We start from the raw sequence: 56,507 nt of genomic DNA on the forward strand, positions 1-56,507 counted from the left end.
AGTCCCATGTCGAGATGGACGCCGCCTGGGCGCTCTACGAGGCCTACATCAAACTGCTGACCGGTGAGATCGACACCGCGCTGGTCTACGGTTTCGGCAAGTCATCGGCAGGCACGCTGCGCCGGGTGCTGGCCATGCAGACCGACCCGTACACCGTCGCGCCGCTGTGGCCCGATTCGGTGTCGATCGCGGGCTTACAGGCCCGCCTCGGCCTCGACTCGGGTAAGTGGACCCAGGAGCAGATGGCGCAGGTGGCGCTCGAGGTCTTCGCCAACTCCGAGCGCGTCGACTCCGAACAGCCGGCCACCACCGTCGACGAGCTGCTGTCCCGGCCGTTCTACGCCGACCCGCTGCGCCGCCACGACATCGCCCCGATCACCGACGGCGCCTCGGCCATCGTGCTCGCGGTGGGTGACCGGGCCCGTGAACTTCGCGAAAGGCCAGCCTGGATCACCGGTTTCGAGCACCGCATCGAGACCCCGGTGCTGGGTGCACGCGACCTCACCACGTCGCCGTCGACGGCCGTCTCGGCCAAGGTGGCGACCAACGGCGATGCCGGCTCCATCGAGGTGGCCGAGATCTACGCGCCGTTCACCCATCAGCAGCTGATCCTCACCGAGGCGATCGGCCTGAAGCCGTCGACCACAGTGAACCCGTCCGGCGGCGCTCTGGCGGCCAACCCGATGTTCTCGGCCGGTCTGGAGCGCATCGGCTTCGCCGCGCAGCACATCTTCGACGGTTCCGCCCAGCGGGTGCTGGCGCATGCAACGAGTGGACCTGCGCTGCAACAGAACATCGTGGCCGTGCTCGAGGGGAAGGATGCCTGATGGCCGGCAAGAATCTCGCCGCGGTGCTGGGAACCGGGCAGACGAAGTACGTCGCCAAGCGCAAGGACGTATCGATGAACGGCCTGGTGCGGGAGGCCATCGACAAAGCGCTGGCCGACTCCGGCTCGACGTTCGACGACATCGACGCCGTCGTTGTCGGCAAGGCGCCGGACCTGTTCGAGGGCGTGATGATGCCCGAGCTGTTCATGGCCGACGCCATGGGCGCCACCGGCAAGCCGTTGATCCGGGTGCACACCGCCGGATCGGTGGGCGGGTCGACTGCCATCGTGGCCGCCAGTCTGGTCCAGTCCGGAAAGTACCGCCGGGTGCTGGCCGTCGCCTGGGAGAAGCAGTCCGAATCCAATGCCATGTGGGCACTGTCGATCTCGGTTCCGTTCACCAAGCCGGTCGGCGCCGGCGCCGGCGGCTACTTCGCCCCGCACGTGCGGGCCTACATCAACCGCTCCGGCGCACCCAAGCACATCGGTGCGATCGTGGCCGTCAAGGACCGGCTCAACGGCGCCAAGAACCCGCTGGCCCACCTGCACCAGCCCGACATCACCGTCGAGAAGGTGATGGAGTCGCCGATGCTGTGGGACCCGATCCGCTACGACGAGACCTGCCCGTCGTCGGACGGCGCCTGCGCGATCGTCATCGGTGACGAACAGACGGCGGATCGCCGCGTCGCCGAAGGCAATACGGTCGCCTGGGTGCATGCCACCGCGCTGCGCACCGAGCCGCTGGCCTACAGCGGACGAGACCAGGTCAGCCCGCAGGCCGGCCGCGACGCGGCCGCCGCGCTGTGGAAGGCCGCGGGAATCACCAGCCCGATCGACGAGATCGATGTCGCCGAGATTTACGTGCCGTTCTCCTGGTTCGAGCCGATGTGGTTGGAAAATCTGGGATTTGCCGCCGAGGGTGAGGGCTGGAAGCTCACCGAGGCCGGCGAGACCGCGATCGGCGGCAAGCTGCCGGTCAACGCCTCCGGCGGTGTGTTGTCGTCGAACCCGATCGGTGCCTCGGGCATGATCCGGTTCGCCGAGGCCGCCATCCAGGTGATGGGCAAGGCCGGCGATCATCAGGTTCAGGGCGCCCGCAAGGCGCTGGGTCACGCCTACGGCGGCGGTTCGCAGTACTACTCGATGTGGGTGGTGGGTGCCGACAAGCCGGCCGCCAAGTGACGAGGATGCAGTACACGGTCAGCATCGCGTTCAGCCCGCTTGACCAGTTGATCGAAATTGCCAAGGCGGCAGAGGAACTCGGCTTCGACAACATCGCGTTGCCGGACTCGATCTTTTACTTCGAGACGCAGTCCGTCGACTATCCCTACACCGCCGACGGCAAGCGGATGTTCGACGAGAACTCGCCCTGGGTCGATCCGTTGATCCTCGCTGGCGCCTTGGGTGCGGTGACGGAAGAGCTCCGGTTCTACACCAACGTGATGAAGCTCGGCTCGCGAAACCCGCTGCTGCTTGCTCGCCAGGTGGGTTCGGTGGCGAACCTGACCAACAACCGGTTCGGCTTCGGAGTCGGGATCGGCTGGGCGCCGGAGGAATTCGAGTGGTGCGGGGTGCCCTTCGCGAAGCGGGGCAAGCGCGTCGACGAGATGATAGACGTCATAAAGCTTGTGCTCGCCGGCGGCATGGTCGAGTTTCACGGCGAGTTCTACGATTTTGACCGGCTCCAGATGAGTCCGGCGCCGTCAGAGCCGGTGCCGTTCTACGTCGGCGGCCACACCGATGTCGCGCTCAACCGCGCCGTCCGGGTCGGTAGCGGCTGGACCAGCGCGATGATGACCTGCGACCAGTTGGCCGAAACGATCGCCGAACTCAAGAAGAAGCTGGCCCAGGCCGGCCGGGGCGACGATCCCTTCGAGTACCAGGCAGTCTGCATCGACAAGTTCGGCGTCGACGGCCACCGCGACCTGGTGGCCGCGGGTGTCACCGACTACATCGGCATCCCTTGGGTGTTCGAAGGCCTTGGCTTCGACGCCCCGCTGGACAAGAAGCTGGACGCGATGAAGAGATTCGCCGACACCTACATCCATTCCGGTTGGCAGGACTGACGGTGGGAACGAGCGAGGACCGGAGCGAGCGAGGTAACAAGGTGATGAGCACCCCGGCGCACGAGGCGGGCCGGCACTCGCGCGAGGCGGCGATGGCCCACGACAAAGCGGCCTGGCTGGCGGTGTTCGCTGACGACGCGATCGTCGAAGACCCCATCGGCCCTTCGCATTTCGATCCCGAGGGCAAGGGCCACCGCGGCAAGGAGGCAATCGCGCAGTTCTACGACATGGCGATCGCGCCGAGCGCGTTGACGTTCAACTTCGAGAAGACGTATCAGTGCGGCAACGAGGAAGCCAATGTTGGCCACATCGTGATCGAGGCCAGCGGCTACCGGGTGGTCGCCGAGGGCGTGTTCACCTACCGGGTCGATGATCAGGGCAAAATTGTTGCGCTGCGGGCCTACTGGGAGCTCGACAAGGCCACCGCCAGCGCACGGCCGATCTGACTCATTCGGCCAGCCCGCGCCACACCGTCTCGGTGAGGCGGGCGGCCGCAGCGTCGTCGAGGGGTGGCATGCCCAGGGTGAGCCGGTAGTACGGCGGGGACACCAGGGCGTCGACGGCTACCTCGATGTCGGTGTGCTCGGGCAGTTCACCGGCCGCCACGGCCTGGCGCAGGATGACCGCGACCGCCTCCCGGCGCGGAGCGATCCACTGGTCGATCACCGCACGGGTGATCGCCGGATCGGCGGCCGCCGCGGCGATGACGTTGCGTAACAACGGCCCGGTCCGGGGTTCGGCAAGAATGCGGTTCAGCTCGCTGACGTGGTGCCGCAGTGCGGCCGGGGAACTGCTGCCCGGTGGCCGCACGATCGAGTCGTGGACCGACTCCAGCAGCCCCTCCAAGACGATCGCGGCGCTCGACGGCCACCACTTGTAGATGGTGGTGCGGCTGACGCCTGCGCGCTTGGCGATCGCGTCCACGGTGGCCGCGCCGGGTCCGCCGTCGAGGGCCAGGTCGACCCCGGCCCGCACCACCGCGGCACGAACCTGGGGGCTGCGCGGCCTGCCGCGCCGCGCTGTCCCCTCATCGCCGTCCACCCGCCGATCATAGGGATGCGGGCGGCACCTCAACGGCCGGTTGGCCGGCACGGTGTCCGACGATCACCACCGCAAGACACAGCACTGCGGCGATCGCCCCCAGGCCGAACATCGCCGGGTAGGTGAGGACCGCAGGAAGGGCCTGCGATCCCAGGGCCAGCACGACGGGAACACCGAACCCGAGGTAGCTGATGGCGTAGAAGACCGCCGTCAGCCCGGCCAGGTCGTCGGGCCCGGCGATGCGTTGCACCTGCTGGAGTCCGGCCACCAGTGCCATGCCGTACCCGCAGCCCAGCAGGGCCGCGGCCGGTAGCGCCGTCCACACGCTTAGCCGCGTTGCGGCCAGCGCCGCCAGACACATCCCGGCCACCACGAAGGTCAGCGCGACAACGACGGCACGCACGCCACCGCCGGCGTCGATCCGGCGGCCGAGGGATTGGGCACCGAATCCGCAGCCGAGGGTCACCACACACAGCAGCGCCGAGAAAGCCACCGGTGCGCGGCTCACGTGATCGGTCATCAGCGCGGGCAGCACCGCGTAGGCGGATGCGGCGGCGCCGAACACCCACGGCGCCAGCGGGGCGACCACGAACAGGAACCGCCGGTGTCCGGCCGAGGGGATGGCGAGGTCGGCCCGCAGTGGCCGGCTGTCGGCCGGGGCGTTGCGGGTCTCTGGCGCGCGGACCAGGGCGGCGGCGGCCACCAGCGACAGCACGATGTTGACCAGATAGGGCAGGACACCGGGCCACGGGGCCCACTGTGCGAGCACGCCGGCCACGCCGGCGCCGGCACCGAAACCGGCGGTCAGACTCATCGCCGCGCGGCGCACCCCGCTGCGATCGTCACCCCGGGGCGCCGACGAAAGTTCCTTGATCCAGCTGCCGCCGACCGCCATCGCCAGGCCCAGTGCGACACCGCTGAGCACCCGGCCGGTGATCAACAGCGGAACCGAGGTGGTTCCCAGGGCCAGTACCAGCGAGCCGGCGGCGGCCAGCGGTGGGGCGGGCAGCATCAGCGGGCGGCGGCCGAGGCGGTCGGACAGCGGCCCGCCGATCAGGAGTGCGGGCACGATGCCGAGCACGTAGGCGAAGAGCAACATGTCGACGGTGATCGCGGACAGGCCTGCGGATTGCCGGTACATGACCAGCAACGGGGTGAATTCGTTACCGCCCCAGGCGATGGCGAAGGTCGCCGCCGCGGCCCGCCGCCACGCGAACGGCGCGACGGCCTCGTCCCGGACCGGCGACCGCAGCGGTGCCGCGTCGATGGTCACCGGAGCAGCCGACAAGAATTAATAGTGGACACTCTGTCCACTATATACCCGGGGCGCCGGTGTCAGGCAAGGCCGGTGCGCCCGGTTTGTTAGCGCTAACATTCATGGGTGGCATGTCACCCGCGGGCCGCCCTCGGCGAGCAACACGAGTTGGCCCGGCTGACGCCCGGCCGATGCGTGCGTGCCGTCATAACCGCAGTCGCCGCGGCAATCCGGCACCTGTCCGTCGACGGAGTAGACCTGACCGTCTCCTACGGCGACGACGCCCCGGCCCCCTTCTTCTGCGGTGCGGTCCTGGTGCCGTGGCCCAACCGGATCCGTGACGGGCGATGGTTGCATGACGGGCGCACACTGCAACTCGACATCACCGAGCCCCGCCGCGGTAACGCACTACACGGCCTGCTCTGCCATACCGCCTACGAGCTCGTCGAACGCGGACCCGATTGGGTCTGCCTGCGCGCACCGCTGATTCCGCAGCCCGGTTACCCCTTCCGGCTCGACACCCTGGTGCGATACGCGTTGACAGCCAACGGCATTGCGGTTACCCACACCATCCACAACATCGGCCCGGCGAGCGCGCCGGTAGCGGTAGGCGCCCATCCATTCCTGGCGATCGGCGGCGTGGACACCGACACGCTGACACTGACCATCTCGGCCGATCGTCATATCGACGTCGACGAGCGACTCAATCCGGTCGGCGTCACTGACGTGCACGGCACCCGGTGGGACCTGCGCACCGGCCGCAGCGTGGCAGCCCTCGACCTCGATGACGCCTGGACCGGTCTGCACACCGCCGGGGGCGGCAGCACCCATTGGCTCAGCGCACCAGACGGGCGGGCGGTATCGCTATGGGCCGACGAGCAATTCGACTACCTGCAGGTCTTCATCACCCGGAAGTTCCCGCGGGGAGCCGGCATGGTCACCGCCGTCGCGGTCGAACCGATGACGGCGCCGGCCGACGCCTTCAACAGCGGCGCGGGGCTGAGATGGCTTTCGCCCGGCGACAGCTGGTCGATGTCATGGGCGATCGGCTACCACGACAACACCCACCGGATCACGGCTCGATGACGACCTTGAGACCCGTCCGCGCAGCGGCGACCGCGAACGCATCGGCGGCCTGCTCGAGCCCGTAGCGGTGCGTCACCAACGACGCGACGTCGACCATGGCCCGCTCAACGACCCGGATCGCCCGAGGATAGGCCTCATTCATCCGCCGGACCAGGCTCAGCGTCAAGCCCTTGCGGCGGGCCAACGACGCCTGGAACGACGTGCAGTCCCGGTCGGGAATACCACCGAGCACGACCCGGGCGCCCGGTCGCGCCGCGCGCAGCGAGATCTCCACGGCCGCATCGGTTCCCGCGAGTTCGAAGACGACATCGGCGCCGATGCCACCGACAGCCCCGGCCAGCACCGACTGCCGGCATGCCTGCTCGGCGTCGATGGTGACGTCCGCCCCGGCGCGCAGCGCCGCCTCGCGTCGATGCGCAAGTGGTTCGACGACCACGATCCGGGTCGCACCGGACCACCTGGCCGCCTGCACCAGCAGCAGCCCGATCGGGCCCGCACCCACGACGACGATGGTGAATCCGGTTCGCACGCGGCCCAGATCGAGAGCGTGCAGCGCGACACCGAGCGGTTCGAGCATGGCCCCGTCGGCGGGGCTGAACCCGTCGGGCAGCGGGTGGAGCGCCCACGACGGCCAGGTGAGGTACTGCCGCAGCGCGCCGTCCCGGTCACCGTGGCCGGCGAAGACGACGTCGGGACACAGATTGCGCCAACCGCGCCGGCAGGTCTCGCACCGCAGGCACGGCAGTGCCGGATCTACCGCCACCGACACGCCATCACGCGGACCGCCCTCGATCACCCCGGCGAATTCATGACCCGGCACCAGCGGTCGCGTCAGGCGGGCGTCGCCGATGGCGGCTTCGTCGTACCAGTGCAAATCGGACCCGCACACCCCGACGGCGGTGACCCGCACCAACTCCTCGCCCGGGCCCGGGACCGGGACAGCCTCGGTTTCCGCCCGGATGTCCCGGGCGCCGTGCAGCCGAGCGACCGTCATCAGAGCCGCGGTTCGCATCATAATGTTAACGCTAACATCACCGTCAATCCCCCGCGATATGTCATGGTGAGCGCTCACATCCGCACTACGATGCCAAGCGGGTGCCCTGCAGAAGGAGGTCCGTCGTTGGCGGAGCGAGTCGACGGCCGGCCGGTCAACATGTTCGACGTCGCCAAGGCGGCCGGGGTCTCCCACCAGACCGTCTCGCGGGTGCTCAACGGTTCGCCCTCGGTCAAGGAATCCACCCGTGCGCGGGTCAACGCCGCGATCGACGAATTGGGCTACCACCGCAATCTCGCAGCGCGCGCGCTGGCGACTCGCCGGTCAAAAACGTTGGGCGTCATCTGCTTCGACAGCACGCTGTACGGCCCGGCGAGCATGCTCTACGCCATCGAGCATGCAGCCCGCGGCGCCGGCTACTTCGTCAGCGTGGCCAGCGAGCCGACCATCGACAGCACCACGTTGCCCAGGGCGCTGAAGCGACTGGGTGAGCAGTCGGTCGAAGGTGTTGTGGTGATAGCGCCGCTGTCCGAAACCCGCCAGGCGCTGGCCCACCTGCACCGAGATCTGCCCGTCGTGGCCGTCGACGGCACCGGCGGGCTGGGGCTGCCGGTGGTCAGTGTCGACCAACTCGACGGGGCACGCCAGGTAACCCGGCACCTGCTCGACCAAGGCGCCTCGACGGTCTGGCATGTGACCGGCGCCGAAGGGTGGACCGAGACCGAAGCCCGCCAGGCGGGCTGGCGGGCCGAGCTGACCGCCGCCAAGCGTGCCATTCCCGAACCGCTGCATGGGAACTGGTCGCCGGCGTCGGGATATCAGGCCGGTATCGCCCTGACCCGGCGCAACGATGTCGAGGCGGTGTTCGTCGCCAATGACCAAATGGCGCTGGGGCTGTTACGCGCCTTCACCGAAGCCGGCCGCGCCGTCCCCGACGACGTCCTGGTGGCCGGTTTCGACGACGTCCCGGAAGCGGAGTTCTACTGCCCGCCGCTGACGACGGTGCGCCAGGACTTCGCCCAGGTCGGCCGGCGAAGCATCGAAATGCTGATTGCGCGGATCGAGGCCGGCGACGGCGGTCCGGCCGACGACCAGCCCATCCTGGTGCCCGCGCAACTGGTCGTCCGGCAGAGCAGCCGACGCTAGGCTAGCGCCCGCCCTTGCGCCGGTTGTAGACGTCGAAGCCGACCGCGGCCAGCAGCACCAGGCCCTTGATCACCTGCTGGATGTCGCTGCCGATACCCAGGATCGACATGCCGTTGTTCAGCACGCCCAGCACTAGTCCACCGACGATCGCCCCGAATACCGTGCCCACACCGCCGCTTGACGATGCCCCACCGATGAACGCCGCCGCGATCGCTTCAAGCTCGAAGTTGATGCCAGCCTGCGGCGTCGCCGAGTTCAACCGCGCCGCGAACAGCAGACCCGCTACGGCGGCAAGCATTCCCATGTTGACGAAGACCAGCAGCGTGACCCGTTGGTTGCGGATTCCCGACAGCCGCGCTGCCGCGGAGTTTCCTCCGACCGCGTACACCTGACGACCGAGAACGGTGTTGCGCATAACGAAGGCATAGACCACGGTCAGCACCACCAGGATGATCCCGACGATCGGGACGCCGCGGTAGCTGGCGAGCAACAGCGTGAAGGCGGCCAGTGCGACGACGATCGCCGCACATTTGGCCACGAAAAGCACTGTGCTCGAGACCCGCTGGCCGTAGCGCAGCTGAGAGCGCCTGCGCCGGATCTGAACCACCACGGCCGTGACCGCGATGACGGCGCCGAGGATCACGGTGGGCCAGTGGTAGACCGCGTTGGTGCCGATCTCGGGCAGGAAGCCACTGCTGACCTGCTCGAGTCCGCGGGGCATCGGGGCGATCGACTGCCCCTCGAGCAGGTACTGGGTGGCGCCCCGGAACACGAGCATCCCGCCGAGGGTGACGATGAACGAGGGGATCCCCACGTAGGCGATCCAGAAGCCCTGCCACGCGCCGATGAGTGCGCCGATGGCCACGCACGCCGCGACACCCACCAACCACGGCACGTCGTGGCGCACCATGACCACCCCGCCGATCGCCCCGATGAAGCCGGCGATCGACCCGACCGACAGATCGATGTGACCGCAGATGATCACGATGACCATGCCGATTGCTAGAACCAGGATGTAGCCGTTCTGCTGAATGATGTTGGTGACGTTCAGCGGTTTGAGCAGGATGCCGTCGGTCCAGATCTGGAAGAGCACGACGATGGCGGCCAGCGCCACGACCATGCCGGATTGCCGGATGTGCGACATCAGGAACGACGACAGCCGGGCGCGCAGGCCCTGCGGCGGCGCACCATTCGGCGGTGGCTGATCGTCGGCCCGCTGGGCGGTCTGCTCCACGGTGCTGGTCACCTAGGCACGTCCTTTCATCATGTAGCGCATGAGGTTCTCCTGCGTGGCGTCGGCCCGGGCGACCTCACCGGTGAGCCGGCCCTGGCTGAGTGCGTAGATGCGATCGCACAGGCCCAGCAGCTCGGGCAGTTCCGAAGAGATGACCAGCACAGCCTTACCCCGTGCGGCGAGTTCGTTGATGATCGTGTAGATCTCGTATTTCGCGCCCACATCGATGCCGCGGGTCGGCTCGTCGAGAATGAGGACGTCGGGGTCGGTGAACAACCACTTGCTCAGCACGACCTTCTGCTGGTTGCCGCCCGAGAGCTTGCCCGTGACCGCCGACACCGAGGACGCCTTGATCCGCATCGAGGACCGGAAGCGCTCGCCGACGGTGCCCTCCTCGTGGCGGTCGACCACTCCCCGCTTACTGATCTTCCGCAATGAGGGAAGGCTGATGCTCTCGGCGATGCTGTCCATCAGGTTCAGGCCGAGGTGCTTGCGATCCTCGGTGGCGTAGGCGATTCCGTTGCGGATGGCGTCCGACACGGTCCGGGTGCTGATCTCGCGCTCACCCTTGAACACCCGCCCGCTCACGTACTTTCCGTACGTCCGGCCGAACACGCTCATCGCAAGTTCGGTTCGTCCGGCACCCATCAGCCCCGCGATACCGACGATCTCACCCGCCCGCACCTGGAGCGACACGTCGTCGACCACCGTGCGGTGCTGGTCGATCGGGTGCCGTACGGTCCAGTTGGCCACCGCGAACGCCACCTCACCGATCTCGTGTTCCCCCCGGGGCGGGAACCGATGGGTGAGGTCGCGTCCGACCATGCCCCGCACGATGCGGTCTTCGGTGAGATCGGCGTCGACCGGCATCGTTTCGACCGCGCGGCCGTCCCGCAGGATGGTGACGGTGTCGGCGACCTTCATCACCTCGTTGAGCTTGTGCGAGATGATGATCGAGGTGATGCCGTGATCGCGCAGACCCACGATGAGGTCGAGCAGGTGCCGGCTGTCGGAATCGTTGAGCGCGGCGGTCGGCTCGTCCAGGATCAACAGCCGGACCTTCTTCGACAGCGCCTTGGCGATCTCGACGAGCTGTTGCTTACCCACCCCGATATCAGCGACGCGGGTTTGCGGGCTCTCCCGCAGGCCGACCTGGTCCAGCAAGGCCTGCGCTTCAACCAGGGTGCGTTCCCAGCCCACCACACCGAACCGGCTGAGTTCGTTACCGAGGAAGACGTTCTCGGCGATGGACAGGTAGGGCACCAAGGCCAGTTCCTGGTGGATGATCGCGATGCCGGCCCGTTCACTGGAGCGGATGTCCTTGAATTCGCAGACCTGTCCGTCGATGAGGATGTCACCGGCGTAGTCGCCGTGCGGGTAAACTCCGCTGAGCACCTTCATCAATGTGGACTTGCCCGCCCCGTTCTCCCCACAGATGGCATGGATGGCACCGGCTTTCACCGTCAGGTCCACCTCGGACAGCGCTGTGACGCCGGGGAACTGCTTGGTGATCCCCCGCATCTGGAGCAGCGCCGCTGTCACTGCACCTGCGCTTGGGTGTAGTAGCCCGAATCAACCAGCGTCACTTGGTAGTTGGACTTGTCCACGCTGACCGGCTGGAGCAGGTAGGACGGCACCACTTTGACACCGTTGTTGTACGTCGTGGTGTCGTTGACTTCGGGTTTCCCGCCGGTGAGCACGGCGTCTGCCTCCTGGACCGCGGCCTTGGCCAGTTCCCGGGTGTCCTTGAATACGGTCTGGGTCTGCTCGCCGGCGACGATCGACTTCACCGATGCCAGTTCGGCGTCTTGTCCGGTCACGATGGGCAGCGGCTTGGCTGCGTTCCCGTAGCCGGCACTCTTGAGCGCCGAGATCACTCCCCGGGAGATGCCATCGTAGGGCGAGAGCACCGCGTCCACCCGGGCGGTGGTGTAGGCCTGGCTGAGCAGGTTGTCCATTCTCGACTGCGCCAATCCGCCGTCCCAGCGCAAGGTGGCGATCTGATCGAAGGAGGTCTGCCCGCTGCGGACCACCAGCTTGCCGCTGTCGATGTAGGGCTTCAGCACGCTCATCGCGCCATCAAAGAAGTAGGTGGCGTTGTTGTCGTCGGGGGAGCCGGCGAACAGCTCAAGGTTGTAGGGCCCCTTACCCTGGTCCAGCCCGAGTTTGTCGACGATGTAATCGCCTTGCAGCACGCCGACTTTGAAGTTGTCAAAGGTTGCGTAGTAGTCGACGTTGGGGGTGCCCTTGATCAGCCGGTCGTAGCTGATCACCGGAATCTTGGCATCGGCCGCGTGCTGCAGCGTCGTGGTCAGCGACGAGCCGTCGATCGGCGCGATGACGAGCAGCTTGACACCCTTGGTGATCATGTTCTCGATCTGCGAGACCTGATTCTGCACGACGTCGTCGCCGTACTGCAGATCGGTCGCATAGCCCAGGGACTGGAACTGGTCGACCATGTTCTTGCCATCGGCGACCCAGCGCTCGGAGGACTTGGTGGGCATCGCGATGCCGACGGTGCCCTTGTCGCCGTTGCCCCCTGCGCCCCCTGCGGAGGTGTCGGTTGTGCGCCCGCAGCCCGAGAGCACCAGTGCGGTCAGCATCGCCAACAGCGCGGCGAGCCCGATCATTTTTCTCACGACATCCTCCTGGGTGGGCGCGCGGCGCGGTGGGCGCAGCCGAGTCTAAATGTGAGCGCTAACATGCTGTCGCCAGTATGTGAGCCAACTCACTGGCTTGTCAACATCCCATCTTCAGACAGCAGCTCTAGCTGCACATTTGGCGACAACGAGCCGTTGGCCAGTCGTTTTCGGTCGCGCGAAAGCGCCCGCCTCCCGCAGCGTTGACACCCCATTGTGTTAGCGCTAACATTCGCCGGTGTAACGCCGGTCACACTCACGGCGCCGTACCCGATCCCTGCCTGCCCCTCCGGGGTGATATCGGCAACCAACAGATGAGGAGTCACGGTGAACAGATCCCTTGCAGCCGCCGTGGGTGCGCTGATCGCAACGACGATGGTGGGCTGCGGCAGCGGCCCGACGCCGGGCGGGCCGACACCGGGCGGGCCGGCCAACGGCCAGATCACCATGGGTTTCGCTCAGGTCGGAGCCGAAAGCGGCTGGCGCACCGCGAATACGAAGAACATCCAGGAGTCCGCCGCGCAGGCGGGCGTCAACCTCAAATTCGCCGACGCCAACGGAAAGCAGGAGAACCAGATCTCGGCGATCCGGTCGTTCATCCAGCAGCACGTCGGCATCATCGCCTTCAGTCCGGTGGTGCGCACGGGTTGGGACGCGGTGCTGCTGGAGGCCAAGAACGCGGGTATTCCGGTGATCCTCACCGACCGCGCCGTCGACACCCAGGAGACCGACGTCTACAAGACGTTTGTCGGCGCTGACTTCGTCGAAGAAGGCCGCCGCGCCGGGGATTGGGTGGTGCAGCAAAACGCCGCCGCGCCAGGTCCGGTCAACATCGTCGAACTGGAGGGCACCACCGGCGCCGACCCCGCCATCGATCGCAGCAAAGGGTTCGCCGAGGCCATCGCGGCCAATCCGAATCTGAAGGTGGTCGCCTCGCAGACAGGCGATTTCACCCGATCCGGTGGCAAGCAGGTGATGGAGGCCTTCCTCAAGGCCAACCCGAAGATCGACGTGGTCTTCGCCCAGAACGACGATATGGGCCTGGGGGCGGCCGAGGCGATCCAAGCGGCCGGTCTGAAGCCGGGTCAGGACATCAAGATCGTGGCGGTCGACGCCACCCACGACGGGATGCAGGCGCTGGCCGACGGGAAGTTCAACTTCCTTGTCGAGTGCAATCCCCTGCTCGGACCCCAACTGATGGACCTGGCCAAGCAGGTCGTCGCCGGCGAGCCGGTGCCCCCACGAGTAGTCGTCCCCGACAAGACATTCGATCAGCAACAGGCGATCGCCGCGCTGCCGGATCGCCAGTACTGAGGGCGAATCACCCATGACACCGGCCTCGACCACAGAGCCGCCCGTGGTCCAGATGCGTGACATCAGCATCGGGTTCCCCGGGGTCAAGGCGCTCGACCGCGTCACGCTTGCGCTGCTGCCCGGCGAAGTGCATGCCCTCATGGGTGAGAACGGCGCGGGGAAATCCACGCTGATCAAGGCCCTCACCGGCGTGTACGACATCGACGCGGGCACCATCACGGTAGCCGGTGAGCCACGCCGGTTCACCGGCCCGCGCCAGGCGCAGGACGCCGGGATCAGCACGGTGTACCAGGAAGTCAACCTGTGCACCAATCTCACTGTCGCCGAGAACATCCTGCTGGGCCGCGAACCTCGCCGATTCGGCCGGATCGATTCCCGCGCGATGCACCGCCGCGCCCGCGAGCTGCTGTCGAACCTCGAGCTCGACATCGATCCGCGGTCTGTTCTCGGCTCCCACCCGATCGCCGTTCAACAGCTCGTCGCCATCGCCCGCGCCACCTCGGTGTCGGCACGGGTGCTGATCCTCGACGAACCGACGTCCAGCCTGGACGCCGGCGAAGTCGAGGAACTGTTCCGGGTGATACGCCGGTTGCGGGACGGCGGCACGGCGATTCTGTTCGTCTCGCACTTCCTCGACCAGGTCTACGCGATCTCCGACCGGATGACGGTGCTGCGCAACGGCCGCCTGGTCGGTGAATACCGCACCGCCGACCTCGACCGCCACCAATTGGTCACCGCGATGCTGGGCCGCGAGCTCGACCTGCTCGAAGAGATCGCCGATACCACCCCGGGCGCACACCGGCAGTCCGGCTCGGCCCCGATCGCGAGCACCGTCGAGCTGGGCCGCCCGCCCCGGATCCACCCCCTCACCCTCGACATCTTCGGCGGTGAGGTGGTCGGCCTGGCGGGCCTGCTCGGCTCGGGCCGAACGGAGTTCGCGCGCTTGTTGTTCGGTGCGGACAAGCCGACCGGCGGTCAGATCAAGGTCGAGGGAACGCCGACCCGGCTGCGCTCGCCGCGCGCGGCGATCGCCCACGGGTTCGCCTTCACCTCGGAGAACCGCAAGGGCGAGGGCATCGTCGGCGACCTCAGCGTCCGCGACAACCTGGTTTTGGCGTTGCAGGCTCGACGGGGCTTCGCCCGGCCGCTGTCGGCGAAAGCCAAGACCGCGCTCGTGCAACGCTACATCGACGCACTCGATATCCGGCCCCGCGACCCGGATGCGCTCATCAGGAACCTCAGCGGCGGCAACCAGCAGAAGGTGCTGCTGGCGCGGTGGCTGATCACCGTGCCGCGCCTACTCATCCTCGACGAACCGACCCGTGGCATCGACGTCGGCGCCAAGGCCCAGATCCAGAAGCTGGTCGCCGACCTGGCCGCCGACGGTATGGGGGTGCTCTTCATCTCCGCCGAACTCGACGAGGTCGCCCGGATCAGCGACCGGGTCACGGTGCTGCGCGACGGTCACGGCGTCGCCACTGTCGACGGCGGCTGTTCGGTTTCCGAGCTCACCCGCCTCATCGCCGCCGGGAGCGGGCAATGACCCGCCGGCTTACCGCGTCACCGCTGCTGTGGCCCGCGCTCGCCCTGGCCGCCCTGATCGTCCTCAATGTCGTTCTGACACCGGCCTTCCTGACCATCCGGGTCCAGGACGGTCACCTCTACGGCAGCCTCATCGACATCCTGCGCAACGGGGCGCCGACAATGCTCGTCGCGCTGGGCATGACCCTGGTCATCGCCTCGCGCGGCATCGACCTGTCGGTCGGTGCGGTGGTGGCGATCGCGGGTGCGCTGGCCTGTGCCCATATCGCGACGGCACCCGACGCGGGCAGATTTTCCGCCGTGGGCGCAGCGACGCTGATCGCCCTCGGCGCCGCTGTCCTGCTTGGCCTGTGGAACGCAATGCTGGTGTCCACCCTCGGAATCCAGCCGATCATCGCCACCCTGGTGTTGATGACGGCGGGCCGCGGCATCGCCCTGCTCATCACCAAGGGGCAGATCGTCACGGTCAGCAGTGAACCGTTCACGGTCATCGGCGCCGGCTACGCCCTCGGCCTGCCCGTGGCGATCCTGGTCAGCCTGGCGGTGTTTGTTGTGGTCGCGGTGTTCACCCGGCGCAGCGCGCTGGGCATGCTGCTCGAATCGATCGGCATCAACCCGGAAGCGAGCCGGCTGGCGGGGGTCCGCTATCGCACGATCGTCTTCGCCGTCTACGTGTTCAGCGCGCTGTGCGCCGGGGTCGCCGGGCTGATGATCGCGTCCAACATCTCCGCGGCCGACGCCAACAACGCCGGGCTGTGGATCGAGATGGACGCCATCCTCGCGGTCGTGATCGGGGGCACCTCGCTGCTCGGCGGGCGGTTCAGCCTGACCGGAACTGTTCTGGGCGCCTTGATCATCCAGACGCTGACGACCACGGTGTACACCGCGGGCATCACCCCGGAGGCCACCCTGGTCTTCAAGGCGGTCGTGGTCATCGCGGTCTGCCTGCTGCAGGCGCCGCGGTTCCGGAGCCTGCTGCGGCGACGCCGGCCCGCGCCCGCGGCGCCAGAGCCCGTGCTCACTGATCTCGCCCCGCATTCGGACGCGGTGGCGGCATCATGAGCACGCAGAGCCTGCGACACGGGGCTGCGGTCACCATGCTGGTGGCCGAACGCTTTCGGGGCCGGTACCTGTCCCCCGTCGCCTCCGTGGTCCTATTTGTCGCACTGTTCGGCACGGTGCTCCTGCGCTACGACTTCGCCAGCCCGGCACAGGTGTTCCTGAACCTGCTCGTCGACAACGCCCACCTGATCGTCCTGGCTGTCGGCATGACGTTCGTGATCCTCACCGGCGGAATCGATCTCAGCGTCGGATCGGTCGTCGCACTGTCGACGGTGATCCTGGCCACGGTGCTGCAGTCCGGCTGGCCTGCGCCGGTCGCGATCGTCACGGTGCTGCTCGTCGGTCCGCTGCTCGGCTTGCTGATGGGCTGCATCATCGAGTTCTTCGAGGTTCAGCCGTTCATCGTGACGCTGGCGGGAATGTTCTTGGCCCGCGGCCTGTGCTACCTGGTCAGCGTCGATACCGTGGCGATCAAGGATCCGCTGCTGCGCACGCTGGGCCTGAAGTACCTCTACCTCTACGACGCCACGTTCATCCGTTGGACGGTGGTGATCGCGCTGTCCGTCGTCCTGGTCGCGATCTATGTGCTGCACGAAACCCGCTTCGGGCGAACCGTATACGCCGTCGGTGGCAACCGGCAATCGGCACAGCTGATGGGGCTGCCCGCCACGCGGACCCAGGTCCTCGTCTACGTGATCAGCGGCTTCTGCGCCGCACTCGCCGGGCTGCTGCTCGGGGTTCAGAAGCTGTCCGGATACAGCCTCAACGGGGTCGGTCTGGAGCTCGACGCGATCGCCGCTGCGGTGATCGGCGGTGTGTTGCTTTCCGGCGGTGTGGGTTTCGTCCTGGGGTCACTCATCGGAGTGCTCGTCCTGGGTGCCATCCAGGTCCTGGTGACCACCGAAAATCTCGACTCGTACTGGACCCGAATCATGACCGGCCTGCTGCTGCTGGTCTTCGTGCTGGTCCAGCGGGTGTTGGTCAGGAGACCCCGATGACGGCAGAACCCACTCCGCGCCGACCGGTCATGGCCGACGTCGCCCGGCTCGCCGGCGTCTCGCACCAGACGGTGTCGCGGGTGATCAACAACTCCACCAGCATCCGGCCCAGCACCCGCCAGCGGGTGGAGCGCGCGATCGCCGATCTGGGCTACCACCCCAACACCGCCGCCCGCGCACTGGTGACCCGGCGCTCGCGGATCATCGGGATCATCGGCAGCAACACCGCGCTCTACGGGCCGGCCAGCATCCAGTTCTCCATCCAGGACGCGGCCCGCAGCGCGGGCTACTTCACCAGCCTCGTCACCGTGGCCGCCGTGACCCACGAGGAACTGCGCGGCGCCCTGGACTATCTGAGCCGCCAGTCGGTCGAGGCGATCGTCATGATCGTCACCCAGCAGGAGGCACTGGCCGTGGTGCGCTCCGAGGCCACCGCCATCCCACTGATCGTCGTCGAAGGCGAACTGTCAGGGCGCGGGTTGAGTGTGGGCGTCGATCAGATCGCGGGCGCACGCCTGGCGACCCAGCACCTCATCGACCTGGGCCACCGCGAGATCGTCCACATCAGTGGTCCGCTGAGCTGGACCGAGGCCCGGGCCCGCCGGGCCGGCTACATCGAGGCCATGCGCGCCGCCGGCCTGGCGGTACGGGCCGACCTCGAAGGCGATTGGACGCCGGCCCGCGGACACCAGATCGGCCGAGAGCTGGCCGCACACAAAGACTTCTCGGCCCTCTTCGTGGCCAACGACCAGATGGCGATCGGCGTCCTGCGCGCGTTCGACCAGGCCGGTATCGCCGTCCCGGACGACGTGAGCCTCATCGGCTTCGACGACATCCCCGAGGCCGGCTACCTCAATCCGGCACTGAGCACCGTCCGACAGGACTTCCACGCGGTCGGGCAGCGCGCGATCGAACTGCTGACGGCCGTGCTGGGAGGGATCACCCCAGCCGCGCCCCTGCTCGCCCCCGAACTCGTCGTTCGAGACAGCACCCGACCGCATTCCGCGGACACAGTGAGGAACCGATGAATCGCCACAAGTACACAGTCGGAGTAGATTTCGGCACGCTCTCGGGACGGGCCCTGGTCGTGCGGGTGGATGACGGACAGGAGCTTGCCAGCGCCGTACACCACTACGAGCACGCGGTACTGACCCGCTCGCTGCCCGTCGGCACGGCGCAGCTGCCACCCGAGTGGGCGCTGCAGGTCCCCGAGGACTACCGACAGGTGCTGAAAAAGGCTGTCCCCGAAGCGATCAGCCGGGCCGGTGTCGACCCCCGTGATGTGATCGGCATCGGCACCGACTTCACCTCCTGCACGATGGTCCCGGTCCGCGCCGATGGCACACCGCTGTGCGAGATCGACCCGTTCCAGGACCGGCCGCACGCGTACGCCAAGCTGTGGCGGCACCACTCCCCTCAGCAGCAGGCCGACCGGATCAACGCGGTCGCCGCCGCGCGCAACGAAGCATGGCTGAGCCGCTACGGCGGGCAGATCTCCAGTGAGTGGGAGTTCGCCAAGGCACTGCAGATCCTGGAGGAGGACCCGCAGGTCTATGCGGCCATGGACCGTTGGGTCGAGGCCGCCGATTGGATCACCTGGCAGCTCTGCGGCACCTACTGGCGCAATGCCTGCAGCGCCGGGTACAAGGGCATCCTGCAGGACGGGCACTATCCCACCCGCGAGTTCCTGGCCGCAGTGCATCCCGACTTCGCCGACTTCGTCGTCACCAAGCTCGAGCATCCGATCGCCGCGCTCGGCCAGGTCGCCGGGGGTTTGACGGCAGAGGCTGCGCACTGGACCGGCCTGCCTGCGGGGTTGCCGGTTGCCGTCGGCAATGTCGACGCGCACGTCACCGCCGCCGCCGCCAACTCGCTGGAACCCGGCCAGTTGCTGGCCATCATGGGGACGTCCACCTGCCATGTCATGAATTCCGATGTGCTGCGCGAAGTTCCGGGCATGTGCGGGGTCGTCGACGGCGGCATCGTCGACGGGCGGTGGGGGTACGAGGCCGGCCAGTCCGGGGTCGGCGACATCTTCTCCTGGTTCATCGACAACTGCGTCCCCCCGGCCGTGCACGAACAGGCCAGGGCCCGCAATCTGTCGGTCCACGAGCTGCTCACCGAGTGGGCCTCGGCCCAAGCCGTCGGCCAGCACGGCCTGGTCGCCCTGGACTGGCACAGCGGCAATCGGTCGGTGCTCGTCGACCATCAGCTCTCCGGCGTGATCGTCGGCCAGACACTGTCCACCACAGCTGCCGACATGTACCGAGCCCTGCTGGAGGCCACCGCCTACGGGACGCGGATGATCGTCGACACCTTCGTCAGCAGCGGTGTGCCGGTGACCGAACTCGTCGTCGGCGGCGGGCTGGTCAAGAACCGATTGCTGATGCAGATCTACGCCGACGTCGTGGGATTGCCGTTGTCCATGGTCAATTCGACGCAGGGGCCCGCGCTGGGAGCGGCCATCCACGCCGCCGCAGCAGCGGGCGCCTACCAGGATGTGCCCGCCGCGGCCAAGCAGATGGGCGGGCGCACCCGCAACGCCTTCGTCCCGATCGCCGGCAACGTGGAGCGCTACGACCGGCTCTACGCCGAGTACGTCAAGCTGCACGACTGGTTCGGCCGCGGCAACGCGATGATGCGCACCCTTCGCGAGATCTCCACCCCCACCCACCAGGAGGCACTGCGATGACCGTCACCTCTGAGATAACCGCCGTCGTCGGCCGGCTGCGCCGGGAGGTCTGCGGGCTGCACGCGCAACTGACCAAATACCAGCTGGTGATCTGGACCGCGGGCAACGTCTCGGCGCGGGTGCCCGGTCACGACCTGATGGTGATCAAACCGTCCGGTGTGGATTACGACGCACTGACGCCGGCCGACATCGTGGTGTGCGACCTGCACGGAAACCTCGTCGACGGCGACCTGGCCCCGTCATCGGACACCGCGGCGCACGCCTACGTCTACCGGCACATGCCCGAGGTGGGGGGCGTGGTGCACACCCACTCCACCTATGCCACCGCGTGGGCAGCCAGGGGCGAGCCGATTCCCTGTGTCCTGACGATGATCGCCGACGAGTTCGGTGGCGACATCCCGGTCGGTCCGTTCGCCCTTATCGGGGATGACTCGATCGGGCGAGGCATTGTGGAAGCGTTGCGCGGCAGCCGGTCCCCCGCGGTACTCATGCGCAACCACGGGCCCTTCACGGTCGGCCCCGACGCCCGCTCGGCGGTCAAAGCCGCGGTCATGGTCGAAGACGTGGCGCGCACCGTCCACATCGGCCGACAGCTGGGCGCCCTCGATCGCATCGACAACCGTGACATCACCGCGCTCTTCGAGCGCTACCAGCACGTCTACGGGCAGCCGCCGGCCGCCCGCCGGGAAGGGGAGTAATCATGATCGGTTCGCGAACCGTCGACGGTGAAGTGTGGTTCGTCACCGGCAGCCAATCCATGTATGGGGAGGACACCCTGGCCCAGGTGGCCGACCAGTCACGCGCCATCGCCGACCAACTCGACGGCTGCGCCGAGATACCCGTGCGGGTGGTGTGGGTGCCCACGGTGGTCACCGCCGACAACATCTCCGCGGTGATCCGCCAGGCCAACGACAGCGCTGCGTGCATCGGGATCATCGCCTGGATGCACACCTTCTCCCCGGCCAAGATGTGGATCCGAGGGCTGCGCGGTCTGCAGAAACCGCTGCTGCATCTGCACACCCAGTTCGGCGTCGAATTGCCCTGGGACAGCATCGACATGGACTTCATGAACCTCAATCAGGCCGCCCACGGCGACCGCGAGTTCGGCTATATCCAGTCGCGGCTATCCGTGTCGCGCAAGACCGTCGCCGGGCACGTCAGCGACCCTCGTACCCGGTCACGGATCGGGTCGTGGACCCGTGCGGCGCTGGCCACCGCCGAGCTGGCCACCCTGCGGGTGGCGCGTTTCGGCGACAACATGCGCAACGTCGCGGTCACCGAGGGCGACAAGGTGGAAGCCGAGGCGCACTTCGGTGCGTCGGTCAACAGCTATCCGGTCAACGAGCTCGTCGACGTCGTGCAGCGCGTGCCCGACGCCGCGGTGGACAAATTGGTTCGCGAGTATCAGAGCGCCTACCGGCTGGCCCCCGAGCTCCAGCCGGGCGGAGAGCGCCACACCGCGCTCCGCTACGGCGCCCGGATCGAGGCCGGCCTGCGAAAGTTCTTGGAGAATGGCGGATTCCACGCGTTCACCACCAACTTCGAGGATCTCGGCGGGTTGCGTCAGCTGCCCGGCCTGGCCGTACAGCGATTGATGGCCGACGGGTACGGCTTCGGCGCCGAGGGTGACTGGAAGACGGCGGTGATGCTGCGGGCGGTCAAGGTGATGGCCGAGGGCCTTCCCGGCGGCACCTCGTTCATGGAGGACTACACCTACGACCTGACGACCGGGGCCGAACGCGTCCTGGGCGCCCACATGCTGGAGGTGTGCCCGTCGATCGCCGAGGGCACACCCTCGCTCGAGGTGCATCCGCTGTCCATCGGCGCCAGGGAGGACCCGGTCCGGCTGCGGTTCACCGCCGCGCCCGGCCCCGCGGTGATTCTCGGGATCAGTGACATCGGGTCACGATTCCGATTGGTGGCCAATGAGGTTGACGTCGTCGCGCCGACGGCCCCGCTGCCGAACCTGCCGGTTGCCTGCGCGGTATGGGAGCCCAAGCCGAGCTGGTCGGTCGCCACCGAGGCGTGGCTGACCGCCGGTGCGCCGCACCACACCGTGCTCAGCACGGCCATCGGCACCGAGACGCTGGAGGACTTCGCCGAGATGACTGGAACGGAGCTGCTGGTGATCGACGCCGACACCACCATGCGGGGATTTATTCGGGAGTTGAAGTGGAACGACGTGTACCACCACGCCGCAGCGGGTCTGTGATCGGTCCCGGCTCGCCGTGGCGTCAGCTGGATCGGTTCGACCGCGACCTGCTGGCCTTCGTCCTGAGCTGGGCACCCTACGGTGAGCCACCGGCCAATGACTGCTTCCTGCAGTTCGGGATGAGCGCCGAGCGGGTACGGGAGCGGTGCATGCAGGTGGTCTGTACGGCTCGGGCGGCGGAATACCCCGACCCCGAGCGCGGTCTGCTCGTGCGGGTGTCCCGGTTGCTGCTGGGTGATCCGCGGCGGCCGAAGCGCCGGACGGCTACTCGATCGGATCCAGCCCCGCGGCGTAGCGGCGGGCCAGGTCCTGATAGGCCTTGGGGTTCAGATTCACCCACACCTCCGCGCCCGTCCCGGCGATCGGCCCCTTGACCTTCGCCGGGGAACCGGTGACGAACACCTCGTCGGGGATGTGGGTGCCACCGAGCACCAGGGAGTGCGCGGCGATCATGCTGCGGGCGCCGATCACCGCGCCGTCGAGCACCGTGCAGTGATTGGCGATCAACGCCTCGGCTCCGAGGTGCACGCCGTGGATCGTGCACATATGCGCGATCGTCGCACCGGGGCCGATGTCGACCGGGACACCCGGCGGTGCGTGTAGGACCGACCCGTCCTGCACATTGGCACCCTCCCGGATAACGATCGGGGCAAAGTCGCCGCGCAACACCGCGTTGAACCACACCGATGCGCCGGCCTCCACGGAGACGTCCCCGATCAGCACGGCGGTGGGCGCGACGAAGGCGGTGGGGTCCACCCGCGGGGACCGGCCTTCGAACGAATACAGCGGCATCGTCCAGATATACCGCAATTCAGGTGGACAATCCGCAGGTCGCGCGACTGTCATTGCGCGATGAGACGGAAAAACTGTAACGTGTTCTAGTTAGAGACTAGGAGTGGAGGAGCCAGGTGACTGCCGGCATTCGCGAGATCGACACCGGGACCCTGCCAGACCGGTACGCCCGGGGCTGGCACTGCCTTGGCCCGGTCCAGGATTACCTGGACGGCAAACCGCATCCGATCAACGCGTTCGGCACCAAACTGGTGGTCTTCGCCGATTCCCAGGACCAGCTGCACGTGCTTGACGCGTACTGCCGCCACCTCGGCGGTGACCTGTCCCAGGGCACCGTCAAGGACGACGCGTTGGCCTGCCCGTTCCACGACTGGCGCTGGAGCGGCGACGGGCGCTGCAAGCTGGTCCCCTATGCCAAGCGCACGCCCCGCCTGGCCCGCACCCGGTCCTGGGAGACCGACGTGCGCAGCGGGCTGCTGTTCGTCTGGCACGATCCCGAGGGCAATCCCCCGCCGCCCGAGGTGCGTATTCCGGAGATCCCGGAGTACACCAGCGGTGAGTGGACGCAGTGGAAATGGAACAGCCTGCTGATCGAGGGCTCCAACTGCCGCGAGATCGTCGACAACGTCACCGACATGGCGCACTTCTTCTACATCCATTTCGGCCTGCCGACGTACTTCAAGAATGTCTTCGAAGGCCACATCGCCTCGCAGTACCTGCACAATGTCGGGCGCCCCGACGTGGTGCTGGGCGGCTCGGCCTACACCGAATCGCATCTGGATTCCGAGGCGTCCTACTTCGGGCCGTCGTTCATGATCAACTGGCTGCACAACAACTACGGCGGCTTCAAGGCCGAGTCGATCCTGATCAACTGCCACTACCCGGTCACGCAGGACTCGTTCATGCTGCAGTGGGGTGTGATCGTCGAAAAGCCCAAGGGCATGGACGATGCGATGAGCGAGAAGCTCTCCGACGCCATGGTCGTCGGCGTCAGCAAGGGCTTCCTGCAGGACGTCGAGATCTGGAAGCACAAGACCCGCATCGAAAACCCGCTGCTCGTCGAGGAAGACGGCGCGGTCTACCAGATGCGCCGGTGGTATCAGCAGTTCTATGTCGACGTCGCCGATGTCACGCCCGATATGACCGACCGCTTCGAACTCGAGGTGGACACCAGCCCGGCCAACGAGAAGTGGCAGGTCGAGGTTCAGGAGAACCTCAAGAAGCAGGCCGAAGCCGATACTGAAGGACAGCCGACTCAGGTGTGATTATGACCCCCGAGGATCCACCGCCCGACGTCGAAGATCTGGCGCGGTCCATGTTGGAGTTGCTCGGCGTGCACGAGCACGACGAGCCGCACGGGCACGACGACAGCACGCCGACATCATGGTCGAAGGCACCCGATTTCGCCTCCGACCCGCAGCGCGCCGCCGAGGTCCACGAGGCCACCCGGCGAGATCGCGAACGGTACCTGTCGGCCGGACTCGTCGACGTCGACTGCCGGTACTGCCACATCGCGGTGAAGGTCAAGAAGCTCGGCATCGCACACACCGCGGTGCAGTGGAGCAGCGAGGCACAACAGCGCTGCGCGTACTTCGCCGAGATCCGCGCCGAGGGCGGTTCCAGTGCCCGCACCCGGTCGTGCCCGCGACTGTCCGACAGCATCAAACACGCTGTGGCGGAAGGCTGTCTGGAGGAGTACTCCAGCGCACCGGCCCCCGGCGACGGCTAGCTCGTATCGCCGCCCTGTTGCGCCCATACCAATGCGTAGGCCCCAACAGCGGGCTTTGTTATCGGTGATCGTCCATTCCACTTGGACCGGTCAGCCGCGGTCGTGGAGAGTGACCTGGTAGCCGTCGGGATCGGCGAACGTGAATGTTCGACCGAAGGGACCGTCAATCGGTGCGGAGACGATGAGGTGACCGTCGGCGACGAGAGCATCGTGAATGGCCTGGACATCTGTGGCGTGGAACCAGATCGCGGCGCCGACGCCGGGCTGAGCAACGGATCCGAGATCGGTGCCGGGAACGACGTCGCGGAGCGCGAACGCGATCGGCTTCGTCTCGAAGACCACGGCGTGCGGAGGTCCGGCCTGCGATCGGACGAGGCCGAGGTACTGCTCGTAGAACGCCCGCGAAGCGTCGAGGTCGCGCGCTTGTAGCGAGATGAAGTCGGGGCCGGTGGCGGGCATGAGGATGCTCCTTCTCTTGTCAGTTTACTGACATAGCGCACCCTATGTCAGAATACTGACATGAGTCAAGACGGTGTCGACCTCGAGACGTCACTGGGATACCTACTGAAAGAGGCGTCGAGCGCCCTCCGCGTAGCCATGGAGGAGGTGCTGCGACCCCTCGGGATGAGCGTGACGCACTACTCCTGCCTCGAGCTCCTGGCTCAACGACCGGGCTTGTCGAACTCCGAGCTTGCACGGGGGGCGTTCGTGACGCGGCAATCGATGAACGTGCTGCTCCAGGCCCTGGAACGAGACGGCTACGTGACCAGGCCTACGGAGGCGCCCGTCGGAAAGGTTCTTCCTACGCGGCTCACGCCGCGCGGCCGACGCAGCCTCGAGAAGGCGACCGCGGCGGTCCGATCCGTCGAGCTCAGAATGCTGGCCGGCCTGACCGAGACCGAGCAGTCAAGGGCGTTCCGGATCCTGCAGAGCATGATCCGTTCCCTGCGCGATGACAACGACGGCGCCTAGCTCGACCACACTCTCCTCGACCGGGCTCATAGCCCCTTGAAGCGCTCCTTGACCTGCTCCTCGGTCAGCCCATAGTCGGCCAGCGAGTAGGTATGCTTGGGCGCCCGCGGTCCCTGCTTGCTCTCCTCGTCGGTGCGCAGGATCGCCGCCCGCGCCTCGTCGGTCATCTCGATGCCGAAGTGGGAGTAGATGTTCTCCACGGTGCGGATCGGTTCGCGGATGAGTTCGAAGTAGTCCACGTCGTAGAACTGGGCCGGATTCTGCTTGGCGCGTTCGGTGTTGAACCGCTCCAGTCCGCGCGACCAGGTCTCCAGCGCATCGGCTCCGATGACCTCGCCCGTGAAGGTGTTCGACCAGCCGTCGGTGGTGTGCTGGGACAGCGAGCACATCGAGGCCATGATCGTCTCGGCCGGACGGTGGCACTGCAGGATCAAGGCATCGGGGTAGATGGCGAACACCGCCTCGAGCGCGAACAGGTGACTGGGATTCTTGAGGACCCACCGCTTCTCGGGGTCGTTGAGACCGATTAGCTGCAGGTTCTTGCGATGCCGCGCATAGGATTTGGTCCAGTCCTGGTTGGCCAGCCACCGCGAGTAGGTCGGCACGTGCGCCAGCGTCTCGTAGGACACCGAGTGCAGCGACTGCCGCAGCAGCTGCCAGCACTCCTCTACCTCGTCGGCCGTCATGTAATGCAGACCCGTGTAATCCGGGTTCTCCTCATGGGCCTTGGTGAACTGCGCATCGAGCTGCTGGAAGAACGGGTTGTCCTTCCAGGTCTCCCGCGGCGGCCGGGGCTGTGGGAACTCTGCCAGCCACAGCTCCAATCCCTGGTGACGCGGATCGCCGCACAGCAGCCGGTGCAGTGCGGTCGTTCCGGTGCGCGGCAATCCAGTGACGAAGATCGGCCGTTCGATCGGGACGTCGACGTGCTGCGGATGCTGTTTGAAGGCGGCCTCGGACAGCAGCCTGGCCACCAGCGCATTGCGAACGAAAAACCGGTGCATCTTGGAGCCGAGTTCGGTGAGGTCCGCGTCGCTGCGGAACGATTCGAGCAACACCCCCAACGCTTCTCGGTAGTTGTCGTCGTCCACACCGAAGTCGTCCATGCCGGTGGCTTTGGTGGCCGAGGCGAGCAGGCTCTCGACGCTGAGGAAATCACTCACGGTCTTTTCACCTCGTTCGCTCCGGTCCTCGCTCGTACCTCGCTGCGATCCTCACTCACTCTCACCATCAGAAGTGGTACTCCCCGCAGTTGACGTCCAGCGTCTGACCGGTGATACCACTGGACAGGTCGCTGGCCATGAACAGGATCGCCGAGGCCACCTCGTCCTCGGTGGGCAGCCGCTTGAGATCGCTGTTGACCGCGGCGGCGTTGTAGATCTCCTCGACGGTGGTTCCGTACTTGTTTGCCTGGTGCTCGAAGTAGCCCTGCAGCGTTCCACCCCAGATATAGCCGGGCAGCACAGAATTCACCCGAATCCCCTGCGCGCCGAGCTCGGTGGCAAGCGACTGCGACATCGCCAGCAACGCCGACTTGGCCATCTTGTAGGCACCCTGTTTGGGGTCGGAATGCCGCACCACCATCGAGTTGACATTCACGATCGAGCCCTTGGCCTCGGTCAACGCCGGGGTGAATCCCTGAATGAGCCGCAGCGCGCCGAGCACGGTGAGTTCCAGCGTCTCGCGGATGTGGTCGAACGACGTCTGGCCGAACGGCCTCATCGACGGCACCTTGAACGCGTTGTTGACCAATACGTCGACCTTGCCGTAGGTGTCCAGGGTCTGCTTGACCAGGTTGTCCACCTGCGCATCGTCGGTGATGTCGGTGCCGACCGACAATGCGCGCCGACCCAGGTCGGTGACCTGCTTGGCCACGTCGTCGAGGCGACCGACGGTGCGCGCCGCCAGCACCACGTCGGCGCCGGCCTCTGCACATCGGCGCGCCAGTGTGGTTCCCAACGCCGGACCAACACCGCTGATCACGACGACCTTGTTCTCGAGCAAGCCGGCCATGTTATCCCACCATCCTGTTACCAATAAGCTTCTGGCGCAGCGCGATCCGTGCTCGCCAGTCGACGTCGGAAATCTTGTTGTGCTCGTAGTAGGGCAGCGCGCCGGCCACCGAGTCCATGTCGACGATCTCCATCGTGGGCCCGTCGGCCTCGGTCAGCTCACGGGAAACCCGCTGCCAGCGGAACTGCAGGTAACCCTTGCCGTGCCCGAGCGTCTCGACCCAGTTGGTCACCCCGGGGTTCTGGTCGGCCACCACGATCCGGATCTTGCCGTCCGGATCGGCCTGCGCCTGAGTGCCGTTCAACGAGGTCTGGTGGTTGATGTAGTCCAGCGAGATGTACCACAGACTGCCGAGCTGGAAGCCGAGATAGGGCGCATCGGTGACCGGCAGGGTGATGATGATCGCCTGTTCGGGTGCGAGGTCGTAGTGACCCACCGACGAGTACTGGGTGGCCAGCCCTCCCGGCGTGAGCCGCGGCGCGGTCAGTGTGTTGACCGGCAGATTGTCGTAGAACCACTTCGGGAACTGCAGCCAGGTCTTGACCCGCTGTACCAGCTGCTTACCGGCTGTGGCCCAGCGCTTTTCGATCAGCTCCTTGGTCAGCGGCGGCGGCGCGGTGCCGGCGGTGTCGGTGCGGGCGATCGCGAAGCTGCCGCGTTGCGCGGACCAGTCGTTGTAGACCTCGCGGATGACCAACTGCGCGTTGGTATCCGGGGTGAATCGCCACTCGAAGGTGCCGTCGGCGGCGATGTCGAGCCGGCGATCGTCGAACGCGGTCTCACTGTCGGGGACCACCTTGTCGGTGTACTCACCACCAAGCAGTTGGAAGCTGACGTCGGTGGTGGTCCCCCGCCGGCCGGTGACGACGTACTCGTGGCCGGCCGCCACGCGGGTGCCGAAGTACATGGTGTCGGGGTTGTCCAGACCCATCTTCGTGAAGGGTCCGGTACCCGAGTGCAGGAACGGATGGTCACGGTCATAGTCAAAGGCGACGTGGGTGCACGCCGCGACGCAGCCGGCCAGGTACTGCAGCCCCTCCAGCAGGTCGGCTTCGGTTTCGATGAACGACGCCTCCTTCACCAGCCGTTCGGATTCGGCAATGGCGTCCACCAGTGGTTGGGTGTACATCGACCCACCTCGCGTTTCATTATTGGACCGCATCGGTACGTTCTCGACTGAGACTAGAACCTGTTCTATTCTCAGTCAACCAGCGTTTCGTTCCATATCTGGACCGCAGAGGTAGGATTTTGCAATGGTGGACGGACACACTTCGAGCCGGTCGTCGCCACCCACCCAGCGTGTGTTGACGATCCTGGACTTCCTGGCCAAGCACCCGCACCAGCGTTTTGGCCTCTCGGAGCTGGCCCGCACGCTCGATCTGGCCAAACCCACCTGCCTGGGCATCGTGACGACGCTGACCGATTCCGGATACCTGGTCCGCGACGCCGCCACCAAGACCTACCGGCTCGGGCCCAGCCTGATCACGCTCGGTCACGTCGCGCAGGAGTCGCTGCGGGTCAACCCGGCCGCTCGCACCGAGCTGGCCAAGCTGTCGAACAGTTTCGCCACCACGGCCGCCCTGGCCGCCGTGGTCGACGACCGGATCACCCTGCTGGAACTGGTCGGCCCGCCGGGATCCGACGTCGGGGTGCAGGTCGGGCAGAGCTACCCCTTCGCGCCGCCGGTGGGTCTGATGTTCGTGTTGTGGGACGACGACTCGCTGCGCAGCTGGCTGGGCAAGAACCCGACCATCCCGCTTCGTACCGACACAGAGCGGCTCGAGCGCGTCGTGGCCGAATGCCGGACCTCCGGCTACCTCGTCGAGCGGCTCACCCCGGCCGGGCGGCGGCTCTACGCACTCATGGCCGGCATGTCCAGCAATCTGCCCGACGAGCTGCGGGCCCTGCTGGGTGAACTGATCTCCGACATCGGCGAGCGGGTGTACCTGCCCAGCGAGGTCGACCGGTCGGCCACGCGCCAACGCCATGACGTCAGCGTCATCTCCGCTCCGGTCTACGACCACCACCACCGGCAGGCGATGGTGGTGTCGCTGCAGATCGGCCGGGCGCTGACCGACTCCGAGATCGCCAAGCATGCACGCGGATTGGTGGCCACCGCTGACGCGCTCACCGCACAACTCGGCGGCACCAAACCGCAGTGGTGACCACAGCTCGCCGATGACGACGAGCCCCGGCCGGCTCCCGCGCTCAGCTGGTGGCCGCGAGCACCAGCGGCAGCACGGCAGGCGCCCCGGCCTGCATGACCACCCGGGCGGCCATCGTCAGGGTCCAGCCGGTATCGGTCAGATCATCGATGAGCAACACCGGTCCACCCGCCGCGCCGACGGCCGACGGGTCCGGCGACCACGCACCCTCGAGGGCCGCGACACGGTAAGCCGAGTTCGCCGCGCCGACCGGCCGCCGGCCCGCGGTGTACCGCAACACCCCGAGGTCGGTCAGCCTGCCGAGCCGGGCCAGTTCTCGGGCCAGCGAGGCGATCAGGACCGGATGGGTATCCGAATCCAGCGCCAGCACGGCGGTCGGACGCGTCGCCCAGTCCCAGGCGGCCAGCACCTTGACTGCCGCCTGCACCACATCCGGTGGCACCTCGGCGTCGGGTTCGTCGATCAGCCGTCGCAGCCGCGGACCCCAGCCCAGGTCCGTCAGCCTTCCGATCGCCCGGCCCGGTGCTGGACCGTCGCCGATGCGGCCGCTGAGGTTCAGGCCCAGCTTCGCCAGCCCCGAGGGCCACTGCTTGCGCGGCGTGACCTCCACCCCGGGTCGCATCAGCCGCTCCTGGATGCGCGCCGCCGCGTCGTCGTTGACCGCGGCGCCGAACCGGGCGCCCGCGCAGTTGTCGCATCGTCCGCACCGCTGCCCGTCGACCAGCTCGGGGTCGTCGAGTTGCCTGCGCAGGAACGTCATTCGACACTCGTCGGTGCTCTGATAGTCCAGCATCGCCTGCTGCTCGCGGCGGCGGGCCTCGTCGAGCTGGCGGTAGCGGGCTTCGTCGTAGTGCCATGATTCGCCGGTGGCCAGCCAGCCACCTTTGACCCGCCGCACCGCACCGTCGACGTCAAGCACCTTGAGCACCATCTCCAGCCGGGTACGGCCCAAATCGACCAGCGGTTCCAAGGCCGGCGTCGACTGCGGACGGTCGAGTTCCAGCGCACCAATCACGTTGCGCACCATGGCTTCCGAGGGAAATGCCACCGATGCGAAGTACCGCCAGACGTCCTGGTCTTCACGTCCCGGCAGCAGCACCACCTCGGCGCTGTCCGTCGAGCGGCCCGCACGGCCGACCTGCTGGTAGTACGCGATCGGCGAGGACGGCGCTCCGAGGTGCACGACGAAGCCCAGGTCCGGCTTGTCGAACCCCATCCCCAGCGCCGAGGTGGCGATCAGCGCCTTCACCCGGTTGCCCAGCAGATCGGCCTCGAGTTGTTCGCGCTCAGCGGTTTCCGTCGACCCGGTGTAGGCCGCCACCTGATGGCCGCGCTCGCGCAGCAGTGCCGCCACGTCGTGTGCCTGGGCGACGGTCAGCGTGTAGACGATCCCGGATCCAGGCAGCGAATCCAGGTGCTCGGCCAGCCAGGCCGTGCGCTGTGCACCGCCACCGGCCGCGACCACCGATAGCCGCAGCGACTCACGATCGAGTCCACCGCGCAGCACGAGAGTGTCCCGGCCACCACCCGGCACATTGTCGGCACGGCCGACGCCGAGCTGTGCCGCGACGTCGTTGACGACCCGGTCGTTGGCGGTGGCGGTGGTCGCCAGAACCGGCACGCCCGAACCGAGTTCAGCGATCAATGTTCGGATCCGCCGGTAATCGGGCCGAAAGTCGTGGCCCCAGTCCGAGACGCAGTGCGCCTCGTCGACCACCACCAGCCCGGCGTCGGCGGCCAGCGCCGGCAGCACGGTGTCGCGAAACTCCGGGTTGTTCAGCCGTTCCGGGCTGACGAGCAGGACATCGAGGTCACCGCCGTTGACCCGCTGGTGAATCTCGTCCCATTCGGTGACATTGCCGGAGTTGATGGTGGCCGCCCGCACGCCCGCGCGCTGCGCAGCCGCGACCTGGTTACGCATCAACGCCAGCAGCGGCGAGACGATGACCGTGGCACCGCGCCCCTGCTCACGCAGCAGCTTGGCAGCGATGAAGTACACCGCCGACTTGCCCCATCCGGTGCGCTGCACGACCAATGCCTGCCGGCGCTGGACCACCAGCGCCTCGATGGCGGCCCACTGGTCGTCGCGCAGGACCGCGGCAGGCCCGGCCAGCTGTTCGAGGATGGCCTGGGCGTGCTCGCGGGTCGCCGCCGGCTGGGTCATGGGCACCATCGTGCCCTGCGGGCCCGACAGCGCTGTCGACTAGGCCTTCGCGGCAGCCTCTTGCTCGCGCTTGATCTCCAGCGCGATGTCGATGAGCTGGTCCTCCTGGCCGCCGATGAGCTTGCGCTGGCCGGCGCGGTGCAGCAGCTGATGGGCCGGCACGCCGTAGCGTTCGGACTGGCGGATGGCGTGCTTGAGGAAGCTGGAGTACACCCCGGAATAGCCCATGATCAGCGCGTTGCGGTCGAGCAGGCATTCGGCCGGCATCGCGGGTGCGACGACCTCTTCGGCGGCGTCGGCGATCTCGAAGAAGTCGATGCCGGTCTTGACGCCGATCTTGTCGAACACCCCGATCAGCGCCTCGACCGGAGCGTTGCCCGCTCCGGCACCGAACCGGCGGCAGCTGCCGTCGATCTGCTTGGCCCCCGCGCGCACGGCCTCGATCGAGTTGGCCACGCCGAGCCCGAGGTTCTCGTGGCCATGGAAACCGACCTGGGCGTCCTCACCCAATTCGGCGACCAGCGCCGCCACCCGGTCGGCCACACCCTCGAGCACCAGCGCGCCCGCCGAGTCGACCACGTAGACGCACTGGCAGCCTGCATCGGCCATGATGCGCGCCTGCTTGGCCAGCTTCTCGGGGCTGATGGTGTGGCTCATCATCAGGAAGCCGACGGTCTCCAACCCGAGCTCGCGGGCCAGCCCGAAGTGCTGGATCGAGACATCCGCCTCGGTGCAGTGGGTGGCGATGCGGCAGATCGAGCCGCCGTTGTTCTGCGCTTCCTTGATGTCTTCTTTGGTGCCCACACCGGGCAGCATCAGGAAGGCGATCTTGGCTTCCTTGGCCGTCTCGGCGGCCAGCTTGATCAGTTCCTGCTCCGGGGTCTTGGAGAACCCGTAGTTGAAGCTCGAACCACCCAGCCCGTCGCCGTGGGTCACCTCGATCACCGGCACGCCGGCGGTGTCCAGGGCGGCGACGATGGCGCCGACTTCGTCCTTGGTGAACTGGTGGCGCTTGTGATGACTGCCGTCCCGAAGGGAGGTGTCCGTCATCCGAACATCCCACATGGGGTTGAAGAAGATGTCGTCGGTGCTCATGCTTGTGCTCCCGTTCCCGCGGAGGCCCGCTCTTTCGCGATCTCCTCGCCGACCTTGGTGGCCGCCGCGGTCATGATGTCCAGATTTCCTGCGTAGGGCGGCAGGTAGTCACCCGCACCCTCCACTTCCACGAAAGTGGTGACGACGAAATTACCGCCGTTGACCACCGACGGCTCGTCGAACTGCGGCTCGTTGAGCAACCGGTAGCCCGGGACGTAGGTCTGCACCTGCGCCACCACGTCCTTGATGGACGCGGTGATGGCGTCCCGGTCGGCGTCTTCCGGGATCGCGCAGAAGATGGTGTCGCGCATGATCATCGGCGGGTCGGCCGGGTTCAAGATGATGATGGCCTTGCCGCGCTTGGCGCCGCCGATGACCTCGACGCCGGCGCTGGTGGTCTTGGTGAACTCGTCGATGTTGGCCCGGGTTCCGGGGCCGGCCGAGGCCGACGACACCGACGCCACGATCTCGGCGTAGGGCACGTCGACGACGCGAGACACGGCGTAGACCATCGGGATGGTGGCCTGACCACCGCAGGTGACCATGTTGACGTTCGGCGCATCCAGGTGCTGGCGCAGATTAGCCGGCGGGATCACGCCCGGCCCAACAGCGGCCGGGGTCAGGTCGATGGCCCGGATACCGGCCTCGGCGTAGCGCGGCGCCGCGGCCCTGTGCACATAGGCGCTGGTCGCCTCGAACACCAGATCCGGCTTCTCCGACTGGGCCAGCAGCCAGTCGACACCCTCGTGGCTGGTCTCCAGCCCCAGCTTGCGGGCCCGCGCCAGGCCTTCGCTCTCCGGGTCGATGCCGATCATCCAGCGCGGCTCGAGCCACTCCGAACGAAGGAGCTTGTACAGCAGGTCGGTGCTGATGTTGCCCGACCCGACGATGGCGACTGAGCTCTTCTGGCCCACTGGATGCTCCTCTTACTCGAATGACAGCCGGACTGAGCCCAGACCGGTGAAGTCGGCGACGAACTGGTCACCGGGGCGTGCGTCGATGGCCCTGGTGCACGACCCCGGCAGAACGATGTCCCCTGCCCGCAGGCGCACCCCGAAGCTGTCGACCTTGCGGGCCAGCCAGGCCACGGCGGTCACGGGATTGCCCAGCACGGCGTCACTGCGGCCTTCGGCCACCACCTCGCCGTTGCGGGTCAGCACCGCGTCGATGCTCTTGATGTCGATGTCCTTGGGTGACACCCGTTCGGTGCCCAGCACGTATCCGGCCGACGAGGCGTTGTCGGCGATGGTGTCGCACAGGGCGATCTTCCAGTCCTTGATCCGGGTGTCGATCAGCTCGATCGCCGGCGCGAAGGCCGCGGTGGCGGCCAACACGTCGTCCTCGGTGCACCCGGCGCCGGGCAGATCGTCGGCGAGGATGAACCCGACCTCGACCTCGACCCGGGGAAACAGGTAGCGACCCGCGGGTACCGGGGTGTCCTCGAAGACCTCCATGTCGGCCAGCAGGTGGCCGTAGTCGGGCTCGTCGACGCCCATCATCTTCTGCATCGCCTCCGACGAGAGGCCCACCTTGTGGCCGACCACGCGGGCGCCTTCGGCGATCCGCTGGCGGATGTTGATGAGCTGGATCTCGTAGGCGTCCACCACGTCGATATCGGGGTGATTGGCGGTCAGCGGGGTCATCGGGACCCGGCTGCGCTCGGCTTCTGCCAGCTCGGCGGCAAGCTCGTCACGGGTGGCAACACTGAGCATTCCCGGGAGTCCCCTCGTCGGTGTGACCGGGGCGAACGGCGCCCGGTGCAGGCAATTCTAGTTCGGTCCTGACCCTGCCTGGCCGAGCGTTCCGCTGACCGGAAAGGCGGGGTCAGTAGCGCCCGGACGGGGCAATTCTATAACGTGTTCTAGTATGACAGTTCAGGAGTTCGACGTCGTCGTCGTCGGGAGCGGTGCGGCCGGCATGGTGGCCGCTCTCACCGCCGCGCACCAGGGATTATCGGCAGTCGTCGTCGAGAAGGCCCCGCACTTCGGCGGGTCGACTGCCAGGTCGGGTGGCGGGGTGTGGATCCCGAACAACGAGATCCTCAAGCGCGACGGTGTTACCGACACCAAGGAAGCCGCGCGCACCTATCTGCACACCATCATCGGCGACATCGTCGAGCCGGAACGGATCGACACCTACCTGGAGCGCGGGCCGGAGATGCTCTCGTTCGTGCTCAAGCACACACCACTCAAGCTGTGCTGGGTGCCGGGTTACTCCGACTACTACCCCGAGGCCCCGGGCGGGCGCGCCGGCGGACGCTCGGTGGAACCGAAGCCCTTCGACGCCAAGAAGCTCGGGCCCGACGAGAAGTTCCTGGAGCCGGCATACGGCAAGGTACCGCTCAACGTCGTTGTGATGCAGCAGGATTACATGCGCCTGAATCAGCTCAAGCGCCATCCCCGGGGGGTGTTGCGCAGCCTGAAGGTCGGGGCGCGCACCGTGTGGGCCAACGCCCGCGGGAAGAATCTGGTGGGCATGGGCCGGGCGCTGATCGCCCCGCTGCGCATCGGCCTGCGCGAGGCCGGCGTCCCGGTACTGCTCAACACCGCACTGACCGATCTCTATGTCGAGGACGGGGTGGTGCGCGGCATCTATGTGCGGGACACCACCGGACCGGAAGCCGCTGACCCGCAACTGATCCGAGCCCGCCGCGGCGTCATCCTGGGCAGCGGCGGTTTCGAGCACAACGAGCAGATGCGGATCAAGTACCAGCGCGCACCGATCACCACCGAGTGGACGGTCGGCGCGGTGGCCAACACCGGCGACGGCATCGTCGCGGCCGAAAAGCTTGGCGCCGCGCTGGAACTGATGGAGGACGCTTGGTGGGGGCCGACCGTTCCGCTGGTCGGCGCACCGTGGTTCGCCCTGTCGGAACGCAACTCGCCGGGGTCGATCATCGTCAACCTCAACGGCAAGCGGTTCATGAACGAATCGATGCCCTACGTCGAGGCCTGCCATCACATGTACGGCGGCCAGTACGGCCAGGGCGCGGGACCGGGCGAGAACGTGCCCGCGTGGCTGGTCTTCGACCAGCAGTACCGCGACCGGTACATCTTCGCCGGCCTGCAACCCGGGCAACGGATTCCGAAGAAGTGGATGGAGTCCGGCGTGATCGTCAAGGCCGACACGCTGGCCGAGCTGGCCGAGAAGACCGGACTGCCTGCTGAGGCGTTCGCGGCGACCGTCGAGCGGTTCAACGGGTTTGCCCGCTCCGGGGTGGACGCCGACTTCCACCGCGGCGAGAGCGCCTACGACCGCTACTACGGCGATCCGACCAACAAGCCAAATCCCAACCTCGGCGAGATCAAGCACGGGCCGTTCTATGCCGCGAAGATGGTGCCCGGCGATCTGGGCACCAAGGGCGGTGTCCGCACCGACGTGCACGGGCGGGCCCTGCGCGACGACGGCTCGATCATCGATGGCCTGTACGCGGCCGGTAACGTCAGTGCGCCGGTGATGGGTCACACCTATCCCGGCCCCGGCGGAACCATCGGCCCCGCCATGGCTTTCGGATACCTCGCGGCGTTGCACATTGCCGGAGCCGCCGGGCCGGCGACATCGGACACCGGAGCCGCCGGGCCGGCGACATCGGACACAGGAAAGGGCTGACATGCCGATCGATCTGTCCGTTGCGCTGGGCGCCGAGCTCGAGCCCGTCGAGTTCTCCTGGTCGAGCAGCGATGTGCAGCTCTACCACCTGGGTCTGGGTGCGGGTTCTGATCCGATGGACCCCAAAGAGCTGCGCTACCTGACCGACGGCACTCCGCAGGTGCTGCCGACGTTCAGCAGCGTGGCCGCCAGCTTCCACATGACCGAGGCGCCCGAGGTCAAGTTCCCCGGCATCGACATCGAGCTGAGCAGGGTTTTGCACGCCAGCGAGGCGGTCACCGCGCCGGCGCCCCTGCCGCCGAGCGGAACGGCCCGCGCGGTCACCCGGTTCACCGAGATCTGGGACAAGGGCAAGGCCGCGGTCATCGTCAACGAGACTGAGGTGAGCGACCTCGACGGCAACCCGTTGTGGACCACCAAGCGGTCGATCTTCGCCCGGGGCGAGGGCGGATTCGGCGGCGAGCGGGGTCCGTCCGGCTCGGGCGCCGCCCCCGATCGCGCCCCCGATTACGAGATCTCCGTTCCGATCCTGCCGCAGCAGGCCCTGCTGTACCGGCTCTGCGGTGACCGCAATCCGCTGCATTCCGACCCCGAATTCGCCGCCGCCGCAGGCTTTCCCAGGCCCATCCTGCACGGGCTGTGCACCTACGGCATGACCTGCAAGGCGCTGGTGGACACCCTGTTGGATGCCGACGCGTCACAGGTGAAGACTTACGGTGCACGCTTTGCCGGCGTGGTCTTCCCCGGCGAGACCATCAAGGTCAACGTGTGGAAGGACAACGCGGGGCAGGACGGGGACCGCTACGTCGCCGTCGTCACCGCACCCGGCCGCGACGATGCCGTCGTGCTCTCCGACGTCGAGTTCATCCCGGTCTAGTTCCGCCTAGCGGAACGATACCCCGGCGCCCGCCCGCGCCTTGCCACAGTTTTCGGATGGCAGACCATGTTGTGCACCGCGTCGCCGTCGCCGGTACCGACACCTGTTTCGAGGTCGTCGAGGGTGAACGAATTCTGAGCGCCGCGCTGCGCGCCGGGGCATGGATCCCCTTCGAATGTGGTTGGGGCAGCTGCGGAACGTGCAAGATGACCCTCGTCGAGGGTGAGGTGCGAACGCTGTTCCCCGAGGCGCCGTCGATCAGCCCGCGCGACGCCCGCCGGTCCAGGATCCTGGCCTGCCAGAGCACGCCCACCTCGGATGTGGTGGTCAAACCGACCTGGCTCGAGCCCACCCCCCGCGACGGGCGGGCCACCGAGCGCCGGGCCGCTGTCCTCACCGCGCGCGAGGAGATCGGGCCGGCGATCTTCCGGCTGCGATTCACCCTGGACCGGCCGGTGGAGTTCCGCGAAGGGCAGCACGCCGTCATCGACCTGGGCGAAGATCTGCGCCGATGCTATTCGATGTGCAACCGGCCGGGGTCGGCCGAGGTCGAGTTCATCATGAAACGTTATTCGGGTCGAGCGGGCAGCGAAGCCGTCTCCGCCTTGGCTCCCGGAGCCCACGTCTTTCTTGAAATGCCCTACGGCGACATGTGGATTCGCCAGTCCCAGTCGCCGGTGTGCCTGGTCGCCGGTGGCACCGGCATCGCCCCGATTCTCGGCATGCTGCTCCGGTTGGCCGCCGACCACGACCCCCGTCCGATCCGGGTGGTCTACGGCGCGAACGTTCACGACGAGCTGGTGTGCTGGCAGGAGTTGGCCGACCTGGTTCTCGCGCTGCCCGACGCCGAACTGATCGGCGCGCTGACCACCGCTCACGACGGCTGGGCCGGCGTCGAGGGATTCGTGACCCACGCGCTCGAGCCCTTGCTGGCCGGGCTCGCCGATGCGGACTTTTACGTGGCCGGACCGCCGGTGATGACCGATGCCGTCACCGGCCTGCTCAAGGGCGCCGGCGTCCAGCTCGACCGGATCCGCTTCGACAGCTTCGGCTGATCGATACCGGACCAAGCGTCAATCCGAGAGCAGATTGCCCGTTCTGCTATCCAGCGGAACCTCACCGGCGATCTTGCCGATCACCCGCCCCGGCCAGGCATACGGCTGGCTATGGCGGGCAAAGAGCCGGCCGTCGGTCTCGGCCCGCAATTCCGTCTCCTCGCCAAGCGGATCGATCACCGTGGCGACGAGATCGCCCGCGCGGACCCGATCACCCAGCCGACGGTCATAGACGACGAGCCCCGGGACCGGCGAGCGAACTTGTGCCATCGCCGTCAGCGGCGTGGCGCGGCAGGACAACCGCGGGTGCCCGCCCGACCCCTCGACAAAGCCGCGTTCCTGGAGCATCCGCAAGAGCGCTGTGGCTTGTTCGGCGGCGCGTTCGGGATTGACATCGTCATTACTGCCCAGCTCCAGCGTGGCGGCGAGGCACGCCGGCGGAATGGGCACATCGGGATGGTTCGCGGCCAGCACCCACCAGGGAGCGGCGCAGGCCTCATCGAAGGGGTTGCCGCCCGACACCTCTGAGAGAAGCACCGCTCGCGCATCGATCGCCGCGGCGATGTCCTCGGCTGCCGGCCACAGCGCCGGGCCGACATACATGTGCGGCTCAGCCTCGTTGTCGGCATGAAGATCGAGCACGAGGTCGGCGTCATGGGCGAGGGTCAGCAACCTGTGGCGCAGATGTGCCAGTGCTCCATCCGGCTGCATGGCCGCGAGCCGTGCGGACATCGCGGCCCGGATCGTCTCGACGTTCGACGCCGCGTCCGGCCCCAGCGACAGGCCGGGAAGGTCTGACAGGTCGGCATAGTTCCTGTTGAAATTTTCCCCCGTGCCGCTTTCGAGCCGACCGAACAGAAAGCTGGTTTCGGTCTGCGCCAAGCCGATCGGGTTGGCCTGCGGCAGCAGCAGGATTTCACCGTGGACCCCGCCGCGGGCCTCCGCTTCGGCCAGATGCCCGGCCAGGATGCGCAAGACCAGCATGCCGGGCAACTCGTCGGCATGCAGTCCGGCCTGCAAATAGGCTTTCCGGCCCGTCCCTGCCGCACCGAAGCGCAGCACGGTCAGGCTATGTGGCGAGCCGGGCAGTTCGTAGGTCTGGCGCATCGCTGTTTCACTCCACCTGTCTCACTCCGGCTGGGGAGCATCCGGCACGTCGGCCGGAAACACGAACACGTCCGTCTCGAAGTAGGCCGCACAGGCGGCATGCAGGCGATCTCTCAGCTTGCCTTCCGCCGCCAGCGCCCCGGCGATCAAACGGTTGTCCGGGGGCAGGTCGCGCAGTTCAATCCCCTGCGCATCGAGAAAGGCTGTCACTCCGGCCTCGCCCAGTTCCGGCAGCGCCAGCGCGGCCTCGATGACGGCGAACGCCGAGGTCTGAGCTCGGCCATCGGCGGCAATGGCAGCGGTGGTTGCAGCAGCTTTCTCCGCATCGGAAAGCAGCGTGATCAGGGTGGCCCCATCGAAATACATAACTGTCCGTTCTCTTTGTAATGTCATCCGTGCCGATCACGGATGCTCTCAATATCGAGGTAGCCGGTGCCATCCTCGTGCGAGCGATAGCGCAAGGCAATGTGCGCTTCATGGGTGACACCGGGCGCGGTCACCGGCCCGGCAGTGCCGACGCATTCCTCGATCAGTTCGGCCACCAGCGTGTCCAGCGCGGCGGCCGACTCGGTGGCCGGCGACAGCCGGGTGACGGTGCCGGCCGCCATGTCGATGACATCCCCCGGACCGGCAAAGCACAGCCTGGTGTCGGGCGCGATGAAATCGTCGCCGGCAAGCTCGGTCTTGAGCGGATCAATCTCGACCAGGACGGCACCGCGCGCGCCGATCGCGGTGAGTTGGCTGTTGTCGTGGTTAGCGATGACGCCGCTGTCTTCCAAGAGACCGAGCCCGAACCGTACGCCTTCCTCGGCGCAGGCGACGGCCAGGCGACCGAGGCGGCGTGCGGACGACAGTTTCTGGTCGACGATGGCGGCGCCGAAGAAGCCCAACCCTTCCTGGATCACCAATCCGTGCCGTCCCATATCCGAGGCAATGCCAAAGCGCAGCGCTTCGTAGGACGTGCCGCCGCCGATCATGAAACCGGACAGCGCCGAGGCCGCGCCGCTGACCCCGACGATCATCGCGCCGGCGGCCCGCGCCCGAGCAATGGCCATCAGCAGCGGTGTGACATCGCCGCGGTAGAGCAGGGATTCCACCAGCCTGATTTGGTTACCGCCGGTCAGGATGATGGTGCGCAGCGCGGCGATCTGTTCGACCAGCGCTTCCTCGCGCATCCGGCGATCAACATTGTCGATAGTGACGCGCAGATCGGTGGCCTCGACACCGTGGCCGCGCAAGGCGTCGACATAGTCACGCGCGGCGGCGCGGGGCTCGGCGGACGCGGCGGCAAGCACACCCACCGGCGCCTCGCACCGCGACACCAGTTCCGCCAGCAGCGGGCTGCCGCGGTCGAGCGGCGCTGAGCCCAGCATCATCACCCGCGACTGCAGCCCCGGCTTCACGCCATAGTCGCGGGACAGTGCCGCCCGCCGGTTCTCCGCCAGTTGCGCCGCATTGAGCCGGCGCGTCTGCATGCTGGCCCGAAAATCCACCGCCGTCATGCGGAAATCACGCCCGCCTTCAGGAATGTAGGCGGCCGCACGGCCGCCCTGACGGGATATCTCGACGCTGGTGGCGTAACCCGCCTTGGGCTCGATCGCGCGGGCGCGATCCGCCGGATAGTCCTCGGGGTCTCCCAGCACCAGCCGCGCCACGAGGTCGTAGAGCGTATAGGCGCCGAAGACGTTGCGCAGCGAGCGGGCGGGGGCCTTATAGGTGATGTCGCGCAGGGTCACCGGCCGCTTGCCCGGACCGGGGAGGACCTCACCGGTTTCCAGGTCATAGCTGTCACCGTTGTCGGCATAGCTGAAGCCGATGTTTTCGATCAGCTTGCGGCGGCGATCGACCTTCGCCTCCTCGAGGTGGAGTACGAAGGCACCGTATTCGCCGATCACCCGTGCACGCTTGCCCTCGACGAACAAGGCGGTGTTCTCGTCGATGCCGAAGCCGCGCTTCGCGCCCGACGCCTGCATGCCAACGACCAGCCGGCCGAACCGGCCGCGCTTGATGAAATGCTGATCGATCATGCCCCAGGGGAAGAAGCCCAGCCCCGGCTCCAGCAGCATTCCGGGCTGGTCCGGGTCATCGACGACACCATAGGTCGCAGCTTCCAGCGACGTGCCGCCGGAGATCATCACATCGGACATGATGGCGGCCCCGGCGCTCGACCCGGCGACCAGCGAACCCTTGCGCTGCGCTTTGCGGATGACCTTCAGCACCCGGCTTTCCCTACCGTGGGGTGCCAGCGCCCCGGTGATCAGCGACTGGTCGCCGCCGGTGAAGTAGACGCTGCCGTAGTCCTCGACGAGATCGGCGATCGCCGTGTCCTGCGCGGCCTCCGCCGCCCCGGGTCCGTGCACCCCGGCTTGGACGGCATCGAGGCCATGGGCACGAAAAACGCCGACGGTTTCGGCGCCGACCTCGTCGGGCGCCGACGAGGCCGTCGCGAAGACGACGATCCTTCCGCCCGCCAGACGGCGCATCTCGTCGTAGATGGCGGCATTGTCATCTTCTAGCCGGCCGCCGATGATAGCCAGTTTCGGGGTGGCGTTCCCACAATGAGTGAATGAGATTCTGCTAAGCCTACGTGTCATTTCGCCGGAACGATCAGCACACCGCGGTCATCCGATGTGAGAACGAAGCCATCGGGAACGTCGAATGTGGATGCTGCCAGACGTTTTGAGACGGGCTCCGGTCCGGTCCGCTCGAAGGTCGGGGTGAAGTGCACGATCTGCTTCCAGCCGCGCGTGATCGCCTCGCAGAAGAACAACAGCAAATCGTCGGGTTGTGCCTGCGACAGCGCCGTCTCGAGGGCCTTGCTCTCCTCCTCGATGATGGTGATCGCGTCGGGCGCGACACCCTCGGCAATCAGGGCGGCCCGCATCAGCTGCGGGATTTCGTCGGGCCCGCGATCGCGCAGATTGTCGTCGCGGTGGCAGATATAGGTGTCGAAGTGACCGGCCACCTTGGCCGCAATCGCCGCGACATCCTCGTCGCGCCGGTCGCCCGGGCAGGTCACACCGACGATCCGGCGCCCGCGAGGCTTGAGCCTGTCGACCACGTCGACCATGGCCCCCACTGCCGCCTCGTTGTGCCCATAGTCGAGGATCACCCGGAAACCGTGTTCGTCAAAGACGTTCATCCGGCCCGGGCTCTGGAAGAAGCTGTTATCGAAGGTCCGCAATCCGGTGCGGACCTGATCCAGCGTCTTGCCCAGCGCATAGGCCATACCGGCGGCGAACATGGCGTTTTCGACGTTGTGTAGCGCCTTGCCCTCCAGGGTCGCGGGGATGAGCTGGGTCCACATCAACTGCATCTGTGTACCGTTGTCGTAGATCACGATCTGGTCGCCGTTCACCCCCTGCTCGAGAACGACCGCGGGCTTGCCGAGCCGGATATGTTCGCGCACCAGTTCATGCTCCGGGTTGCGCGTCACATACATGACCTGCCTGGCGGGCGAGAAGGCCGCCATTTTCAGCGTCTGCTCGTCATCGGCGTTCAGCACGACCGTGCCGCGCGTGACCTCCGCAACGACGCGTTTCACCCGGGCAAGGCCGTCCAGCGTGTCGACGCCGCCGAGCCCCAGATGGTCGGACGCGACGTTGAGCACCGCGCCCACATCGCAAAAGTTATAGCCCAGGCCGGAGCGGACGATACCGCCGCGCGCCGTCTCCAGGACCGCGATGTCGACCGAGGGATCGCGCAGCACCATGTTGGCCGACAGCGGCCCAGTCATGTCGCCCTTGACGGTCACGTTGCCGTCGATCACGACGGCGTCGGTCGAGGTCTGTCCGACGACATGACCCGCCATTTTCAGGATGTGCGCCAGCATGCGCGAGCACGTGGTCTTGCCGTTCGTTCCGGTCAGGGCGGCGATGGGAACGCGCGCCTGGGTTCCCGGCGGGAACAGCATGTCCATGATCGCCCCGCCCACGTCGCGCGGCGTGCCCTCGGACGGCGCGATATGCATGCGCAGGCCAGGTCCCGCGTTGATCTCGCAAATGCCGCCGCCGGTCTCGCGATAGCTCTTGGTGATATCGGTGGTGAGGAAATCCACGGCGCCGACATCGAGTCCGATCGCCCGGATCGCCCGCTCGGCCATCAGCTTGTTGTCGGGATGGATCGTGTCGGTGACATCCACCGCCGTGCCGCCCGTGGAAATGTTGGCGGTCTTGCGCAGATACACCTCCTCGCCCTCGGCGGGGACGGTCTGCGCGGTGTAGCCCTTCTCCTCGAGCAAGCCCTTGGCCTGGTCATCGAGTTCGAGGCGGGTCAACACGTTTTCATGCCCGACGCCGCGGCGCGGGTCCTGATTGACGATATCCACCAGCTCGGCAACGGTGTGGCGCCCGTCGCCCTTCACATGCCCCGGCACCCGGCGCGCGGCGGCGGCGAGCTGACCATCGACCACCAGAAGCCGGTGATCGTCGCCGAGCAGCATGGTCTCCACCACCACGGCCGATCCTTCGGCATCGGCGGTCTCGAAAGCGGCGGCGATACCGTCCTCGCCAGCGATGTTGACGGTGACGCCCCGACCATGATTGCCGTCGAGCGGCTTGACGACCACGGGATAGCCGATTCGTTCGGCCGCGCCCATCGCCTCGTCCACGCTGTAGACCACCTTCTGCCTCGGCACGGGCAGACCGAGATCGGCGAGGATGTTGTTGGCGAGGTTCTTGTCCGACGCGATTTCGACGGCGATATGAGAGGTCTTCGACGTCAGCGCCGCCTCGATCCTCTGCTGGTACTTGCCCTGGCCGACCTGGATCAGGCTGGCATCGTTGAGCCGGTAGACCGGAATGTCGCGGGCCTTGGCAGCACGAACCAATTCCATGGCCGAGGGCCCCAGAGAACGCCTTTCGGCGTAGTCGAGGAAATCATCGACGTTCTTGTCAAGATCGGGAGCCTCTTCATCATCGAGGTCGGCGCGAGCGATGGCCGCGAGCATGTCGCAGGCAACCTCGCCGGCCTCGATACCGATGTCCTCATTGCCGTAGCTGTAGAACACCTCGACAACATCTGGATCGTCCGTCGACCTCGACCACGCCAGTGTGCCGTCATTGTCGGCGGCATGCTGAAGCGCCAAAGCCAGCCTGGCGACCAGATCTCCGATGGAAAGCCCCTCGCCGGCCTGCAATGCGGCAAGCCAGTCCGCCTGTTCCAGCGCAAGCCCGGGCAGCACCGCTGCCAATCGGTCGATCACTGCCGCCCCCAGGCCCTTGAGGGTTTCCGCATAGCTCGGCCTGATGTCCAACCTGAGCCGGATCACCGCCTCCCGCGCATGAACGTTGGGACCGACATAGACCGAAATGGAATCGATATTCAACGGGGCCATCCTCATCAAGCGTCGGGCATCTACACACGAGGACGCGGTCAGACAGCGCCGCGCAACGCAATGGAGCGTATTCCAACATGCGCCACGCTCATCTGCAGAACTGCAGTATCGGCACCGGTGAAGATGACGCGAATCGTGCCATGCGCTTGGCGGCAGCCGATTTCATCAGCAATCGCTGGTCCCGCTGGACAGCTCACCTGGGTCCGTCCGTCGCTCGGCGGGCGAGCCGATCAGTTAGGCCCCATAATCAGCTTCCATCCGATCGAGGAGGAGCACATGACGGCCCCGTCAATCGGCCTGATCCAGCAGATGCTGCGCCGACGGCCCGTCATCGGCGCGCCCGTGGCCTACGGCGCCTCCGATCACCTGAAACGCAGTATCGGCACGTTCCAACTCACGCTGTTCGGTGTCGGTGCCACCGTCGGCACCGGCATCTTCTTCGTGCTGTCCGAGGCGGTTCCAGAAGCCGGTCCCGGGGTTATTGCCTCATTTGTGATCGCCGGAATCGCTGCCGGACTTGCCGCCGTCTGCTATGCCGAACTCGCCTCAGCCGTACCGGTTTCCGGGTCCACGTACTCCTACGCCTACACCACTCTCGGCGAGCTGGTCGCGATGGTTGTGGCGGCCTGCCTGCTGCTCGAATACGGGGTGTCCACCGCCGCGGTTGCGGTGGGCTGGAGTCAGTACGTCAACAAGCTACTCGACAATTTCTTCGGCCATCATCTGCCCCAGGCACTTTCGGCTGCGCCGTGGGGTGACGCTTCCCCGGGAATCATCAACCTTCCCGCTATCGTCTTGGTCGGGTTGTGCGCCGTCCTGCTCATCCGCGGAGCCAGCGAGTCGGCGAAGGTCAACACCATCATGGTGCTGATAAAGCTGGGCGTTCTGGTGATGTTCGCCGTCATCGCCTTAACAGCCTTCGACGCCGATCGGTTCACTGAGTTCGCACCGCTCGGTGTCGCCGGAATCGGCACGGCGGCCGGTACGATCTTCTTCTCCTATATCGGCCTTGATGCGGTGTCCACCGCCGGTGACGAAGTCAAGAATCCGCAGAAGGCCATGCCCCGGGCGATCATGGCGGCGCTGGTGACCGTCACAACGGTCTACGTGGTGGTCACTGTGGCCGCACTCGGCGCGCAGCCCTGGCAGGATTTCGAGGGCCAGGAAGCCGGCCTGGCCAACATCCTCGACACGGTCACCTCAGGCCACTACTGGGGCACGGTCTTGGCGGCCGGCGCAGTGATCTCCATCTTCTCGGTCACGCTTGTGGTCCTCTACGGCCAGACCCGAATCCTGTTCGCCATGGGCCGGGACGGTCTCCTGCCTCCACTGTTCGCCAAGGTTCACCCACGCAGCAGAACGCCGGTGAACAACACCATCATCGTCGCGGTGGTGATCAGTATTCTCGCCGGCTTCGTCCCGCTGAACTATCTTGCCGACATGGTGTCCATCGGCACCCTGGTCGCGTTCATCGTCGTATCCGTCGGCGTCATCATCCTACGGAGGCGGGAACCCGATCTACCGCGTGGATTCAAGGTGCCCCTCTACCCCGTGACACCCGTCTTGTCGGTCCTGGCGTGTGGGTACATTCTGTTCAGCCTGCACTGGTACACCTGGTTGGCGTTCTCCGCATGGGTCGTGGTGGTGCTGGCGTTCTAATTCGCCTGGGGCCGCCATCACAGCGCGTTGAACCACGGGGGCGAGGGCGTGATCTCTTCTGCCCCAGCCGATGCCGACGACGGTGAGGTTGTCGCGCCGCGGGATCACTGACGACGGTGAGCGTGGGGCGCTAGGGCAACGCTAGTCGGCCTGGGTGTCGATCTGCATGACGACCGCCTTGGGCTCGGTGAAGAACTCGCGACTGAAGTTGCCGCCCTCCCGCCCAATGCCCGAGTCGCCCACCCCACCGAACGGTGCCCGCAGGTCGCGGATGAAAAAGCAGTTCACCCAGACAGTTCCGGCAGTCAGCCGGGCCGCGACCCGATGGGCGCGGTTGAGGTTCTCGGTGAAAATCATTGCATTCAGGCCGTAGCGAGTGTTGTTCGCGCGCTCAACAGCCTCGCGTTCGGTGTCGAACGGCAACACCGCGACCACCGGGCCGAAGATCTCCTCGCATACCAGCCGGGAGGTGTCGGTGAGGTCGGTGACCACCGTCGGTTTGACCACCCAGCCATCGCCGCGGCCACCGGTGCGGATCTTGCCGCCCTCGCTCTCCACCAGGTCGAGGTAGCGGCACACCTTGGTGTAATGCTCCTCGGAGGCAAGGGGACCGAATTCGGTGCCGTCGTCGGAGGGATCGCCGATCACCATCTTCTCGGCGGCCTCGACGTAACGGTCGAGGAACTCGTCATAGATGTCGCGGTGCACGAACAGCCGACTGCCGGCCAGGCAGACCTGCCCGGCATTACGGAAGATCGCCTGGACCGACCACGACACCGCGTTGTCGATGTCGGCATCGGAGAACACGATGTTGGCACCCTTGCCGCCGAGTTCCAGGCTGATCGGAATCAGATTGGTGGCAGCGGCTTTGGCGATGATGCGACCCGTCCCGGACTCGCCGGTGAACGTGATGCGGTTGACGTCGGCGTTCTCGGTCAGCGCCTGCCCGGCCGAATCCGGGCCGAATCCGTGCACCACGTTGAGCACACCGGGCGGCAGCCCGGCCTCCAGCGCCAGGCGGGCCATGATCGTCGCCGACGCCGGCGTGTCCTCGGCCGGCTTGAGCACCACGGTGTTGCCCCACGCCAGCGCGGGCGCGATCTTCCAGGTCTCCAGCATCAGCGGGAAGTTCCAGGGCGCGATCGCCGATACCACGCCCGCCGGCTCGAACCGGGTGTAGCTGTGGTGGCCCGAATCCATCGGCAGCGTCTCTCCGGTGGACAGCCGGGCATGATCGGCGAAGAACCGGAAGTTCATCGCCGAGCGCGCCACATCGTGGCGGGCCTGGGTAATGGGCTTGCCCATGTCACGCGAGTCGGCGGAGGCCAGTTCGTCGGTGTGTACCTCGAGCAGATCGGCAAGCCGATTCAACAGCCGACCCCGCTCAGCGAAACCCATACGCGGCCAGGGGCCTTCGTCGAAGGCGCGGCGCGCGGCCGCCACCGCGGCGTCGGCCTGCGGCTTGCCGCCCAGCGCGATCCGGGCCCACGGCTGACGGGTCCAGGGGTTGATCGTGTCGAACTGCTCACCGGCGTCCGGCGACGACTCGACCCCGTCGATCACGTGGCCGAAGAACGGCAGATCCGTCATGGCTTCTCCTGATTCGCCCGCTCCTGCAACGTCACATCGCCGGCAGCCCAATGGGTCTTGGGAACCTCGTAGAGCACGACGCGGATGTTCTGCGGTGGTGCGTCGACCGCCTCGGCCACCGCGTCGGTGATCTTGCTGATCAATGTCCGCAACTGCTCGGGGCTTCGGCCCTGCGCCAGGGTCACCTGCACGAGCGGCATCACTGTCCTCCGGAGATGAAGATCGAACCCAACGTGGTGAAGTGAAACGCCGTGCGGCTGCCGGGCCCTGCGGGCAAGGCGTCCGTCATGCCACCGGTAAGCACGATCTGTCCGGCCTCGATGGCCTTACCACGGCGGCCGAGGTCGTTGGCCGCCAAGGCAAGTGCTTCGGCCGGGTGGTTCTGCACCGCAGCACCGGTCGCCGAGTCGACGACCTTGCCGTCCACCTCGACAAGCACCGCTTCCAGCGCCAGGTCGATGTCATACGGGCTGCGCGCCACCGGTCCCAGAATGAACGCCCCGGACGAGGCGTTGTCGGCGATGACGTCGGTGAGGGTGAACCGGAAGTCACGGTAGCGCGAATCGATGACCTCGGCGCCGGCGTAGACCGCCTCGACAGCGGTCAGCGCCTGTGCGGCGGTCACGCCCGGGCCGGCGAGACGGCGTTTCATCACGAACACGATTTCCGGCTCGACCCGTGGGTGGATCAGGGCGCCCTGCGGAACCGGCTCTCCCGCAGGCAGAATCATCGCGTCGGTGAGCCAGGCCACCAGGGGCGACGCGACCTTCATGCGGCGTTGCTTGGCCCGGCTGGTCAGTCCGAGCTTTACCCCGACGAGCTGCTCGCCGCGCGCCTCACGCCGACGCAGAGTCTCATCCTGAACGGCGTAGGCCGTGCTCACGTCGAGTTCCGGCCACTCGTCGGTGATCGGCTCCCGGTCGAGCCTGCCGTCCTCGGCTGCCAACAGTTCGGTGGCCGCCCGGTCGACTGACCATGCCGTCATGACTGCTCCTCATTCGCGGCGATGACGGCGGTGACCGATCCGAGTCCCGCCATGGTCGCGGTGATGACGTCGCCCGGCCCGAATGGGATCGAGGCGGTGATCGACCCGGGCAGGATCACCTGGCCCGCGTGCAGACCCTCGCCGTGCCGGCCAAGGGTGTTGGCGAGCCAGGCCAACGAGTTCAGCGGCGAGCCAAGCACGGCCCCACCGGCTCCGGTGCCCGCGATCTCACCGTTGCGGTGCAACACGCAACCGCCCAGCCGCAGGTCCACCTCTCCGATCCGACGCGCGGTGCTGCCCAGCACCACACCCCCGCTGGAGGCATTGTCGGCGATCGTGTCGACAATCCCGATCTGCCAGTCGGCGATGCGTGAGTCGATGATCTCCAATGCGGGCAGGACGAAGTCCACCGCGGCCGCCGCCGCGGCAACGGTGACTCCGGGTCCCTGCAGGTCGCGGCCCAGCACGAAGGCGACCTCAGGTTCGGCTCGCGGCTGCAGGAACCGATCGGCGGGAACCGGGGCGTGCTCGGCGAAGAACATGTCGTCCATCAGGTGGCCGAAGTCGGGTTGGCTGACCTGCATTTGGGCCTGCATGGCGGGGCTGGTCAAGCCGACCTTGCGGCCCAACACCCGGCGTCCGTCGGCCAACCACTCCCCGACCTGCGCCAGTTGGATTCGGTAGGCGTCTTCGATGGTCAACTCGGGGTACGCCGTCACCAACGGAGCGATCGGTCGGCGGGTTCGATACGCCGCCAGCAGGGAGAGGACCGATTCATCAACGGCGTCGGCCGTGCTGGGGACGAGCCCGGTTCCGGGATGCTGCACCCCAGGGACTCTAGAGAGCTCAACCGGTCGGACGCCCGGGCGTTCCGAGTGGCGGAACACCCACCGCGTGACGACTCAAGCGGACCGAAATGCGTAGCGGGCCGCGTATTCGGCGGGATCCCACAGCGGTGCATCGGCCGCGGGCAGCGCTGTCACCGAGCGCCATTGCACGATCCATACCGTGCCGGCGTCGTCGATCACCCATTCACAATCAACCGGTTGACCCGCCAAATCAGCGACGGCCCGGACCCGTTCACTGAGCTGGGCCACCTCGTCGACGGTCAGGGCCGGCGTGCGGGCTTGCCCGGCGGGCAGCTGGACATGCTCCATCCGCCCGGTCTTGCCGTACACCAGGGCAATCCTCTTGTCACCGGTCTCGTTGCGAAGCACCCGCCCATCGTCGGCCACCTCCACGCGGTCCGGGGTGACCACTCCCTGGACCACCGGCTCACCGAAGCCCCAACTGGCTTCGATGATCAGTCGGTCACCACGGCCGGTGACCGGGTCGACGGTGAAGGCGACACCGGAGGACCGGGCCGGGACCATCAACATCACGCCGACAGCCATCGACGCGGCGGCAGCGCCGGCCCCGAGACGCTCCCGATAGGCAAGGGCACGTTCGCTGTGCAGGCCCGCCCAGCACGCCCGCACCGCGTCGATGACCCGGTCTGCGCCGAGCACGCCGAGGTAGCTGTCGTAGATCCCGGCGAAGCTGGCTTTGGACCCGTCCTCGTCGACCGCCGAACTGCGCACCACCACCGGTTTGTCGGTGCCACCGCACAGCCGACGGTATGCCTGTGCGATCTCGGCGGCCAGCGGCTCGTCCGGGACATCGACTCCGCGTCGGTAGGCCGCGGGTGTCACCACGAAACCGGCCGGGACAGCGATGCCGTGCCGGATGAGGTCACCCAGCCGGGCCATCTTGGGGCCGGCGTTGTCGAGGTCTGCCTGCGCCAGGTCGACCACAGTGCTCATTGCACCCCCTTGAGGATTGTGACGGTGCCGGAGACGCCGTCGACGTGCACGTCATCACCGTCTCGGATGCTGGATGTCGCCACCCCGCAGGCGGTCACGGTGGGCACGCCGTACTCGCGGCCGACGATCGCAGCGTGTGACAGCGTCCCTCCGCTGTCGCACACGCAGCCCGCGATCCAGCTGAACGCGGGAGTCCAACTCGCCGAGGTTGATTCGCAAACGAGAATGTCTCCGGCCGAGATCTTGTCCAGGTCGCCCGCCTCCCGGATCACCCGGGCGCGGCCGCGCGCGGTGCCGCGCGCGGCGGGTATTCCGTGCAGGGTGGTGACCCGCACGCCGGCCGCCTCGGCCCGGACCGCCTCCATATACCCGCGGTCGAGACCGTAGATCTCGATCAACAGCGGGTCATCGATCGCTTCCGGGATGGCGCCGAGCATCTTGGGCATGTCGCCACGGCGATCGTGCCAGTGATCGAAGTACTGGCGGCGGGCGTCGACCGTCTTGTTCATTCCGTAATAGCCACGTTGACGTTCGGCGATGTCGAGCAGTTCCGGCCAGAACAGGAACATGGTGTCGTCGTAGCGGTCGGTACCGAGCCGCTCTGCCAGTTCCAGCGCCACCCAGCGCACCGGGAGCGAGGCCCGCAAGTCGATGTAGTAGTTGTGATCATCCTGCCACCACGGAAAGTTGGCGTGCTGCACCGAGATCAGGCCCGCATCGAAGACCTGCTGTTCACGCCGGGTCAGCCGGCCGCGGGCTTCGTCGATGGCGGTCTCACGCTCTTCGACCGCGGCGTCGTGGGCGGCGTCGAAGTCATGCGGATGATCCTGACGAAGAAACTCCGCGACGGTACTCAATACCGGCGTCGGGTCCTCGATCCAGCTGGGCAACGCCACGTCGGCGGTGCCGGCGGTGCGAAATCCGTACGTCTCGAGGAAGCCGGCGAGCCGGCTCAACCAGACCCGCCCGGCATCGTCGGCGCCGAGGGCGGCGGGCAACGACTCGGCGGCGGTGGTGGCGAACATCATCTCCAGTCCGCCGGAGCGGGCGTCGACGGCCAGTTGCCATAGTGCGCGGTCGGTTTCGCTGATCTTCGTTTCGTAGCCCTGCAGGAACTTCGCCACCGTGGCGGCGTCGAAGCCCAGCTCCCGGCACACCCCGCGGAAGCCGAGGTAGTTCGACAGCAGCGGGTACATCATCTCGAAGTGGATCTCGAAAAGCCGCCGGTAGTAGGTGCGGGCCTCGACCAGCATCATCGCCAGCTCGTCGTCGGAGAGCGCCGAGACATCTCTCGAACGCAGTGATTGCCAACCGATTTCAATCTCGGAGCGACGTTGCCGCCAGATCAGGTCGAACCGGTCCAGAAAACTCGGAAGGTAGGCCCGCATCCGTTTGTCCCTGGCCGCGATCTCGCGCTTGTTGCGGACGGGGACCACCGCGGCATAGGTGTGCGTGCCCGCGATCCGCTGCGTCATCCCGCGGCCCTGCGGAAGCGGCATCTGTTCGGCGGCCCACTGGGTGCCCCACGAATAGCCGTCCTCGTTCCAGATCATGCCGAGCGGGGTAAGTCCACGGGCCCAGTGGAAGTCGAGGAACCAGAACCGATCCTTATCGGCAGCGGTGAAGCTGCGAAACGGCTCAACGATGTAGGGCGAGTGGCCGAAAGACGGCGCGAATCCCGGATACCACTCGTCGGTGATGAAGTCCTCGATGCTCAGCATGGCGGCGTCGACTCGCGCCTACGTCCCCCAGGGCACGATTTTGCCCAAGCGACGCGCGGCTTCGACGACGAGCCGGGTGAACTGCTGCTCGCAGCGGTCCATGACTTCGGTACGACCGACGATCGACAGCGCGGCGCGCGCCCGGCCGGTTCCGTCGTAGATCGGTGCTGCCACCGACATGGCCCCGGTTGCCACCTCGTCGCGGTTGACCGCGACACCGGCCCGGCGGATCTTCGCCAGCGTGGCGTCCCACTCCTCGACGCTGCGCACGGAGTTTGCGGTGATCGGTGGGAATGCCGCGCGACGACGAGCCTCAGCAACCGCGGGGTCGAAGGCCGCCAGCACCTTGCCCGTCGCCGAACAGTGCGTCGGGAAGCGGCGCGCCGGCAACGTATCGAAGATGTCCAGGCCTTCGCGGGACTGCAACCGCTCCAGGTGCACCACGTCGCAGCCGTCAGCAACGCCGAGGTGGATGGTGTGCCCGGTGCGCTGCCGCAGATCCTCCATGATCGGCAGGGCGGCCTGCCGCAGTCGGCTGCGGCTGACCGACAACTGGCCGAGCTCGTAGAGATGCAGACCCAACCGGTAGCGGCCGGAATCGGGATTCTGTTCGACGAATCCGCGGCCGGCCAGGGTGGACAGCATCCGGTGGGCACTGCTCTTGGCCACTCCGAGGCTGCGCGCGACCTCGGAGACCCCGAGTTCATCGTCGGCCAGGAAGCAGTCCAGCACGTCGAGGGTGTTGGCCACCGACTTCAGCGCGTCGTCGCGATGCCGCGGAACTGGCGGTCCCGACCGCGCCGTGTCGGCAACACTCATACAAGCTCCCGTCGCGGTTCTAGCGTGAAAAGCCTGCAAAGTATGACCCACGTCACTCTCCTCCGCCAAGGGCCGAAATGCCCCAATCCGAATCGCGGCTCAGAAACTCCCCCAGCAAGGCGGCGAACGACGCCGAGCGCTCGATCTGGGTCCAGTGTCCGCACCTGCCGAACAGGTGCAGCTCGGAATCGTCGATGAGCTGGTGCAGCCGCAGCGAGGTCGCCGGTGGAATGACCCTGTCGTCGCGGCCGTGCACGATCAGCGTCGGGTGGGGCAACGCGGCGATCTGCTCATCGGGGGTGGTGAGCGCATCGACCCAGCGTTGCCGCGGCGCGGGAAACATGGCCGCGAACGACTCCTGGAAGCCGGGCCGCACACTGGCCTCGTACCGCACCTGGGCCAGCTCGTCGGTGACCAGCTCGCGGGAGTACGCGAAGTGGTCCAGCATCCGGCGCATCGCATCCAGGGACGGTTGATAACCCCAGACCGCGTCGAGCGCATCGGTGATCTCGAAGGGAACGCCGACGCTGCCCATGAGCACCAGGCGGTTGACCCGGCCTGGATGGTTCGCGGCGAACCGCAGGGCGACCGCTCCACCGAAGCTGTTGCCCACCAACGACACCCGGCCCAGCCCCAACGCGTCCAGGAACCCGAGCAGCTGGTCCACCCAGGTTTGCAGGTCATAGGTGATCCCGGCCGGGCGCTGGGTGAATCCGAAGCCGGCCATGTCCGGCGCATAGCAGTGGAAGCGGCCCGACAGCGGCGGAATGGTCAGCCGCCAGTTGGCGTACGCGGTGACGCCCGGCCCGGAGCCGTGGATCAGCACCACCGGTTCGCCGGCGCCAGCCTCCAGGTAATTCGTGGAGATGCCGTTCGCGACAACCGATTTCCCGACCTCGGGGGTGATCAGCGCGGTCACGAGGTCCTCAGCAGGGGACTCCGCACGCCACCGCCGGACTTGTCGGAACTGTCGAAGAAGTCCTCGCGGTAGATGTCGCGGGGGAACAACCGCTTGCTCATCAGCATCTTCAGCGCCGCCTCCACCATCGGTGGCGGCCCGCACAGGTAGGCGACATGGCCGGCGCAGGTCTCGAAGTCGGCGTCGACGGCCGCGGTCACGTTGCCGTGCCGGATCCCGTCGACCGCCTCCTCGGACAGGACCGGGCGGTAACTGAGCTGACCGCCCGATCGCGCCTCGAGATCGGTGAAGTAGTCGACGTCGTACAGGTCGGCCCCGGTGCGCGCCCCGTGGTAGAGATACAACCGCTGTGGCGCACCGGTTTCCAGCACATGGCGGACCATCGCTTTCAACGGGGCCAGGCCGGTACCACCACCGATCAGGATGGCCGGCTCGGCGCGCTGCTCACGCAGGAAGAACCGCCCGTACGGGCCGGAGAGCGCAATCCGGTCGCCCTCGGCCAGCCCGGCGAACACCCAACCATCGGTGGCCAGACCACCTGCGGTACGACGGATGTTCAGCTCGATCACGTCGGTGCTTGCCGGTGGGGTGGCCACCGACCAGCTGCGGGTCACCCCGTGTCCGGGAATCTGGACCTGCACGTACTGACCCGGATTGAGGTCGATGCCGCCGTCGAGCGCGAGTTCCACCCGGCGGATGTTGTTCGCACAGTCCTCGATCCGGGTCACCGTCGCGGCGAAGTCGCGCACCGGATGGAAAACCACGCCGTCCTCCTCCTCGACGTCCGCCTCGATGGTGACGTCGCTCTTCGGCCGGGCGGTGCAGATCAGGGCCTTACCCTCGGCCCGTTCGGAGTCGAGCAGGGCGAACGCCGAAGCCTCACCGAGGTCCACCTCACCGTCGAGGACTTCGACCTTGCAGGTGGCGCACGTGCCGTGGGTGCAGGCGTGCGGCAGGTTGACGCCCTGGCGCAGGCACGCCTCGAGGATGGACTGGTCCTCGCGGCAGGACACCTCGACGCCGAGCGGTTCAACGGTGATCGTGTGGCTGTGGGTCACATCACGATCGTGCGACCACCGAGGCCCGGGTCATACAACCGTTCCGCTATACGGACCGGCGGGCTATCTGCCCAGGTCAACGGCGTGCGCCCCGGCCTGCGCGATGGCGCGGTCCTGCTCGGCGCTGCCGCCACTGACCCCGACGGCACCCACCAGTGCACCGCCGGACCGGACCGGCACACCGCCGGCGAAGACGATCAGACGCTCGGTCTTGACGATCCCGTGCAGCAGCGCTGGTTCGTCCTTGATCAGGTCGAACCAGTCGTGGGTGGCCAGTCCGTCGAAGGCGGCCACGGTGTAGGCCTTGTCCTGCGCGATCGACACCGACAGCAAGGCCGCGCCGTCCATCCGGGCGAACGCCAGCAGCTGCCCGGCGCGATCGGTGACCGCCACACACACGGCCACCCCGAACTCGCCGGCCACCGCCAGGCTCGCATTGAGCACCCGCTGCGCGCCGGTGAGGGTCAGCGTCGATACACCGGCGACGTCGGGCCCGGTTCCCGTCACGGGTTAAGTGACCACCGAGGTGAAGCGCTCGTTGAGCTCCCGGCCGATGTAGAAGATCCCCTTGGCCAGTTGCTCATTGGTCCAGGTGATGGTCGGGAAGTCCGGGAACGTCTGGTAGCCGCCGGCGAAGACCTCGTTGCGGTTGCCCGACGGGTCGAAGAAGTAGATCGTCTGGCCCCGGGTGATGCCGTGCCGGGTCGGCCCGATGTCCACCGACACGTCATCCATCGCGAAAAGATCGCCGGCCTTGAGGATCTCGCTCCAGTCGCCCAACTGGAACGCGAAGTGGTGCAGCTTGCCGTTGGGACCGCTGATCAGCGCGATGTCGTGCGGGGTGTTGCTACAGAACAACCAGGAGCCCATCAGCTCACCGGAGTCGGACTGGTCGGTGACCCACCGCTCGGCGGGCCGGAAGTCCAGGACTTCT

52 protein-coding genes (2 of these 52 only partly in view) are annotated in these 56,507 nt (G+C 67.0%); 22 read left to right on the forward strand and 30 right to left on the reverse strand.

The window, feature by feature from the left end; genetic code table 11:
* The 4 genes in view from ADBZ9K_RS19875 to ADBZ9K_RS19890 are tightly spaced (at most 44 nt apart) and all read left to right on the forward strand, a layout consistent with a single transcriptional unit that may run on beyond the window.
* Positions 1-827: the 3' portion of a beta-ketoacyl-[acyl-carrier-protein] synthase family protein gene (locus tag ADBZ9K_RS19875; RefSeq protein WP_526623471.1), read on the forward strand. 241 nt of this gene lie to the left of the window's left edge; 827 of the gene's 1,068 nt are visible here — the last part of the coding sequence; its start codon lies off the left edge, out of view; it ends in the stop codon at positions 825-827.
* Positions 827-2,008 (forward strand): thiolase family protein, encoded by a 1,182-nt coding sequence (locus ADBZ9K_RS19880; RefSeq protein ID WP_526623473.1) that lies wholly within the window; start codon positions 827-829, stop codon positions 2,006-2,008. The genes ADBZ9K_RS19875 and ADBZ9K_RS19880 overlap by 1 nt, the downstream gene beginning before the upstream one ends.
* A 5-nt stretch (positions 2,009-2,013) precedes the next feature.
* A complete protein-coding gene (locus ADBZ9K_RS19885; protein WP_526623475.1) occupies positions 2,014-2,892 on the forward strand; it encodes a TIGR03619 family F420-dependent LLM class oxidoreductase in 879 nt (292 codons plus the stop codon).
* Between the two features lie 44 nt (positions 2,893-2,936).
* Positions 2,937-3,338 carry a nuclear transport factor 2 family protein gene (locus ADBZ9K_RS19890; protein WP_526623477.1) on the forward strand — a complete coding sequence of 134 codons (402 nt, stop codon included), beginning with the start codon at positions 2,937-2,939 and terminating at the stop codon, positions 3,336-3,338.
* Between the two features lies 1 nt (position 3,339).
* On the opposite strand, the gene ADBZ9K_RS19895 is transcribed toward ADBZ9K_RS19890, so the two are convergent.
* Both ADBZ9K_RS19895 and ADBZ9K_RS19900 read right to left on the reverse strand, forming a co-directional pair.
* Positions 3,340-3,933 carry a TetR/AcrR family transcriptional regulator gene (locus ADBZ9K_RS19895; protein ID WP_526623479.1) on the reverse strand — a complete coding sequence of 198 codons (594 nt, stop codon included), beginning with the start codon at positions 3,931-3,933 and terminating at the stop codon, positions 3,340-3,342.
* Positions 3,934-3,940: 7 nt separating this feature from the next.
* Positions 3,941-5,200 carry an MFS transporter gene (locus ADBZ9K_RS19900; RefSeq protein WP_526624255.1) on the reverse strand — a complete coding sequence of 420 codons (1,260 nt, stop codon included), beginning with the start codon at positions 5,198-5,200 and terminating at the stop codon, positions 3,941-3,943.
* A 114-nt stretch (positions 5,201-5,314) separates the two neighbouring features.
* On the opposite strand from ADBZ9K_RS19900, the gene ADBZ9K_RS19905 reads away from it, so the two are divergent.
* Entirely contained in the window at positions 5,315-6,274 is a 960-nt protein-coding gene (locus ADBZ9K_RS19905; RefSeq protein ID WP_526623481.1) for an aldose 1-epimerase family protein, read from the forward strand.
* On the opposite strand, the gene ADBZ9K_RS19910 is transcribed toward ADBZ9K_RS19905, so the two are convergent.
* Positions 6,261-7,289: a zinc-dependent alcohol dehydrogenase gene (locus ADBZ9K_RS19910; protein WP_526623483.1), complete on the reverse strand. Its 1,029-nt coding sequence runs from the start codon at positions 7,287-7,289 to the stop codon at positions 6,261-6,263. The genes ADBZ9K_RS19905 and ADBZ9K_RS19910 overlap by 14 nt on opposite strands.
* Before the next feature lie 105 nt (positions 7,290-7,394).
* On the opposite strand from ADBZ9K_RS19910, the gene ADBZ9K_RS19915 reads away from it, so the two are divergent.
* Positions 7,395-8,414 carry a LacI family DNA-binding transcriptional regulator gene (locus ADBZ9K_RS19915; RefSeq protein ID WP_526623485.1) on the forward strand — a complete coding sequence of 340 codons (1,020 nt, stop codon included), beginning with the start codon at positions 7,395-7,397 and terminating at the stop codon, positions 8,412-8,414.
* A gap of 1 nt (position 8,415) precedes the next feature.
* Here the strand turns inward: ADBZ9K_RS19915 and mmsB are convergent, their stop codons facing one another.
* Genes mmsB through chvE form a run of 3 tightly spaced genes read right to left on the reverse strand, consistent with a single transcriptional unit; the run spans position 8,416 to position 12,278 of the window.
* The gene (gene mmsB, locus ADBZ9K_RS19920) at positions 8,416-9,660 is read right to left on the reverse strand and encodes a multiple monosaccharide ABC transporter permease (protein ID WP_526623487.1); all 1,245 of its coding nucleotides are present in this window, start codon (positions 9,658-9,660) and stop codon (positions 8,416-8,418) included.
* The gene (gene mmsA, locus ADBZ9K_RS19925; RefSeq protein WP_526624256.1) at positions 9,661-11,169 is read right to left on the reverse strand and encodes a multiple monosaccharide ABC transporter ATP-binding protein; all 1,509 of its coding nucleotides are present in this window, start codon (positions 11,167-11,169) and stop codon (positions 9,661-9,663) included. It lies immediately after the preceding gene.
* A 17-nt stretch (positions 11,170-11,186) separates the two neighbouring features.
* Positions 11,187-12,278 (reverse strand): multiple monosaccharide ABC transporter substrate-binding protein, encoded by a 1,092-nt coding sequence (chvE, locus tag ADBZ9K_RS19930; RefSeq protein WP_526624258.1) that lies wholly within the window; start codon positions 12,276-12,278, stop codon positions 11,187-11,189.
* Between the two features lie 336 nt (positions 12,279-12,614).
* On the opposite strand from chvE, the gene ADBZ9K_RS19935 reads away from it, so the two are divergent.
* From ADBZ9K_RS19935 to araA, 8 genes are read left to right on the forward strand one after another with little or no spacing between them, the layout of a single operon-like run.
* Positions 12,615-13,601, forward strand: coding sequence for an ABC transporter substrate-binding protein (locus ADBZ9K_RS19935; protein ID WP_526623489.1), 987 nt, complete (start codon positions 12,615-12,617; stop codon positions 13,599-13,601).
* 52 nt (positions 13,602-13,653) lie between these two features.
* Complete coding sequence (locus ADBZ9K_RS19940; RefSeq protein WP_526624260.1) at positions 13,654-15,144, forward strand: sugar ABC transporter ATP-binding protein; 1,491 nt, start codon at positions 13,654-13,656, stop codon at positions 15,142-15,144.
* Positions 15,141-16,205, forward strand: a complete 1,065-nt coding sequence (locus ADBZ9K_RS19945; RefSeq protein ID WP_526623491.1) for an ABC transporter permease — start codon at positions 15,141-15,143, stop codon at positions 16,203-16,205. Before ADBZ9K_RS19940 ends, ADBZ9K_RS19945 begins: the two co-directional genes overlap by 4 nt.
* The gene (locus tag ADBZ9K_RS19950) at positions 16,202-17,203 is read left to right on the forward strand and encodes an ABC transporter permease (protein WP_526623493.1); all 1,002 of its coding nucleotides are present in this window, start codon (positions 16,202-16,204) and stop codon (positions 17,201-17,203) included. The genes ADBZ9K_RS19945 and ADBZ9K_RS19950 overlap by 4 nt, the downstream gene beginning before the upstream one ends.
* Positions 17,200-18,231 (forward strand): LacI family DNA-binding transcriptional regulator, encoded by a 1,032-nt coding sequence (locus tag ADBZ9K_RS19955; RefSeq protein ID WP_526623495.1) that lies wholly within the window; start codon positions 17,200-17,202, stop codon positions 18,229-18,231. Before ADBZ9K_RS19950 ends, ADBZ9K_RS19955 begins: the two co-directional genes overlap by 4 nt.
* Positions 18,228-19,895 (forward strand): ribulokinase, encoded by a 1,668-nt coding sequence (gene araB / locus ADBZ9K_RS19960; RefSeq protein WP_526623497.1) that lies wholly within the window; start codon positions 18,228-18,230, stop codon positions 19,893-19,895. The genes ADBZ9K_RS19955 and araB overlap by 4 nt, the downstream gene beginning before the upstream one ends.
* Positions 19,892-20,593, forward strand: coding sequence for a class II aldolase/adducin family protein (locus tag ADBZ9K_RS19965; RefSeq protein ID WP_526623499.1), 702 nt, complete (start codon positions 19,892-19,894; stop codon positions 20,591-20,593). The genes araB and ADBZ9K_RS19965 overlap by 4 nt, the downstream gene beginning before the upstream one ends.
* A 2-nt stretch (positions 20,594-20,595) precedes the next feature.
* Positions 20,596-22,107 (forward strand): L-arabinose isomerase, encoded by a 1,512-nt coding sequence (araA, locus tag ADBZ9K_RS19970; RefSeq protein WP_526623501.1) that lies wholly within the window; start codon positions 20,596-20,598, stop codon positions 22,105-22,107.
* 264 nt (positions 22,108-22,371) lie between these two features.
* Here the strand turns inward: araA and ADBZ9K_RS19975 are convergent, their stop codons facing one another.
* Positions 22,372-22,899 carry a gamma carbonic anhydrase family protein gene (locus ADBZ9K_RS19975; RefSeq protein ID WP_526623503.1) on the reverse strand — a complete coding sequence of 176 codons (528 nt, stop codon included), beginning with the start codon at positions 22,897-22,899 and terminating at the stop codon, positions 22,372-22,374.
* A 116-nt stretch (positions 22,900-23,015) separates the two neighbouring features.
* Here ADBZ9K_RS19975 and ADBZ9K_RS19980 point away from each other — a divergent pair, with 116 nt between their 5' ends.
* Both ADBZ9K_RS19980 and ADBZ9K_RS19985 read left to right on the forward strand, forming a co-directional pair.
* Positions 23,016-24,164: a 3-ketosteroid-9-alpha-hydroxylase subunit A gene (locus tag ADBZ9K_RS19980; protein WP_526623505.1), complete on the forward strand. Its 1,149-nt coding sequence runs from the start codon at positions 23,016-23,018 to the stop codon at positions 24,162-24,164.
* Between the two features lie 2 nt (positions 24,165-24,166).
* On the forward strand, positions 24,167-24,628 hold the full coding sequence (locus tag ADBZ9K_RS19985) for a hypothetical protein (RefSeq protein WP_526623507.1): 462 nt from the start codon (positions 24,167-24,169) through the stop codon (positions 24,626-24,628).
* A gap of 90 nt (positions 24,629-24,718) precedes the next feature.
* Here ADBZ9K_RS19985 and ADBZ9K_RS19990 read toward each other — a convergent pair whose 3' ends face one another.
* On the reverse strand, positions 24,719-25,087 hold the full coding sequence (locus ADBZ9K_RS19990) for a VOC family protein (protein ID WP_526623509.1): 369 nt from the start codon (positions 25,085-25,087) through the stop codon (positions 24,719-24,721).
* A gap of 60 nt (positions 25,088-25,147) precedes the next feature.
* On the opposite strand from ADBZ9K_RS19990, the gene ADBZ9K_RS19995 reads away from it, so the two are divergent.
* A complete protein-coding gene (locus ADBZ9K_RS19995; protein ID WP_526623511.1) occupies positions 25,148-25,600 on the forward strand; it encodes a MarR family winged helix-turn-helix transcriptional regulator in 453 nt (150 codons plus the stop codon).
* A 26-nt stretch (positions 25,601-25,626) separates the two neighbouring features.
* Here the strand turns inward: ADBZ9K_RS19995 and ADBZ9K_RS20000 are convergent, their stop codons facing one another.
* The 3 genes from ADBZ9K_RS20000 to ADBZ9K_RS20010 form a co-directional block, all read right to left on the reverse strand.
* Complete coding sequence (locus ADBZ9K_RS20000; protein ID WP_526624262.1) at positions 25,627-26,706, reverse strand: sulfotransferase; 1,080 nt, start codon at positions 26,704-26,706, stop codon at positions 25,627-25,629.
* A 124-nt stretch (positions 26,707-26,830) separates the two neighbouring features.
* Positions 26,831-27,613 carry an SDR family NAD(P)-dependent oxidoreductase gene (locus ADBZ9K_RS20005; RefSeq protein WP_526623513.1) on the reverse strand — a complete coding sequence of 261 codons (783 nt, stop codon included), beginning with the start codon at positions 27,611-27,613 and terminating at the stop codon, positions 26,831-26,833.
* A 1-nt stretch (position 27,614) separates the two neighbouring features.
* Entirely contained in the window at positions 27,615-28,742 is a 1,128-nt protein-coding gene (locus ADBZ9K_RS20010; protein ID WP_526623515.1) for a hypothetical protein, read from the reverse strand.
* A gap of 124 nt (positions 28,743-28,866) precedes the next feature.
* Here ADBZ9K_RS20010 and ADBZ9K_RS20015 point away from each other — a divergent pair, with 124 nt between their 5' ends.
* Positions 28,867-29,778, forward strand: coding sequence for an IclR family transcriptional regulator (locus ADBZ9K_RS20015; protein WP_526623517.1), 912 nt, complete (start codon positions 28,867-28,869; stop codon positions 29,776-29,778).
* Positions 29,779-29,821: 43 nt separating this feature from the next.
* On the opposite strand, the gene ADBZ9K_RS20020 is transcribed toward ADBZ9K_RS20015, so the two are convergent.
* From ADBZ9K_RS20020 to ADBZ9K_RS20035, 4 genes are read right to left on the reverse strand one after another with little or no spacing between them, the layout of a single operon-like run.
* Complete coding sequence (locus ADBZ9K_RS20020; RefSeq protein WP_526623519.1) at positions 29,822-31,942, reverse strand: RecQ family ATP-dependent DNA helicase; 2,121 nt, start codon at positions 31,940-31,942, stop codon at positions 29,822-29,824.
* A gap of 39 nt (positions 31,943-31,981) precedes the next feature.
* Complete coding sequence (gene dmpG, locus ADBZ9K_RS20025; protein ID WP_526623521.1) at positions 31,982-33,037, reverse strand: 4-hydroxy-2-oxovalerate aldolase; 1,056 nt, start codon at positions 33,035-33,037, stop codon at positions 31,982-31,984.
* The gene (locus ADBZ9K_RS20030; RefSeq protein ID WP_526623523.1) at positions 33,034-33,951 is read right to left on the reverse strand and encodes an acetaldehyde dehydrogenase (acetylating); all 918 of its coding nucleotides are present in this window, start codon (positions 33,949-33,951) and stop codon (positions 33,034-33,036) included. Before ADBZ9K_RS20030 ends, dmpG begins: the two co-directional genes overlap by 4 nt.
* Before the next feature lie 12 nt (positions 33,952-33,963).
* Positions 33,964-34,749, reverse strand: coding sequence for a 2-keto-4-pentenoate hydratase (locus ADBZ9K_RS20035; RefSeq protein WP_526623524.1), 786 nt, complete (start codon positions 34,747-34,749; stop codon positions 33,964-33,966).
* A 154-nt stretch (positions 34,750-34,903) separates the two neighbouring features.
* Between ADBZ9K_RS20035 and kstD the strand changes: the two genes are divergently transcribed.
* The 3 genes from kstD to ADBZ9K_RS20050 are packed head-to-tail and all read left to right on the forward strand — an operon-like array spanning position 34,904 to position 38,578.
* Positions 34,904-36,646 carry a 3-oxosteroid 1-dehydrogenase gene (gene kstD, locus ADBZ9K_RS20040; protein WP_526623526.1) on the forward strand — a complete coding sequence of 581 codons (1,743 nt, stop codon included), beginning with the start codon at positions 34,904-34,906 and terminating at the stop codon, positions 36,644-36,646.
* A gap of 1 nt (position 36,647) precedes the next feature.
* Complete coding sequence (gene chsH3, locus ADBZ9K_RS20045) at positions 36,648-37,523, forward strand: enoyl-CoA hydratase ChsH3 (protein WP_526623528.1); 876 nt, start codon at positions 36,648-36,650, stop codon at positions 37,521-37,523.
* Positions 37,524-37,579: 56 nt separating this feature from the next.
* Positions 37,580-38,578: a 2Fe-2S iron-sulfur cluster-binding protein gene (locus tag ADBZ9K_RS20050; RefSeq protein ID WP_526623530.1), complete on the forward strand. Its 999-nt coding sequence runs from the start codon at positions 37,580-37,582 to the stop codon at positions 38,576-38,578.
* 18 nt (positions 38,579-38,596) lie between these two features.
* Here ADBZ9K_RS20050 and ADBZ9K_RS20055 read toward each other — a convergent pair whose 3' ends face one another.
* The 4 genes from ADBZ9K_RS20055 to cphA are packed head-to-tail and all read right to left on the reverse strand — an operon-like array spanning position 38,597 to position 45,011.
* The gene (locus ADBZ9K_RS20055) at positions 38,597-39,685 is read right to left on the reverse strand and encodes a succinylglutamate desuccinylase/aspartoacylase family protein (RefSeq protein WP_526623532.1); all 1,089 of its coding nucleotides are present in this window, start codon (positions 39,683-39,685) and stop codon (positions 38,597-38,599) included.
* A 21-nt stretch (positions 39,686-39,706) separates the two neighbouring features.
* On the reverse strand, positions 39,707-40,051 hold the full coding sequence (locus tag ADBZ9K_RS20060) for a hypothetical protein (protein WP_526623534.1): 345 nt from the start codon (positions 40,049-40,051) through the stop codon (positions 39,707-39,709).
* A 23-nt stretch (positions 40,052-40,074) separates the two neighbouring features.
* Positions 40,075-42,279 (reverse strand): cyanophycinase, encoded by a 2,205-nt coding sequence (locus ADBZ9K_RS20065; RefSeq protein WP_526623536.1) that lies wholly within the window; start codon positions 42,277-42,279, stop codon positions 40,075-40,077.
* Complete coding sequence (cphA, locus tag ADBZ9K_RS20070; protein ID WP_526623538.1) at positions 42,276-45,011, reverse strand: cyanophycin synthetase; 2,736 nt, start codon at positions 45,009-45,011, stop codon at positions 42,276-42,278. Before cphA ends, ADBZ9K_RS20065 begins: the two co-directional genes overlap by 4 nt.
* A gap of 285 nt (positions 45,012-45,296) precedes the next feature.
* Here cphA and ADBZ9K_RS20075 point away from each other — a divergent pair, with 285 nt between their 5' ends.
* Positions 45,297-46,679, forward strand: coding sequence for an amino acid permease (locus tag ADBZ9K_RS20075; protein ID WP_526623540.1), 1,383 nt, complete (start codon positions 45,297-45,299; stop codon positions 46,677-46,679).
* Between the two features lie 141 nt (positions 46,680-46,820).
* Here ADBZ9K_RS20075 and ADBZ9K_RS20080 read toward each other — a convergent pair whose 3' ends face one another.
* From ADBZ9K_RS20080 to ADBZ9K_RS20130, 11 genes are all read right to left on the reverse strand, one after another.
* Positions 46,821-48,269 carry an aldehyde dehydrogenase gene (locus ADBZ9K_RS20080; protein ID WP_526623541.1) on the reverse strand — a complete coding sequence of 483 codons (1,449 nt, stop codon included), beginning with the start codon at positions 48,267-48,269 and terminating at the stop codon, positions 46,821-46,823.
* Positions 48,266-48,469, reverse strand: coding sequence for a 2-hydroxymuconate tautomerase (gene thmT, locus ADBZ9K_RS20085; protein WP_526623543.1), 204 nt, complete (start codon positions 48,467-48,469; stop codon positions 48,266-48,268). Before thmT ends, ADBZ9K_RS20080 begins: the two co-directional genes overlap by 4 nt.
* Positions 48,469-49,254, reverse strand: coding sequence for a 2-keto-4-pentenoate hydratase (locus ADBZ9K_RS20090; RefSeq protein WP_526623545.1), 786 nt, complete (start codon positions 49,252-49,254; stop codon positions 48,469-48,471). Before ADBZ9K_RS20090 ends, thmT begins: the two co-directional genes overlap by 1 nt.
* Positions 49,251-50,015: a 2-keto-4-pentenoate hydratase gene (locus ADBZ9K_RS20095; protein ID WP_526624264.1), complete on the reverse strand. Its 765-nt coding sequence runs from the start codon at positions 50,013-50,015 to the stop codon at positions 49,251-49,253. Before ADBZ9K_RS20095 ends, ADBZ9K_RS20090 begins: the two co-directional genes overlap by 4 nt.
* A 141-nt stretch (positions 50,016-50,156) precedes the next feature.
* The gene (locus tag ADBZ9K_RS20100) at positions 50,157-51,056 is read right to left on the reverse strand and encodes a PEP/pyruvate-binding domain-containing protein (protein WP_526623546.1); all 900 of its coding nucleotides are present in this window, start codon (positions 51,054-51,056) and stop codon (positions 50,157-50,159) included.
* A complete protein-coding gene (locus ADBZ9K_RS20105; protein WP_526623548.1) occupies positions 51,053-52,777 on the reverse strand; it encodes a PEP-utilizing enzyme in 1,725 nt (574 codons plus the stop codon). The genes ADBZ9K_RS20100 and ADBZ9K_RS20105 overlap by 4 nt, the downstream gene beginning before the upstream one ends.
* Positions 52,778-52,795: 18 nt before the next feature.
* Positions 52,796-53,596, reverse strand: a complete 801-nt coding sequence (locus ADBZ9K_RS20110) for an IclR family transcriptional regulator (RefSeq protein ID WP_526623549.1) — start codon at positions 53,594-53,596, stop codon at positions 52,796-52,798.
* Between the two features lie 52 nt (positions 53,597-53,648).
* Positions 53,649-54,515: an alpha/beta fold hydrolase gene (locus ADBZ9K_RS20115; protein WP_526623551.1), complete on the reverse strand. Its 867-nt coding sequence runs from the start codon at positions 54,513-54,515 to the stop codon at positions 53,649-53,651.
* Complete coding sequence (locus ADBZ9K_RS20120) at positions 54,512-55,573, reverse strand: NADH:ubiquinone reductase (Na(+)-transporting) subunit F (protein ID WP_526623552.1); 1,062 nt, start codon at positions 55,571-55,573, stop codon at positions 54,512-54,514. The genes ADBZ9K_RS20115 and ADBZ9K_RS20120 overlap by 4 nt, the downstream gene beginning before the upstream one ends.
* Positions 55,574-55,636: 63 nt before the next feature.
* On the reverse strand, positions 55,637-56,080 hold the full coding sequence (locus tag ADBZ9K_RS20125) for a heme-binding protein (RefSeq protein ID WP_526623553.1): 444 nt from the start codon (positions 56,078-56,080) through the stop codon (positions 55,637-55,639).
* 3 nt (positions 56,081-56,083) lie between these two features.
* A protein-coding gene (locus tag ADBZ9K_RS20130; protein WP_526623554.1) for a catechol 2,3-dioxygenase crosses the window boundary here: on the reverse strand, positions 56,084-56,507 show its 3' end. It continues 491 nt past the right edge of the window; 424 of the gene's 915 nt are visible here — the last part of the coding sequence; its start codon lies beyond the right edge, outside the window; it ends in the stop codon at positions 56,084-56,086.

This window comes from Mycobacterium sp., assembly GCF_965229265.1.
Lineage (GTDB): Bacteria > Actinomycetota > Actinomycetes > Mycobacteriales > Mycobacteriaceae > Mycobacterium.

Excerpts from the sequence above, each read along its gene's own strand:
- ADBZ9K_RS20105 (WP_526623548.1), bottom strand. The coding sequence starts at position 52,777 with ATGCTGAGCATCGAGGACTTCATCACCGACGAGTGGTATCCGGGATTC.
- ADBZ9K_RS20065 (WP_526623536.1), bottom strand. The coding sequence starts at position 42,279 with ATGACACGTAGGCTTAGCAGAATCTCATTCACTCATTGTGGGAACGCC.
- ADBZ9K_RS20055 (WP_526623532.1), bottom strand. The coding sequence starts at position 39,685 with ATGCGCCAGACCTACGAACTGCCCGGCTCGCCACATAGCCTGACCGTG.
- ADBZ9K_RS19965 (WP_526623499.1), top strand. The coding sequence starts at position 19,892 with ATGACCGTCACCTCTGAGATAACCGCCGTCGTCGGCCGGCTGCGCCGG.
- ADBZ9K_RS19955 (WP_526623495.1), top strand. The coding sequence starts at position 17,200 with ATGACGGCAGAACCCACTCCGCGCCGACCGGTCATGGCCGACGTCGCC.
- ADBZ9K_RS20100 (WP_526623546.1), bottom strand. The coding sequence starts at position 51,056 with ATGAGCACTGTGGTCGACCTGGCGCAGGCAGACCTCGACAACGCCGGC.
- ADBZ9K_RS20110 (WP_526623549.1), bottom strand. The coding sequence starts at position 53,596 with ATGAGTGTTGCCGACACGGCGCGGTCGGGACCGCCAGTTCCGCGGCAT.
- ADBZ9K_RS19910 (WP_526623483.1), bottom strand. The coding sequence starts at position 7,289 with ATGATGCGAACCGCGGCTCTGATGACGGTCGCTCGGCTGCACGGCGCC.
- ADBZ9K_RS20035 (WP_526623524.1), bottom strand. The coding sequence starts at position 34,749 with ATGCTCAGTGTTGCCACCCGTGACGAGCTTGCCGCCGAGCTGGCAGAA.
- ADBZ9K_RS20010 (WP_526623515.1), bottom strand. The coding sequence starts at position 28,742 with ATGTACACCCAACCACTGGTGGACGCCATTGCCGAATCCGAACGGCTG.
- mmsA (WP_526624256.1), bottom strand. The coding sequence starts at position 11,169 with ATGCGGGGGATCACCAAGCAGTTCCCCGGCGTCACAGCGCTGTCCGAG.
- ADBZ9K_RS19975 (WP_526623503.1), bottom strand. The coding sequence starts at position 22,899 with ATGCCGCTGTATTCGTTCGAAGGCCGGTCCCCGCGGGTGGACCCCACC.
- araA (WP_526623501.1), top strand. The coding sequence starts at position 20,596 with ATGATCGGTTCGCGAACCGTCGACGGTGAAGTGTGGTTCGTCACCGGC.
- ADBZ9K_RS19890 (WP_526623477.1), top strand. The coding sequence starts at position 2,937 with ATGAGCACCCCGGCGCACGAGGCGGGCCGGCACTCGCGCGAGGCGGCG.
- ADBZ9K_RS19940 (WP_526624260.1), top strand. The coding sequence starts at position 13,654 with ATGCGTGACATCAGCATCGGGTTCCCCGGGGTCAAGGCGCTCGACCGC.
- ADBZ9K_RS20005 (WP_526623513.1), bottom strand. The coding sequence starts at position 27,613 with ATGGCCGGCTTGCTCGAGAACAAGGTCGTCGTGATCAGCGGTGTTGGT.
- ADBZ9K_RS19880 (WP_526623473.1), top strand. The coding sequence starts at position 827 with ATGGCCGGCAAGAATCTCGCCGCGGTGCTGGGAACCGGGCAGACGAAG.
- ADBZ9K_RS20090 (WP_526623545.1), bottom strand. The coding sequence starts at position 49,254 with ATGACGGCATGGTCAGTCGACCGGGCGGCCACCGAACTGTTGGCAGCC.
- ADBZ9K_RS20015 (WP_526623517.1), top strand. The coding sequence starts at position 28,867 with ATGGTGGACGGACACACTTCGAGCCGGTCGTCGCCACCCACCCAGCGT.
- chsH3 (WP_526623528.1), top strand. The coding sequence starts at position 36,648 with ATGCCGATCGATCTGTCCGTTGCGCTGGGCGCCGAGCTCGAGCCCGTC.
- ADBZ9K_RS20075 (WP_526623540.1), top strand. The coding sequence starts at position 45,297 with ATGACGGCCCCGTCAATCGGCCTGATCCAGCAGATGCTGCGCCGACGG.
- ADBZ9K_RS19995 (WP_526623511.1), top strand. The coding sequence starts at position 25,148 with ATGAGTCAAGACGGTGTCGACCTCGAGACGTCACTGGGATACCTACTG.
- ADBZ9K_RS19945 (WP_526623491.1), top strand. The coding sequence starts at position 15,141 with ATGACCCGCCGGCTTACCGCGTCACCGCTGCTGTGGCCCGCGCTCGCC.
- chvE (WP_526624258.1), bottom strand. The coding sequence starts at position 12,278 with ATGATCGGGCTCGCCGCGCTGTTGGCGATGCTGACCGCACTGGTGCTC.
- araB (WP_526623497.1), top strand. The coding sequence starts at position 18,228 with ATGAATCGCCACAAGTACACAGTCGGAGTAGATTTCGGCACGCTCTCG.
- ADBZ9K_RS20080 (WP_526623541.1), bottom strand. The coding sequence starts at position 48,269 with ATGACGGATCTGCCGTTCTTCGGCCACGTGATCGACGGGGTCGAGTCG.
- thmT (WP_526623543.1), bottom strand. The coding sequence starts at position 48,469 with ATGCCGCTCGTGCAGGTGACCCTGGCGCAGGGCCGAAGCCCCGAGCAG.
- dmpG (WP_526623521.1), bottom strand. The coding sequence starts at position 33,037 with ATGAGCACCGACGACATCTTCTTCAACCCCATGTGGGATGTTCGGATG.
- ADBZ9K_RS20050 (WP_526623530.1), top strand. The coding sequence starts at position 37,580 with ATGGCAGACCATGTTGTGCACCGCGTCGCCGTCGCCGGTACCGACACC.
- ADBZ9K_RS20020 (WP_526623519.1), bottom strand. The coding sequence starts at position 31,942 with ATGACCCAGCCGGCGGCGACCCGCGAGCACGCCCAGGCCATCCTCGAA.
- ADBZ9K_RS19950 (WP_526623493.1), top strand. The coding sequence starts at position 16,202 with ATGAGCACGCAGAGCCTGCGACACGGGGCTGCGGTCACCATGCTGGTG.
- kstD (WP_526623526.1), top strand. The coding sequence starts at position 34,904 with ATGACAGTTCAGGAGTTCGACGTCGTCGTCGTCGGGAGCGGTGCGGCC.
- ADBZ9K_RS19985 (WP_526623507.1), top strand. The coding sequence starts at position 24,167 with ATGACCCCCGAGGATCCACCGCCCGACGTCGAAGATCTGGCGCGGTCC.
- ADBZ9K_RS19885 (WP_526623475.1), top strand. The coding sequence starts at position 2,014 with ATGCAGTACACGGTCAGCATCGCGTTCAGCCCGCTTGACCAGTTGATC.
- ADBZ9K_RS20060 (WP_526623534.1), bottom strand. The coding sequence starts at position 40,051 with ATGTATTTCGATGGGGCCACCCTGATCACGCTGCTTTCCGATGCGGAG.
- ADBZ9K_RS20000 (WP_526624262.1), bottom strand. The coding sequence starts at position 26,706 with ATGGACGACTTCGGTGTGGACGACGACAACTACCGAGAAGCGTTGGGG.
- ADBZ9K_RS19990 (WP_526623509.1), bottom strand. The coding sequence starts at position 25,087 with ATGCCCGCCACCGGCCCCGACTTCATCTCGCTACAAGCGCGCGACCTC.